The organism is Bradyrhizobium sp. HKCCYLRH3073 (assembly GCF_051167995.1).
Lineage (GTDB): Bacteria > Pseudomonadota > Alphaproteobacteria > Rhizobiales > Xanthobacteraceae > Bradyrhizobium.
Genome location: NZ_JBNPUD010000005.1, coordinates 341,808 through 398,838, shown reverse-complemented (window position 1 = coordinate 398,838; position 57,031 = coordinate 341,808). Strand labels below are relative to the sequence as shown.

Annotated in this window: 54 protein-coding genes and 3 pseudogenes (2 of these 57 only partly in view); 20 read left to right on the top strand and 37 right to left on the bottom strand. The window is 64.9% G+C overall.

What is annotated here, in order from left to right; translation table 11 throughout:
* The 5 genes from ACQR1X_RS15620 to ACQR1X_RS15600 form a co-directional block, all read right to left on the bottom strand.
* On the bottom strand, positions 1-896 hold the 5' portion of the coding sequence (locus ACQR1X_RS15620; RefSeq protein WP_434899167.1) for an ABC transporter permease. 10 nt of this gene lie to the left of the window's left edge; the window shows 896 of its 906 coding nt (coding positions 1-896); the start codon lies at positions 894-896; its stop codon lies off the left edge, out of view.
* Positions 893-1,873: an ABC transporter permease gene (locus ACQR1X_RS15615; protein WP_316182707.1), complete on the bottom strand. Its 981-nt coding sequence runs from the start codon at positions 1,871-1,873 to the stop codon at positions 893-895. Before ACQR1X_RS15615 ends, ACQR1X_RS15620 begins: the two co-directional genes overlap by 4 nt.
* A gap of 50 nt (positions 1,874-1,923) precedes the next feature.
* Positions 1,924-3,519 carry an ABC transporter substrate-binding protein gene (locus tag ACQR1X_RS15610; protein WP_434899166.1) on the bottom strand — a complete coding sequence of 532 codons (1,596 nt, stop codon included), beginning with the start codon at positions 3,517-3,519 and terminating at the stop codon, positions 1,924-1,926.
* An 81-nt stretch (positions 3,520-3,600) separates the two neighbouring features.
* The gene (locus ACQR1X_RS15605) at positions 3,601-4,545 is read right to left on the bottom strand and encodes a CobW family GTP-binding protein (protein WP_434899165.1); all 945 of its coding nucleotides are present in this window, start codon (positions 4,543-4,545) and stop codon (positions 3,601-3,603) included.
* Positions 4,542-6,188, bottom strand: coding sequence for an amidohydrolase (locus ACQR1X_RS15600; RefSeq protein WP_434899164.1), 1,647 nt, complete (start codon positions 6,186-6,188; stop codon positions 4,542-4,544). Before ACQR1X_RS15600 ends, ACQR1X_RS15605 begins: the two co-directional genes overlap by 4 nt.
* A 182-nt stretch (positions 6,189-6,370) precedes the next feature.
* On the opposite strand from ACQR1X_RS15600, the gene ACQR1X_RS15595 reads away from it, so the two are divergent.
* On the top strand, positions 6,371-7,912 hold the full coding sequence (locus ACQR1X_RS15595; RefSeq protein ID WP_316182703.1) for a PLP-dependent aminotransferase family protein: 1,542 nt from the start codon (positions 6,371-6,373) through the stop codon (positions 7,910-7,912).
* A 4-nt stretch (positions 7,913-7,916) separates the two neighbouring features.
* Here the strand turns inward: ACQR1X_RS15595 and ACQR1X_RS15590 are convergent, their stop codons facing one another.
* Positions 7,917-8,735 carry a sulfite exporter TauE/SafE family protein gene (locus ACQR1X_RS15590; protein WP_434899163.1) on the bottom strand — a complete coding sequence of 273 codons (819 nt, stop codon included), beginning with the start codon at positions 8,733-8,735 and terminating at the stop codon, positions 7,917-7,919.
* 181 nt (positions 8,736-8,916) lie between these two features.
* Between ACQR1X_RS15590 and ACQR1X_RS15585 the strand changes: the two genes are divergently transcribed.
* Positions 8,917-9,330: a nuclear transport factor 2 family protein gene (locus ACQR1X_RS15585; protein WP_315805015.1), complete on the top strand. Its 414-nt coding sequence runs from the start codon at positions 8,917-8,919 to the stop codon at positions 9,328-9,330.
* On the top strand, positions 9,327-10,715 hold the full coding sequence (locus tag ACQR1X_RS15580; RefSeq protein WP_315805016.1) for an NAD(P)/FAD-dependent oxidoreductase: 1,389 nt from the start codon (positions 9,327-9,329) through the stop codon (positions 10,713-10,715). Before ACQR1X_RS15585 ends, ACQR1X_RS15580 begins: the two co-directional genes overlap by 4 nt.
* Before the next feature lie 58 nt (positions 10,716-10,773).
* Here ACQR1X_RS15580 and ACQR1X_RS15575 read toward each other — a convergent pair whose 3' ends face one another.
* The 10 genes from ACQR1X_RS15575 to ACQR1X_RS15530 form a co-directional block, all read right to left on the bottom strand.
* Positions 10,774-11,406: an urea amidolyase associated protein UAAP2 gene (locus ACQR1X_RS15575; protein ID WP_434899162.1), complete on the bottom strand. Its 633-nt coding sequence runs from the start codon at positions 11,404-11,406 to the stop codon at positions 10,774-10,776.
* 9 nt (positions 11,407-11,415) lie between these two features.
* Positions 11,416-12,225 carry an urea amidolyase associated protein UAAP1 gene (locus ACQR1X_RS15570; protein WP_434899161.1) on the bottom strand — a complete coding sequence of 270 codons (810 nt, stop codon included), beginning with the start codon at positions 12,223-12,225 and terminating at the stop codon, positions 11,416-11,418.
* Complete coding sequence (locus ACQR1X_RS15565) at positions 12,222-12,824, bottom strand: DUF1989 domain-containing protein (RefSeq protein WP_434899160.1); 603 nt, start codon at positions 12,822-12,824, stop codon at positions 12,222-12,224. The genes ACQR1X_RS15570 and ACQR1X_RS15565 overlap by 4 nt, the downstream gene beginning before the upstream one ends.
* Before the next feature lie 11 nt (positions 12,825-12,835).
* Complete coding sequence (locus tag ACQR1X_RS15560; RefSeq protein ID WP_434899159.1) at positions 12,836-13,228, bottom strand: RidA family protein; 393 nt, start codon at positions 13,226-13,228, stop codon at positions 12,836-12,838.
* A gap of 24 nt (positions 13,229-13,252) precedes the next feature.
* Entirely contained in the window at positions 13,253-14,020 is a 768-nt protein-coding gene (locus ACQR1X_RS15555; RefSeq protein WP_316182687.1) for an amino acid ABC transporter ATP-binding protein, read from the bottom strand.
* Positions 14,021-14,032: 12 nt separating this feature from the next.
* Complete coding sequence (locus tag ACQR1X_RS15550; protein ID WP_434847873.1) at positions 14,033-14,689, bottom strand: amino acid ABC transporter permease; 657 nt, start codon at positions 14,687-14,689, stop codon at positions 14,033-14,035.
* A complete protein-coding gene (locus tag ACQR1X_RS15545) occupies positions 14,686-15,330 on the bottom strand; it encodes an amino acid ABC transporter permease (protein ID WP_434899158.1) in 645 nt (214 codons plus the stop codon). Before ACQR1X_RS15545 ends, ACQR1X_RS15550 begins: the two co-directional genes overlap by 4 nt.
* Before the next feature lie 136 nt (positions 15,331-15,466).
* Positions 15,467-16,321: a transporter substrate-binding domain-containing protein gene (locus tag ACQR1X_RS15540; protein WP_315805024.1), complete on the bottom strand. Its 855-nt coding sequence runs from the start codon at positions 16,319-16,321 to the stop codon at positions 15,467-15,469.
* Positions 16,322-16,346: 25 nt separating this feature from the next.
* A complete protein-coding gene (locus tag ACQR1X_RS15535; protein ID WP_316239090.1) occupies positions 16,347-17,180 on the bottom strand; it encodes a nitroreductase family protein in 834 nt (277 codons plus the stop codon).
* Positions 17,181-17,616: 436 nt separating this feature from the next.
* Positions 17,617-18,105, bottom strand: coding sequence for a MarR family winged helix-turn-helix transcriptional regulator (locus ACQR1X_RS15530; protein ID WP_434880790.1), 489 nt, complete (start codon positions 18,103-18,105; stop codon positions 17,617-17,619).
* Between the two features lie 174 nt (positions 18,106-18,279).
* Between ACQR1X_RS15530 and ACQR1X_RS15525 the strand changes: the two genes are divergently transcribed.
* The 4 genes from ACQR1X_RS15525 to ACQR1X_RS15510 are packed head-to-tail and all read left to right on the top strand — an operon-like array spanning position 18,280 to position 23,951.
* A complete protein-coding gene (locus tag ACQR1X_RS15525) occupies positions 18,280-19,557 on the top strand; it encodes an amidohydrolase/deacetylase family metallohydrolase (protein WP_434899157.1) in 1,278 nt (425 codons plus the stop codon).
* Position 19,558: 1 nt separating this feature from the next.
* Positions 19,559-21,931, top strand: a complete 2,373-nt coding sequence (locus tag ACQR1X_RS15520; RefSeq protein ID WP_434899156.1) for a xanthine dehydrogenase family protein molybdopterin-binding subunit — start codon at positions 19,559-19,561, stop codon at positions 21,929-21,931.
* A complete protein-coding gene (locus tag ACQR1X_RS15515; protein WP_434899155.1) occupies positions 21,928-22,758 on the top strand; it encodes an FAD binding domain-containing protein in 831 nt (276 codons plus the stop codon). The genes ACQR1X_RS15520 and ACQR1X_RS15515 overlap by 4 nt, the downstream gene beginning before the upstream one ends.
* A complete protein-coding gene (locus ACQR1X_RS15510; protein ID WP_434899154.1) occupies positions 22,755-23,951 on the top strand; it encodes a 2Fe-2S iron-sulfur cluster-binding protein in 1,197 nt (398 codons plus the stop codon). Before ACQR1X_RS15515 ends, ACQR1X_RS15510 begins: the two co-directional genes overlap by 4 nt.
* 344 nt (positions 23,952-24,295) lie before the next feature.
* Here ACQR1X_RS15510 and ACQR1X_RS15505 read toward each other — a convergent pair.
* The 6 genes and pseudogenes from ACQR1X_RS15505 to ACQR1X_RS15480 all read right to left on the bottom strand — a co-directional run.
* A pseudogene (locus ACQR1X_RS15505) lies at positions 24,296-24,619 on the bottom strand (sigma factor); the annotation flags it as partial.
* Positions 24,616-25,374, bottom strand: a pseudogene (locus tag ACQR1X_RS15500) (SDR family oxidoreductase). The pseudogenes ACQR1X_RS15500 and ACQR1X_RS15505, both read right to left, overlap by 4 nt.
* Before the next feature lie 100 nt (positions 25,375-25,474).
* Positions 25,475-26,773 (bottom strand): FAD-binding domain, encoded by a 1,299-nt coding sequence (locus ACQR1X_RS15495; RefSeq protein ID WP_434899153.1) that lies wholly within the window; start codon positions 26,771-26,773, stop codon positions 25,475-25,477.
* A gap of 12 nt (positions 26,774-26,785) precedes the next feature.
* Positions 26,786-26,959: a DUF1328 domain-containing protein gene (locus tag ACQR1X_RS15490; protein ID WP_434848060.1), complete on the bottom strand. Its 174-nt coding sequence runs from the start codon at positions 26,957-26,959 to the stop codon at positions 26,786-26,788.
* A 146-nt stretch (positions 26,960-27,105) separates the two neighbouring features.
* The gene (locus tag ACQR1X_RS15485) at positions 27,106-27,480 is read right to left on the bottom strand and encodes a hypothetical protein (RefSeq protein WP_316239104.1); all 375 of its coding nucleotides are present in this window, start codon (positions 27,478-27,480) and stop codon (positions 27,106-27,108) included.
* 151 nt (positions 27,481-27,631) lie between these two features.
* Positions 27,632-28,741 (bottom strand): AI-2E family transporter, encoded by a 1,110-nt coding sequence (locus ACQR1X_RS15480; protein WP_434899152.1) that lies wholly within the window; start codon positions 28,739-28,741, stop codon positions 27,632-27,634.
* Between the two features lie 140 nt (positions 28,742-28,881).
* On the opposite strand from ACQR1X_RS15480, the gene ACQR1X_RS15475 reads away from it, so the two are divergent.
* The 5 genes from ACQR1X_RS15475 to ACQR1X_RS15455 all read left to right on the top strand — a co-directional run bounded on the left by ACQR1X_RS15475 (position 28,882) and on the right by ACQR1X_RS15455 (position 32,838).
* A complete protein-coding gene (locus ACQR1X_RS15475; protein WP_434899151.1) occupies positions 28,882-29,367 on the top strand; it encodes a hypothetical protein in 486 nt (161 codons plus the stop codon).
* Between the two features lie 274 nt (positions 29,368-29,641).
* Complete coding sequence (locus ACQR1X_RS15470) at positions 29,642-30,001, top strand: hypothetical protein (RefSeq protein ID WP_316239107.1); 360 nt, start codon at positions 29,642-29,644, stop codon at positions 29,999-30,001.
* Position 30,002: 1 nt separating this feature from the next.
* On the top strand, positions 30,003-30,260 hold the full coding sequence (locus tag ACQR1X_RS15465) for a DUF5985 family protein (protein WP_316239108.1): 258 nt from the start codon (positions 30,003-30,005) through the stop codon (positions 30,258-30,260).
* Positions 30,261-30,551 carry a DUF5985 family protein gene (locus tag ACQR1X_RS15460; RefSeq protein WP_434848057.1) on the top strand — a complete coding sequence of 97 codons (291 nt, stop codon included), beginning with the start codon at positions 30,261-30,263 and terminating at the stop codon, positions 30,549-30,551.
* A 43-nt stretch (positions 30,552-30,594) separates the two neighbouring features.
* Positions 30,595-32,838, top strand: coding sequence for an alpha,alpha-trehalose-phosphate synthase (UDP-forming) (locus ACQR1X_RS15455; protein ID WP_434885197.1), 2,244 nt, complete (start codon positions 30,595-30,597; stop codon positions 32,836-32,838).
* A gap of 32 nt (positions 32,839-32,870) precedes the next feature.
* On the opposite strand, the gene ACQR1X_RS15450 is transcribed toward ACQR1X_RS15455, so the two are convergent.
* The 5 genes from ACQR1X_RS15450 to ACQR1X_RS15430 form a co-directional block, all read right to left on the bottom strand.
* Complete coding sequence (locus ACQR1X_RS15450; RefSeq protein ID WP_434872960.1) at positions 32,871-33,320, bottom strand: SPW repeat domain-containing protein; 450 nt, start codon at positions 33,318-33,320, stop codon at positions 32,871-32,873.
* An 87-nt stretch (positions 33,321-33,407) separates the two neighbouring features.
* Entirely contained in the window at positions 33,408-34,013 is a 606-nt protein-coding gene (locus ACQR1X_RS15445; RefSeq protein WP_434899150.1) for a PRC-barrel domain-containing protein, read from the bottom strand.
* A gap of 87 nt (positions 34,014-34,100) precedes the next feature.
* Entirely contained in the window at positions 34,101-34,505 is a 405-nt protein-coding gene (locus ACQR1X_RS15440) for a BA14K family protein (RefSeq protein ID WP_434899149.1), read from the bottom strand.
* Between the two features lie 182 nt (positions 34,506-34,687).
* The gene (locus ACQR1X_RS15435; RefSeq protein WP_316239114.1) at positions 34,688-35,347 is read right to left on the bottom strand and encodes a response regulator transcription factor; all 660 of its coding nucleotides are present in this window, start codon (positions 35,345-35,347) and stop codon (positions 34,688-34,690) included.
* Positions 35,344-37,317 carry an ATP-binding protein gene (locus ACQR1X_RS15430; RefSeq protein ID WP_434899148.1) on the bottom strand — a complete coding sequence of 658 codons (1,974 nt, stop codon included), beginning with the start codon at positions 37,315-37,317 and terminating at the stop codon, positions 35,344-35,346. Before ACQR1X_RS15430 ends, ACQR1X_RS15435 begins: the two co-directional genes overlap by 4 nt.
* A gap of 180 nt (positions 37,318-37,497) precedes the next feature.
* Here ACQR1X_RS15430 and ACQR1X_RS15425 point away from each other — a divergent pair, with 180 nt between their 5' ends.
* The gene (locus tag ACQR1X_RS15425) at positions 37,498-38,304 is read left to right on the top strand and encodes a Crp/Fnr family transcriptional regulator (RefSeq protein WP_434899147.1); all 807 of its coding nucleotides are present in this window, start codon (positions 37,498-37,500) and stop codon (positions 38,302-38,304) included.
* A gap of 188 nt (positions 38,305-38,492) precedes the next feature.
* A complete protein-coding gene (locus tag ACQR1X_RS15420) occupies positions 38,493-39,758 on the top strand; it encodes a cation:proton antiporter (RefSeq protein ID WP_434899146.1) in 1,266 nt (421 codons plus the stop codon).
* Positions 39,759-39,776: 18 nt separating this feature from the next.
* Here the strand turns inward: ACQR1X_RS15420 and ACQR1X_RS15415 are convergent, their stop codons facing one another.
* From ACQR1X_RS15415 to ACQR1X_RS15405, 3 genes are read right to left on the bottom strand one after another with little or no spacing between them, the layout of a single operon-like run.
* Positions 39,777-40,562 (bottom strand): SDR family NAD(P)-dependent oxidoreductase, encoded by a 786-nt coding sequence (locus ACQR1X_RS15415; RefSeq protein WP_434899145.1) that lies wholly within the window; start codon positions 40,560-40,562, stop codon positions 39,777-39,779.
* 48 nt (positions 40,563-40,610) lie between these two features.
* Positions 40,611-41,285, bottom strand: a complete 675-nt coding sequence (locus ACQR1X_RS15410) for a peroxiredoxin-like family protein (RefSeq protein WP_316239118.1) — start codon at positions 41,283-41,285, stop codon at positions 40,611-40,613.
* A 34-nt stretch (positions 41,286-41,319) separates the two neighbouring features.
* Entirely contained in the window at positions 41,320-41,940 is a 621-nt protein-coding gene (locus ACQR1X_RS15405; RefSeq protein WP_316239119.1) for a glutathione S-transferase family protein, read from the bottom strand.
* A gap of 197 nt (positions 41,941-42,137) precedes the next feature.
* On the opposite strand from ACQR1X_RS15405, the gene ACQR1X_RS15400 reads away from it, so the two are divergent.
* From ACQR1X_RS15400 to ACQR1X_RS15380, 5 genes and pseudogenes are all read left to right on the top strand, one after another.
* Entirely contained in the window at positions 42,138-43,022 is an 885-nt protein-coding gene (locus ACQR1X_RS15400; protein WP_316239120.1) for a LysR family transcriptional regulator, read from the top strand.
* A 140-nt stretch (positions 43,023-43,162) separates the two neighbouring features.
* Positions 43,163-44,470 carry a DUF2254 domain-containing protein gene (locus ACQR1X_RS15395; RefSeq protein ID WP_434899144.1) on the top strand — a complete coding sequence of 436 codons (1,308 nt, stop codon included), beginning with the start codon at positions 43,163-43,165 and terminating at the stop codon, positions 44,468-44,470.
* Between the two features lie 137 nt (positions 44,471-44,607).
* Positions 44,608-45,373, top strand: a pseudogene (locus ACQR1X_RS15390) (DUF4396 domain-containing protein).
* A 6-nt stretch (positions 45,374-45,379) separates the two neighbouring features.
* On the top strand, positions 45,380-45,937 hold the full coding sequence (locus ACQR1X_RS15385; RefSeq protein WP_434899143.1) for a hypothetical protein: 558 nt from the start codon (positions 45,380-45,382) through the stop codon (positions 45,935-45,937).
* On the top strand, positions 45,934-48,057 hold the full coding sequence (locus ACQR1X_RS15380) for a pyrroloquinoline quinone-dependent dehydrogenase (protein ID WP_434899142.1): 2,124 nt from the start codon (positions 45,934-45,936) through the stop codon (positions 48,055-48,057). The genes ACQR1X_RS15385 and ACQR1X_RS15380 overlap by 4 nt, the downstream gene beginning before the upstream one ends.
* A 614-nt stretch (positions 48,058-48,671) precedes the next feature.
* Here the strand turns inward: ACQR1X_RS15380 and ACQR1X_RS15375 are convergent.
* Entirely contained in the window at positions 48,672-48,983 is a 312-nt protein-coding gene (locus tag ACQR1X_RS15375; protein WP_434899141.1) for a type II toxin-antitoxin system RelE/ParE family toxin, read from the bottom strand.
* Positions 48,973-49,263, bottom strand: coding sequence for a ribbon-helix-helix domain-containing protein (locus tag ACQR1X_RS15370; protein WP_434899140.1), 291 nt, complete (start codon positions 49,261-49,263; stop codon positions 48,973-48,975). The genes ACQR1X_RS15375 and ACQR1X_RS15370 overlap by 11 nt, the downstream gene beginning before the upstream one ends.
* A gap of 1,812 nt (positions 49,264-51,075) precedes the next feature.
* Between ACQR1X_RS15370 and ACQR1X_RS15365 the strand changes: the two genes are divergently transcribed.
* Complete coding sequence (locus ACQR1X_RS15365) at positions 51,076-51,513, top strand: hypothetical protein (RefSeq protein WP_434899139.1); 438 nt, start codon at positions 51,076-51,078, stop codon at positions 51,511-51,513.
* Positions 51,514-51,991: 478 nt separating this feature from the next.
* Here ACQR1X_RS15365 and ACQR1X_RS15360 read toward each other — a convergent pair whose 3' ends face one another.
* From ACQR1X_RS15360 to ACQR1X_RS15340, 5 genes are all read right to left on the bottom strand, one after another.
* A complete protein-coding gene (locus ACQR1X_RS15360; protein WP_434899138.1) occupies positions 51,992-52,474 on the bottom strand; it encodes a hypothetical protein in 483 nt (160 codons plus the stop codon).
* Positions 52,475-52,512: 38 nt separating this feature from the next.
* Positions 52,513-54,120 (bottom strand): glutamine-hydrolyzing GMP synthase, encoded by a 1,608-nt coding sequence (gene guaA / locus ACQR1X_RS15355; RefSeq protein ID WP_434899137.1) that lies wholly within the window; start codon positions 54,118-54,120, stop codon positions 52,513-52,515.
* A 286-nt stretch (positions 54,121-54,406) separates the two neighbouring features.
* Positions 54,407-55,708, bottom strand: a complete 1,302-nt coding sequence (locus ACQR1X_RS15350; RefSeq protein ID WP_434899136.1) for an RsmB/NOP family class I SAM-dependent RNA methyltransferase — start codon at positions 55,706-55,708, stop codon at positions 54,407-54,409.
* Positions 55,709-55,721: 13 nt separating this feature from the next.
* The gene (locus ACQR1X_RS15345) at positions 55,722-56,054 is read right to left on the bottom strand and encodes an MAPEG family protein (protein ID WP_316216338.1); all 333 of its coding nucleotides are present in this window, start codon (positions 56,052-56,054) and stop codon (positions 55,722-55,724) included.
* Between the two features lie 141 nt (positions 56,055-56,195).
* Positions 56,196-57,031: the 3' portion of an NADP-dependent oxidoreductase gene (locus ACQR1X_RS15340; protein ID WP_434899135.1), read on the bottom strand. It continues 187 nt past the right edge of the window; the window shows 836 of its 1,023 coding nt (coding positions 188-1,023); its start codon lies off the right edge, out of view; its stop codon occupies positions 56,196-56,198.

Genomic DNA, 57,031 nt, shown 5'->3' with positions numbered 1-57,031 from the left:
CGCCGCAGACGCGGATTGATCGCGTCGTTGAGACCGTCGCCGACCAGGCTGATCGCGAGCACCGCAAGGAAGATCGCCGCTCCCGGGAACATCACCGCCCACCAGGCGTCGAGAATGTAGTTGCGGTTCTGGCCCAGCATCAGTCCCCAGCTCATGACGTTCGGGTCGCCGAGGCCGAGGAAGCTCAGCCCACCCTCGAACAGGATCGCGACGCCGATCGCCAGCGTCGCCGACACGATCACCGCGGGCAGCGCATTGGGCAGCAGCACGCGCAGGATCAAGTTCGCGTTGGAGGCGCCCGCCGCGCGCGACGCCTTGACAAAATCGAGATCGCGCAGCCGCATGAATTCCGCCCGCGTCAGCCGCGCCACAGAGGTCCAGCTCACGCCGCCGATCGCAAGCGTGATCGTGGTCAGCTTCGGCCCGAACAGTGTCACCAGCACCATCGCGAACAGCAATGGCGGCAGGATCTGGAAGAACTCGGTGATCTTGACCATGGTGGCATCGATCGCACCGCCGAAAAAGCCGCCGACCGCGCCGATGACGAGCCCGATCGCGATCGTGATGAGCGCCGCGACGGCGCCGACGGCGAGCGTCGCGCGCCCACCATGGATGAGGCCGGCCAGGACGTCGCGTCCGAGATAGTCGGTGCCGAACCAGGCATCGGCATCCGGCGGCATGAACGGGGCGCCGACGAGATCGAGCGGATCGACTGGATAGAGCGATGGCCCGACCACGGCCACCAGAGTGATCAGGATCAGCATGCAGGCGCCAGCGACGCCCGACGGGCTCTTCATGAATTGCCGCAGCGCCAGGCGGCCCGGCGACGCGGCGGCTCGCGCGGGCAGATCGGCCGGCGACGTCGACACCTGCGAGGTGCTCTCGATCACCGTCATCGCCGTCCTGTCCGGATTCGCGGGTCAACGAGGCGGTAGACCACGTCAGTTAGAATGTTGGCGGTCATCACCATCAGCGCAGAGAAGAACAGCACCGCCATTAGGGTCGGATAGTCGCGACGCAGGATGGAATCGAACACGAGCCGGCCCATGCCGGGCCAGCTGAACACGGTCTCGACCAGCACGGCGCCGGCAAACAGATTGCCGAACTGATGGCCGGCGACCGTGACAATCGGGATCAGCGTATTGCGCAACGCGTGTTTTCCGACGACCAGCCATTCCGGGAGCCCCTTGGCACGGGCGGTTCTGACATAGTCGGCCGACAGCGCCTCGATCATGTTCACCCGCGCCAGCCGGCTGTATTGCGCGATGAACACGAGCGCGAGCGTCAGCGAAGGCAACACCAGATGGCGGCCGACATCGAGCGCGTAGGCGAAGCCCTGCTTGGGATTCACCACGTCGGTCATTCCGACCACGGGGAGGATCGGCCATACCGAGCCGAACAGCAGCAGCAACATCAGCCCGGTCCAGAAGATCGGCGCGGCATAGCCCGCCAGCGAGACCACGGTGACGGCGTGGCTGAAGGGGCCGTTCGGCCGCCGCGCGCTGACCACCCCGAGCAATGTGCCGATCGCGAGCGCACCGGAAAGGGCGCACAGGGTCAGATAGAGCGTCGCCGGCAGCCGCTGCAGGATCAGGCCGAGCACGGGCTGGTTGAAGTAGTAGGAGTAGCCGAAATCGCCGACGGCGACGTTCGCGAGATAGATGGACAGCTGCTGCAACAGGCTCTGGTCGAGGCCGTATTTGGCCCGCAGTGCCGCGACGACCTCCGCCGATGCGCCGCCCATCTCGCCGGCGATCACCTGGACGGGATCGCCGGGAGCAAGATGGATCAGGCAGAAGTTGAGCACCAGCACGGCGATCAGCAGCGCGACAGCATTGATGATCTGCCGGGCCAGATGGGTGGCGAATGCCATGGTGCAGCAAGTCTCCTCGTGGCTCTCACGAAACCGGGGATAGCTCCGCCTCAGGTCTTCGGCGGCGTTTCCCAGTAGAGCTCGTCGAGCGGCGACATCATGCCCCAGATCGAGTTCGGGAGATTGCCGAGCCCCTTGGCGAAGGCATTGTAGTACGGGCTGACGTTGATGAAGTAAATCGGCACATCCGAGACGACGATCTTCTGGAACTCCGAGTACAGCGCCTTGCGCTTCTCGGGCGAGGTTTCGACCGCCGCCGCCTGCAACAGCTCGTCCACCTTGGGATTGGAGTATTGCTGCGTGTTCGACCAGATGACGCCCTTGCGGATGTTCGACGTCAGATAGGTGCGGTTGACGCCGATCACCGGGTCACCCCAGTTGTAGACGGTGTCCATGGTGAGGTCGAAATCGAAGTTCGAGACGCGCTGCGCCCAGGTCGGGAAATCCGGCGCGGCGCGCACCTCGAGATTGATGCCGACCCGCTTGAGCTGCGAGCGCAGGTACTCGGCGACGTTGCGCTGTTGCTCGTCGCCGCCCGGAATGTAGTCGATGGTCAGCGAGAAGCGCGAGCCGTCCGCCCCCTTGGCATAGCCCGCGGCATCCAGCAGCGCGGCCGATTTGGCGTAGTCGACCTTGTAGGGTTCGACGGCGGCTTCGGCGAGCGGCGAATCCGGTGCGATTGGCCCCAGCGACGGCGTGGCCTTGCCGCCCATCAGCTTGGACACGATGAAGTCGCGATTGGCCGCATAGGCGATGGCCTGGCGCACGCGGACATCATCGAGCGGCTTCTTTTTGGTATTGAAGGCAAGCCAGTTGAGCGGGCCGACGCCCGCCATGCCCTTGTCGGTCACGACAAGGTTCGGCGACTTTTGCAGACGATCGATGTCGCGCGCGCCTGCGATGAAGGGAAACGCGTTGAAATCGCCGCGTTCCAGCGAGACGACGGCCGCATTCTGATCCGACACCAGCCTGACCACGATCTTGTCGAGCTGGGGCCGGCCAGGGATGAAGAACTTGTCGAATTTCTCCAGCGTGTAGTATTCGCCCTGCTTGTACTCGGTCAGCTTGAACGGGCCGGACCCGATCGGCTTCAGATTGGCCGGATGCGTCTTGAGGTCCTGGCCGTCGCCATAGATGTGCTTGGGAAGGATCGGCATCAGCGCCGGCGACATCGCCAGGAGCAGCGACGGGCTCGGGTTTTTCAGACGGAGGATGGCGGTCGCGGGATCAGGCGTCTCGACCTTGTCGACCGCCGCCAGCATCGTCTGGAACGGATGGTTGGCCTTGATGGCCATGATCGAAAACGCGACGTCCTCGGACGTCACGGGGTGGCCGTCGTGGAAGACGGCGTCCTTCACCAAGTGAAGCGTGACTGAAAGCCCGTCAGCCGCGACCTCCCAGGACTGCGCCAGATAAGGTTGCGGATTCCACTTGTCGTCATAGCGCAGCGGGCTCGCGAAGATCTGGGCGGTCGGCATGGCCGTCGCCATGCCCGACTGCACGGCGCCGTTGAAATGCCGCGGCACCTGCGTGGTCGCGACCACCAAGGTGTTGCCGCCGGATGACTGCGCCTGCGCCGCGGGGGATGCGGCCGTGGCCGCGACGAGACCGAGAGCTCCGAGCACAAAATGTCGTCTGATCAACATGGCTATCCCGCTTCCTGATTCACGACCGGGTGGATGATGAGAAACTGGCGTGGTGGTCCAATGGGCTCTGATGTCATTGCGTCACGCTGCGGTAGACAGGGCATGGTCGAGGATCGCGTCGAGCTCCTGATCCGATGGCAGATCCGCGGTCCCCACGCCGGCGAGCGTGATCGTCTCCGACGCGGTCGCCGGACCATCCTCGGCCGGCGTCAGCGACCAGTTGCGCGACACCAGTTGGAACACCTGCGCGCGGCCGTCGCCGTCGACCCGGCAAATTCCCTTCAGCCGCAGCAATTCGCGCGGCAGGGTGCGCACCGCGGCGGCCAGCCTGTCGCGGTCGAAACGCCCGGCGCGCTGATAGGTCCAGCGACGGAAGTCGTTCTCGTGGTCGACCGTCTCCGCGACCAGATCGGCGCGGAAACGCGCCGCCCGCCCCCGCCCGAAGACCGCCTGATGCACAGGCGTCAGGGTCGACAATTGTTCGATCGGCACATTCGGCCGGATGGCGCCGATGGCGGCGCACGCCGCCTTGCGCTGGCTCTCGATGGCCAGATCGCATCTGCTCAGCAGCACCACGTCGCATTTGGCGAACTGATTGCGGATGGTCTCGCCGATGTGCCGGTCCTCGCACTGCACCGTGATGCGGGTTGCGTCGGCCAGCACGACGACGCCGTCGAGCTGCAGCGACGGCTCGACCAGCGCGATCTCCGCGATGCGCCAGGGATCGCCGACGCCGCTGGCCTCGATCACCACGCGATCGAAGCGCCCGATATCGTCGAGCAGCCGCGCCAGCGTATCGAGAAAGCCCGTCCCGATGCTGCAGCAGACGCAGCCATTGGTGAGCGACATCGTCGTGCCGTCGTGGCTGCGGATCAGCGCGGCATCAACATTGATCTCGCCGAAATCGTTCACCAGCACGGCGCAGCGCTCGGTGCTAGCCGACAGCAGACGGTTGAGCAGCGTCGTCTTTCCGGCGCCGAGAAAGCCGCCGATCACGGTGAACGGAATGGGCGCGGATGCCGTCATGCGCGCGGCGCTTCCTTGACGATGCCGCCGACGACAGTGCCCCAGACCGCAACGTCCTTCAATGTCTCCGGCGTAACCGTCAATGGATCCTGCTCCAGGACCGCGAAGTCCGCGTACTTGCCGGTCTCGATACTGCCGATGAGATGATCGAGCTTGAGCGTGTAGGCTGCGCCGATCGTGATGGCGTTCAGCGCCTGCGCCACGCTCAGCGCCTCGGTCTCGGCGCCGAGCTTGCGGCCCGACGAGGAGACGCGGTTCACGGCGCACCACGCGGTGAACAGCGGCGACAGCGGTGTGACCGGCGCATCTGAGTGGATCGAGTAGGGAACGCCGATCCGCTGTGCCGTGCCTGTCGCATCGAGGCGGTTCGCCCGCTCTGGTCCCATCGTCAGCTCGTAGTGGGAATCGCCCCAGTAGAAGACGTGATTGGCAAACAGGTTGACGCAAAGACCGAGCGCCTTCATGCGGCGGAACTGCGCGGCGTCGGCCATCTGGCAGTGCTGCAGCGTGTGGCGATGATCCAGCCGCGGGTGAGCGGTCTGCGCCTTTTCCACGGCGTCCAGCGCAAGCTCGGTCGCCTCGTCGCCATTGGTGTGGATGTGAAGCTGGATGCCGGCCTTGTGGTAGAGCTCGACCAGGCGCGGCAGCTCCTCCGGCGCGATGTACCAGAGGCCGTTCGGCGCGCCGTTGTGATATCCAGGCCACCGTAGGCGGGCCGTGAAGCCCTGGATCGACCCGTCGACGACCAGCTTGACAATGCCGTAATGCAGCTTGTCGTTGCCGGACTCGCGCAGCGCCGCGATCTTTTCGATGGCCTTGTCCGGAGGATGCGTGGCCGAGGCCAGCGCCGGTACCAGGCGCACACCGAACTCCGCCTGCTGCGTCGCGGAGCGATAAAGGTCCAACGTGTTGTCGGTGAGATCGTTGTGCAGATCGGTGATCGTGGTGACGCCCTGCACGCAGGCCGATGACGCGTAGCGCTGCACGTCGGACATGGTCAGCAGCTCCGACAGCGGATTGCCCACCAAGCGGAACGCCCGCAACCGGGCTGCGATACCCTGCAGTTCGCCGCTGGCCAGACCGCCGGCTCCGGCGACGACACCGGAGATGTCGGTGGCATGCAGAAGCTGCGTGCGCTCCAGCACCAGCGTGTTGACCACACTGATATGGAAGCTGGCGTGGATCACCATGATCGGCCGCGTCGTCGAGACCCGGTCCAGTGCTTCGCGCGTCAGCTTCTCACCACCGATATGCAGCGGATCGAAACCCCATGCGAACAGCGTTGCGTTCGGATCAGCCATGCCGGCTTCGGCCTCGCAGAGGCGTGCCACGATCGCATCGATGTTGGGAACGCCGGCGACCGCCCTGCCCTCCGGCGAGCGCCGTTCGAAGGCCCCGACATAGGGCAGCGACCACATCATGCCTTCCATGATGTGGCTGTGGCCCTCGACGAACCCAGGTAACAGCACCTTGTCGCGGAAGCGCGTGTCGATCCGACCATCAGGAGCGAATTGCGCGATCTCCGCTTCACTGCCAACGGCAACGATCCGCCCCTCCCGCACCGCAACGTGCGTCGCAAACGGGCGTGACGGATTCATCGTCACGATCCTGCGGGCCGCGTAGACGACGGTATCTGAGCTCACCGCGAACTCCCTCAACTTCCCAAGCCGTTGTCGAAACCTGCGGTGTCGGATGGGTCCAGGCCAGCGCCAGATGCCATGCACAAATGGAGCCAGCCCATGCGAGCCACGCCCGCAATCATTCCGCTATGGCGCGGTTTTTGCTTTAGTTGAGCGCCTCACGGCTTTCAGGACCAAATACCTCGATGGCAAAATTCGCGCCCCTGCGGCGATCCCAAGCGACCGGACCGGCTGTTCCGATCCATGACGTGCTGTTCTGGATCTCGCTGTTCGACGGCCTGGACCGCGGCGGCACCTTCCTGCAGCTTCAGATCCGGCAGATGATCGTGACCGCGATCGAGGACGGCCGTCTGCCGCTCGGCGTCCGCATGCCGTCGAGCCGCGATCTCGCAGCCCTGCTGAAGGTATCGCGCAACACCATCGTCATCGCCTATGAGCAGCTGGTCGACCAGAACTTCCTGGTGTCGCGCGAGCGCAGCGGCTACTTCGTGGCCGGCCTGCCCAAGCACATCGGCGAAGCCCGGCAGCCTGCGACGGAGGTCTACAGCCGGCGCTGGACCGAGCGGTTCGCGCTGCAGCCGTCGGCGCTTCGCAACATCGTCAAGCCGCTCGACTGGCAGACCTATCCCTATCCCTTCATCTTCGGGCAGTTCGACCCGAGCCTGTTTCCGACCAACGACTGGCGCGAGAGCGCGCGCGCGGCGCTCAGCGTCCCCGAGATCAACAACTGGGCGCGCGACATGATCGACGGCGACGATCCGGCGCTGATCGAACAATTGCAGCGGCAGGTGCTGCCGCGCCGCGGCATTCGCGCCCGTGCCGACGAGATCATGCTCACGATCGGAGCACAGCACGCCCTCTATTTGATTGCGAAGCTGTTCCTGCAGCCCGACACCCCGATCGGCATCGAAGATCCCGGCTATCCCGACGCACGCAACATCTTCGGCATGATGACGTCGCAGGTTGTGCCGCTTCGGCTGGACGATCAGGGCCTGGTCCCTGACGAGGCGTTCGCGCGCTGCGCGCTGGCCTATGTCACGGCGAGCCACCAATGCCCGACCACGACCGCGATGTCGCGGGCGCGGCGCGAGGAGATTCTCCAGGTCGCTCGCGAGCGCGACATCGTCCTGATCGAGGATGATTATGAAAGCGATCTGATGCCGGAGGGCAGCAGCCTGCCGCCGCTGATGAGCCTGGACCGCGACCAGAGCGTGCTCTACGTCGGCAGCCTGTCGAAGGCCTTGGCCCCCGGCCTGCGGCTCGGCTACGTCGTGGCGCCTGCGCCCGTCATCCGCGAGTTGCGCGCGTTGCGCCGGCTGATGCTGCGCCATCCGCCGCTGAACAACCAGCGCGTCGCGGCCTTGTTCATCGGTCTCGGGCACTACCGCTCCCATCTGCAGCAGGTCGGCCGCGTGCTGCTCGAACGCGCCACCCTGCTCGACGCGCTGTTGCCGCAGGCGCTGCCGGGCTGCACCTGGTCGCGCGGCCCGGGCAGCACCAGCTACTGGATCACCTGCCCTGCGGGAACGGATACGATCAAGCTGTCAGAGGTCGCACGCGCCGAAGGCGTGGTCATCGAGCCCGGCGACGTGTTCTCGATCAACCCGGAGGCGACGCGCAACTGCTTCCGTCTCGGCTTCTCCTCGATCCGCACGGACCGGATCGCGCCGGGAATTGCCAAGCTGGGCCAGATCTTCACGCGGTACATGTCGTCGCAAACGACCTGAGCGGCTACAGCAGGTCGCTCAGCCCCTTGAGCGCACTACCGAGTGCGACCATCGCGAGACTTGCGATCGACACCCGACGATGCAGCGTGTCGCTGCCGCGATGAAAGCCGAGATCGCCGAGCCAGGTGCCGACCAGCATCACGGGAACGCCGAGCGCGGTCAGGACCGCAATGTGCAGGTCCAGGAGATCGAACCAGGCGAGGCTGGCGGTCGCAACGATAGAGGAGACCAGGAAGAACACCATCATCGACGCGCGGGCGGCAACCCGGTCGAATGCGCCCGCGTTGTAATAGACGATCACAGGTGGCCCGGGCATGCCTGCAAGGCCGTTGAACAGACCGGCGGCGAGGCCGACCAGCGCCGTGATCCAGCGCGCTGGCGCCGCCGCCAGCCGAAACCCCGCATTGAGCAGCACGACCGCGCCGACGGTGATCAGCGCGATGACAACGCGTGCCACTGAGGCGGATACCAGACTCAGGACCAGCACACCGGTCGGTGAGCCGATCAGGCCTCCGAGAGTCAGCCAGCGCAGAGACGACCAGTCGCAGACCCGCGAGGCGCGCGGCAGATCGCCGAGCCCGATCAGAAGCTGCAGACAGACTGCAACCGGCACCGATTGCGTCGGCGGCATGAACAGACCGAGCAGCGGCACGGCCGTCAGCGCAAAACCGAATCCCGTGAAGCCGCGCACGAGCGCCGCGGCAAAGATCGACAGCGCCGCAGCGAGTACCAGGGCCGGGCTCGGCAGCGATGTGGCGGCGATGTCATGGACCGCGACGGCCAGTTCCTGCAGGGCCATCGTCAGCGTGGGGCGTGAGAGCACAAAGGCGGCATCATCCGGCCAGTCAGCAACTCCGCCATGGTGATGAAAGGGCCAGCCGGCGCCCCACTATCGGGCCAGTTCTGGCCGCAGAGGTCGCGCGCTCTGGTTCTAGGGCCTCCAGCCGATCGCGTGGCACATGCGAGCCAAGCTCCAGCCGCGGCGCGATGCGCAAGGACATGACATGGCCGATCTCGAAACCGTCCGCAGCGAACTGCTCGATAATCTGTTCGCCGCCTTCAACCGGCACGATGGCGCAGGCGTGATGGCCTGCATGACCGACGACATCGTGTTCGACGCGGCCGCAGGGCCCGACAGCTGCGGCCGTCGCATCAGCGGCGCAGCCGATGTGCGCGCCGCGTTCGAAGCGACCTGGGGCGGCATGCCCGACGTCAGCTGGGAGTGCACGCGCCATACGGTGTTCGGCGATCGGGCCCTGTCCGAATGGATCTTCCGTGGAACTGCACCGGACGGCCGGCGCATCGAGGTGCAGGGCTGCGACCTGTTCGGCTTCCGCGGCGACAAAATCTGTACGAAGAGCGCCTTCCGCAAGGACCGCCCGCCGCAGCCGGCCACGAGCGCGAGTGCCGCGCGATGAACATGCATGCTTTGCCCACGGCTGCGTATGATCCCCATTACGACCCGCTGGTCGCCGACGGCCCGGGTCGCAACCGCGACTACGCTCCGACCTACTGGATCGCAACGGCTGGCACCCCTCCGGAGAGCGACGGTCCGATCACGACCGACACGACGGCCGATGTCGCCATCATCGGCTCGGGCTATACCGGTCTTGCCTGCGCGATCTTCCTGGCGCGCGAGCACGGCATCAAGGCGATCGTGCTCGAGGCCAACCGCGTGGCCTGGGGCTGCAGCACGCGCAATGGCGGCCAGGCACAGAATGCCTCGGGCCGCCTGACGCGCTCGCAATGGATCGAGCGCTGGGGGCTCGACGTCGCCAAGCGCATGCATGCCGAGGTGTCCGAAGGGTTCGAGGCCTTCGAGGAGCTGGTGCGATCGAGCCCTGTCGATGTCGAGCCGCAGCGCGGTGGGCACCTCTACGTCGCTCACCGCCAGCGCAATCTCGACAAGATCGCGGCGGAGTCGAAGGTGCTGAATGACGTGTTCGGCTACGCCTCGCGCGTCATCTCGCGCGAGGAATTGGCAAGCGACTTCGTCAACGAGGCCGAGGCCGTCGGCGCGGTGCACGAGCCGCTCGGAACCGGCGTGCATCCGGCCAAGCTCGCCTTCGGCTATTTGCAGATGGCGCGCGCGCTCGGCGTGCGGGTTCATACCGCAAGCCCCGTGACACGCATCGAGCAGTCCAACGGCAGATTCGTTCTGCATACGCCCGGCGGCGCCGTCAGCGTGAACGGCGTCGGCATCGCCACGGGGGCCTATACGTCGCTCGGGCTGACGCCGGAATTGTCGGGCCGCTGCATGCCGATCCTGTCGAATTCATTGGTGACGCGGCCACTCTCCGCGGCCGAGCTTGCTGCGACCGGCTTCAAGACGCGGCAGGTGATCACGGACACGCGCACCTTGCGCTTCTACTACCGGCTGCTGCCGGACGACCGGGTTCAGATCGGCAGCCGAAGCGCCATCACCGGCGCCGATGCCACGCATGACCGGCACCTCCAGCTCCTGATCGACGGCCTGCACCGCAAGTTTCCCGCACTCACGGGCATCGAGATCGATTACTCCTGGTGGGGATGGGTCGATGTCAGCCACGACATGATGCCGCGCATCGTGCGTCCCGATCCCAAGGCGAAGCTGGTCTATGCGCTCGGCTATGGCGGCAACGGCGTATCCTATTCGGCGCAGGCTGGCCGCCGCATGGCGCAGATGCTCGCGGGCCAATCGTTCAAGGGACAGGACCTGCCGATCTTCACCTCGCCGCTGCCGACGCATCCCTTCGCGCCGTTCCGACGCATCGGCCAGCGCCTGCTCTATCGCTGGTATCACCTGCGCGACGAAGCAAGTTGAGCCTCTCAAGCTTGATGCAACATCGATCAAGCGAGCTTGCGAGCAGAATTGACAGCTTTCATGGCACAGAGGCCTGCCTAATCTCCACGCGGATTGGTGTCGGATCGAAACCGTTGCAGGGATTGTTGACCTGCGGACAATTCGAGATCACGAACAACACGTCCATCTCCGCAGTGACGTCGACGTAGTTGCCGGCCGCCGAGGGGCCGTCCAGCACGGTGAAATTGCCGTTTGGGTCGATCGGCACGTTCATGAAGAAGTTCAGGTTGGAGACGATGTCGCGCTTGGTCAGGCCGTAGCGCGACAGCTCCAGGATGAAGTTCTCCCGACAGGCGTGCAGATAGCGGGTCGCCTCGCCGAAGCGCACGGCATTGCTCTCGCACGAACAGCAGCCCGCCGAGGTGTCATGGCGGCCGCAGGTGTCGGCAGTGATCCGCGCCATCACCCGGCCGCGGTTGGAGATCAGCCGCGTCCCGAGCTCGAGATAGGCCGAACCCTGGACGCGCAACGTGTCCTGTGCGCTGTAGCGCTCCGCGGTGTCGTCGGCGACATGCATCAGCGCGTCCACCGCCTGCTCGCCCTCGCTGTCGATGATACGCAGCGTCTGGCCCTTGTTCAGCACCCGTGACCAGGGCTGCTCAGCGGGAATGTCGAAGACATAGACGATGCGGTCCGGATCGGTCGGCGACATGAGCGCTCCTCAGGCGAACAGCTGATCGGTGAAGGCGTAGGCGCGCGACGCTTCCGCTGACGCCGTGCGGCAGACGTCGTCGGCCGCGGGCGGCGGCAGACGGTGGCGGATCAGCGTGACCGGGGCGGTCGTGGCCGGCCGCGCCGGATCGAGCGGATGGGCGCAGTTGGAGACCGCGACGATCAGGTTCATCTCGGCGCGCAGATCGACGAAATCGCCGGCGCGCTTGCGCGCGGCGTGCCAGACGAAGCGCCCCGTCGCATCCGTCGTCACCGGCGCAAAGAAGGTCACGGAGGGCGGGATGTCGCGCAGGCCGAGCCCAATCTTGGCGGCCGCGGAGATGAAGTTCGCCTGCGTGTTGCGCGTCACCTCGCCATAGGCCGAGAGCGTCGAGTCCGCGGTCGAGCCGCCGACCAGAAGATCGTGCGCACCTGAGGTATCCTCGATCACCGACAGCAGCACACGTCCCATGTCCGACAGGATCATCCGGCCCTTCGACAGTGCTGCGCTCCACTGCACCTTCACGGTGTCGGCGCAGTTGAGGCGCTCGGTCGGATCCTCGGTCCGCCACGCCAGCAGCGACACGCTCGAGCGCCCCTGATCATCGATGATGCGCAGGCCCTCGCCGCGCGCCAGCCGCAATGTCGTGTGCCAGCCGGGCGGCACCTGCTCGGTCTGGATGATCGCGTCCGGCGCGATCGGCGCACCGTCGAGCGCCGTCGGTGCTGGCAATTGCTTGAGCTCCTGCCCCGCCGCGCGCAGCTCCTCGTAGCGGCGGCGGTTGGCCGCGGCCCGCTCGGACTTGTCTCCTCCGCTCATGCTGATGTCACCGTGAAATGCGCCTCGACCGGCTTCCCGGCCTTGCCGTTGATCGGCAGGATGTCCTGCGGACAGGCCGAGAACGCAATCACGAGGTCCATCTCGGCGCGCAGGCGCACATGGCCGCCGGGCACGGGGCGCGGCGGCGCGGCAAAGCCGAGCGTGCCCTCCGCGTCCCACGGAATGTTCATGAAGAGGTTGAGCGGGCTCGGCACCTCCGGCGGCGTCAGGCCAAGCTCGGCCATGCCGGCGAACAGATTGTCGGTGCAATTGTCGTGATGGCCCTCGTGCCCGAGAAACGCGTAGCGATGGCGGTCGCAGGCCGCGATCAGCGTGTCGTGGATGCCGCCCGAGGTGTCCTCGACCAAGGTCAGGATCGGCCGGCGCATATTGGTCCGGAGCACGTCGCCCGGCCGCGGCACCAGATGCAGCGAATGCGCGCGCGTGTGCTCATTCGACATGAACTCGGAGAGGTCGGCGCGATTGAACGCCCAGGTGTCGACCACCTGCTCGCCATGGGTGTTGATCACGGTGATGACCTGCCCCGCCCCGACAAAGGCCGCCTTGCCGCGCCGCGCGGGAATTTCGATCAGCTCCATTGCACTCTCCATCACGGCTTGTAGGCGACCAGGTCGATCTCGACGATGCCGCCGCGCGCGAGGTCGCAGACCCCGATCGTGGTGCGGCCCGGCCGGTGCGCATCGTCGAAATGACTCGAGAAGATCGCGTTCATCGGCGCGTAGTCGCGCTTGAAATCGGTCAGGTAGATGCGGGCGAACACGACGTTCGCGAAGTTCATGCCGCAGCCCTTCAGCACCCGCGCGAGATTGTCCATCACCTTGCGGGTCTGCGCCTCGATACCGTCGGGAAGCGGCAGCGAATCGTCATCGGGATCGGTCGCCAGCTGGCCGGTGACGAACAGGAACGGGCCTGCCTGCACCGCATGGCTGTAGGGCGTGACCGGCTTCGGCGCGTCGGGAAGCAGATGATAGATCGAATCCATGGCGTGTCCTCGCTGTTCTCTTGGCTATCCGGCGGCGTAGCGCTGAATGAACTGGCGCGCGCGCTCGGTGTCCGGGTTGACGAAGAAGCGCTCCGGCGGCCCGGTCTCGACGACGCGGCCGCGATCGAGAAACAGGATGCGGGTGGCGGCGTCGCGGGCAAAACCCATCTCGTGGGTCACGATCACCATCGTGCGCCCTTCGCGCGCGAGCTCGCGCATCACCACCAGCACCTCGCCGACCAGCTCCGGATCGAGCGCACTGGTCGGCTCGTCGAACAAGAGAACATCCGGCTTCATCGCCAGCGCCCGCGCAATTCCGACGCGCTGCTTCTGGCCGCCGGACAGCCGCGCCGGGAACACATCGCATTTGTCGGAGAGCCCGACCTTGGCGAGCAGCGCCATCGCCTCCTCGCGCACCTCGGCCACGGGGCGCTTCTGCACCTGCACCGGCGCCTCCATGAGATTCTGAAGGACGGTCAAATGCGGCCACAGCGCGAAATGCTGGAACACCATGCCGATCCGCGTGCGAACTCGCGACAGCTCGCGATCGGACATCACGACACCGCCATTGTTGATGCCGATGCGGTCGCCATTGAGATAGATCTGGCCGGCATCGGGCCGCTCCAGCCAGTTGATGCAGCGTAGCAAGGTCGACTTGCCGGAGCCGGACGGGCCGAGCACGCAGACCGTCTCGCCACGCGTCACCGTGAAGCTGATGTCGGAGAGCACCTCCAATTCGCCAAAGCGCTTGGAGATGCCGGCGACGTCGAGCACGGCCATGTCGTCGGTCATTCCAGGCTCCTTTCAGCGCCGCGCCGCCGCCAGCCGGTCGATGCCGCTGACGGCGGCTTCGATCACCAGGCAGAGGCCCCAATAGAGGACCACGGCGGTGATGAAGGCGGCAAACGGCACGTAGTGGCGCGACTGGATCGAACTTGCAGCATGCGTCAGCTCGGGCAGCGCAATGATGGTGAGAAAGGCGCTGTCCTTGACGATCTGGATCATCTGGTTGCCGATGACGGGCCCTGCCGCGAGCAGCAGCGGCGGCAGGATGATGCGGCGGAACAATCGCGCCCCGGAGAAGCCGAAGGCGACACCGGCCTCGAGCGGCTCGCGCGGCTGCGCTGCCCAGGCGCCGCGCAGGATCTCGGCCAGATAGGCGGCGTGATAGACGGTCAGCGCCACCAGTCCCGAGCTCCAGTTGTCGAGCCGGATGCCGAACGAAGGCAAGCCATAGTAGACGATGTAGGCGAACAGCAGGAACGGCACGCAGCGCATGCCGTCGACGAACACCCGCACCGTGAGCGCGAGCCAGCGCCGCTTCGACATCAGAGCCGGCGTCAGCACGAACGCGATCACGAGTCCGGCGATGGCCGACAGCACCGACAGGATCGTGGTATTGCCGAGTCCGCTGAGCAGCAGATCCCGTTCGCTCCAGACGACGGCGAAATCCCGGATCATGCCGCCTCGCTCGCGTGCTGGCGCTTCTCGATGAAGCGCTGCAGGGAGACGAGCGCGAACACGATCGGCGCATACATCGCGATCGCCACCAGGAACGGCGGCAGCGGCTCATAGGTCTCGGCACCGATGCGCACCGCCGCGCGGGTAATGTCGACGACGCCGACGACCGCAAGCACCGGCGTCACCTTGATCAGCAGCGACATCTCGTTGACCAGGCCAGGGAGACTGACCCGCACGATCTGCGGCAGCACGATGCGGCGGAAGCGCAGGCTCGCATGCATGCCCACGGACTGCGCCGCCTCGTACTGCTCCTTGGGAAAATTCATCAGGGCGGCGCGCCAGACCTCGCAGTTGAACGCCGAGGTATTCATCACCAGCGCCAGGATCGCCGCCGACACCGGCCCGATTGCGATCCCGATATTGGGCAGCGCGAAGAACAACAGCAGCAGCAGGGTGACGAGCGGCGTCGCGCGCAGGACCGAGACGTAGACGGCCACGATCCGTGCGATCACCGGCACGTCGGCCCAGCGCAACAGCGCGAGACCCAATCCGATGGGAAGCCCGATCAGGATGCCGACGAAGGACAGCGTCACCGTGACCACGGCGCCCTGCAGGATGGCCAGGACGGCGGCCGCGCTCATGACCACCCATCCGCAGCGCCGCGCGGGGGCCGGCGCCCTGCACCGGCCGACCGCGCCCGCTGGAGGACCACGCGACCGTCAAGCGGACGGGCGCGCAGCGATCGCCACCCGCACATGAATTGCCCTCGCCGCGCCGTCAGAATTCCGGCTCGAACGTGACTGGCAGATCAGGGAAGGCTTCGCCGAACCACTTCTTCTGCAACTCGGCGAAGCGCCCGTTTTCCTTCTCCTTGGCGATGAAGCCGTTCAGGAACTCCACCAGCTCGGTATTGCCTTTCGCGACCGCCCAGGCCGGATACGACTTGCCGGAGACGGGCTGGCCGACCGCGAACACGTTCGGCTTCTCAGCGACCAGCGCCTTGATGTTGATGATCGTGTTGACGACGTAGTCGACGCGGCCGAGCGCGAGATCCTGATAGGCTTCCGGATAGGAGGTGTATTCGACCACCTTGCCGAGCTTGCCGCCCTCCTTCTCCAGCATCGCCTGGAGCTCGGGCAGCCGCCCCAGCAGCGCGCTGCCGGCCTGAACGCCGACCGTCTTGCCGCTGAGATCCTTGATCGCGTTGATGCTCTTGTCGTCCTTGCGCTTGACGTAATAATGCGTCGCGTCGGCAATCGGACTGGTGAAGTCGAGCGACTTCTTGCGCTCCTTGGTGATGATCGCCGCGGTGATGGCGACGTCGTATTTGCCGGTGGAGACGCCGGCCAGGATGCCGGTCCAGGGCAGGATCTGCTGCTTGATCTCGAACGGCGCATATTTGCGCAGATCCTCGATCAATTCGTTGTCGAAGCCGGTCGGCTTGCCGTCCTTGACGAACTCGAAGGGCCGGAAGTCGTCCTCGGTGGCAACGATGAGGCCCCGCTTCTTGATCTCGTCCATGCTGCCGGCCTTGGCGGTGAACGCGGCCGGCAGCGTCAGCGCGGCCGCCAGCAGGGCCAGCGCGACGCGCCGCGACGGCGCCGACAGGCGGAGAAACGAAGGCTTGGTCATCTCACATCTCCTCATATGAAACTGATCAGTCGAAGCTGAAGCCGTGCGCGCGCAGATAGGGTGGGAAGGCCGCGCCCTCCGCCTTGGCGGCCTGACGCGCCTTGTCCTCCGACCAGCCGTAGAAGTCGGCCTCGCCGAACTCGGCATTGCCGCGCTGCTGCTCCTTCGGAATCGCATGCCGCGCATGACGCCGCCGGTCGTAGTCGTCGAGCGCTGCGGGCAGCGCATTGTCGCCGTAGCGGTCGACATGCGTGGTGATGCTGCGCGGCAGCCGCAGGCTGACATGGCCCTCCCCAGCGGGATAGCCGAGGCACAGCCCGGCGACGGGGAACACCATGTCGGGCAGTTCCAGCACCTTGGCGACCGTGTCGATCTCGTTGCGGATGACGCTGATCGGACAGGTCCCGAGACCGGCCGACTCAGCGCACAGGATCATCGTCTGCAGCGCCAGCGCGGCGTCGACCGAGGCGTTGAAAAAGCCCTCCAGGGTCCCGTTCTTGACGGGCTTGGCACGCAGTTCGCCGATCCGCTGCAGCCGCCGCGCATCGCCCAGAAACACGAAGAACGCCGGCGACACTCCGATCCAGGGCATGCTCGGAAACAGTCTGCCGATCGCCGCCCGCTTCTCCGCGTCACGCACGCGCATGATCGAGGCCTGCTGGAAATCCGACTTGGCCGAGGCGCTCAGCGCGCAGGCGACGAGCAGATCGAGCAGCCCCTCTTCCGGCATCCGGTCGCTATAGCGGCGCACCGTCTTGCGGGACAGCACGCCGTGCAGAAATGCGCTGGACTCGGCGTCGCCGCCGTCGGGCCCGCCATCTCCGAAGCGTGTCGCAATGACATCAGCATGCTCCGGCATCAGGGTGCTCCCGTCGCGTCATGCGCAACGCACCACGGCGCACGAACGCTCTTGGCCCGAGCAATGATCGGCGGGTTGCGCCGCGGCAGACATCGCATCGCTTACTCCACGCCGCGACATCGATGTCGCCGCCCCGGATTCATTTCGCCGCGGCTTCCGCGCAGCTGTCGTCGGTCATGTCAGCAAGGGACATGCCAGACGCCGCCCTGCCACGCGCAGCGCAACGTCTGCGCATCGGCGTCCACGATGGCGTCAGCAGAAATTGGGCTGGCAGATGCGCCGTTTGCGGACAAAACGCCGCAGCGCGAAAATGCGGAGCATGCTTCGTAGTTGGCGCAACGAACGCCATGGCCGGATACCGCGCTCCGATGACGCGCTGCTTTTCGGGCAGCAACATGCCCATTATCTAATCGGAGCTCATCGCCATCGGTTGCCGTCAGTCGGGCGACCTCGTCGCATCGAGCCTTTGCTCCTGTGCCTTGACGATCGTCTGCATCATGGCAATGAACCGCTTCTGATCGACCTTGGTCAGATCCGCGACCGTCGCGAGATGCGCCGCCCGCGCCGGCCGCTCGATCTTGCGCAGCAATGCGAGGCCGGAACTGGTCAGGCGGCAGGTGCGCGACCGCCGGTCGTGCGGCCCGACGCTGCGATCGATCAAGCCGCGCGCCTGCAGCCGCTTCAGCGCGCCGGTCGTGGTGGTCCGGTCGAGGGCGATGTCATGTGCCAGCGCCGTCTGGTCCGCCGTCCCGCGTTTCGCCAGCGCCGTCAACAGGCTGTACTGTAACGGCGTGATCTCATAGGCGGCGCATTTCTCCTGGAATAGCGCGACGTGGATCTGGTGCAGCCGCCTAATCAGATAGCCTGGACGTCCCTCGAGCGGCCAAGATGATCCATCGACTTTCGGCTTGTTCCTTCCGGCCATCGAACGACTCCCCGCATAAGCACTCATCACACTGCATCAATTTCAAGCTGTCTATGGCACGGATCTTGATGTAATGCGAAGCATGCTTCGTAATTGGCCGGCGGATCGTCCGCGCCGGCTCGTCGAGGAAGGTTTTGACCGGGACAGACATCCCGCCCGGAAAGGAGACCTTGCATGTCCGTGAGCGCCTCGTTCGACCTGCTGCTGCGCGGCGGCCGCGTCATTGACCCCGCTTCCGGCATCGATGGCTTGAGAGACGTCGCCATCCGCAACGGCCGCATCGCGGCCGTCCAATCCGACATTCTGCCGACCAGCGCCAAGGACGTCATCGATGTCAGCGGCCAGCTCGTGCTTCCGGGACTGATCGACACCCACGCCCATGTCTATCAGTACGTCACCGGCCGCTTCGGCATGAACGCGGACATGGTCGGCGTGCAGTCGGGCGTCACCAGCCTGATCGACCAGGGCGGCCCGTCCTGCATGACCCTGCCCGGCTTCCGTCACTTCGTCGCAGATCAGGCGCAATCGCGCGTCTATGCCTTCCTGTCGGCCTATCTGGTCGGCGGCCTCGAGGGCCACTACTATCCCGATCTCTACCGGCCGGATTGCGTCGACATCGATGCGACGGTGAAATCGGCGGTCGCCAACCGTGACCTCGTTCGCGGCATCAAGGCGCATGCCGAGATCGGCGGCTTCGCGCGCTGGGGCATCCGTGTCATCGAGATGGCGGCCGAGATCGGCCGCCGCGCCGAGCTTCCCGTTTACGTCCATTTCGGCCAACTGTGGGGACTGCCCGCAAGCGGCACCAATGGCGAGGATGTCGACACCATCCTGGAGCGCGTGATCCCGCTGCTGCGTCCGGGCGACGTGCTGGCGCATCCGTTCACGCGGCATCCCGGCGGCTTCGTCAACACCAAGGGCGAGGTGCATCCGGTGATCCAGGCCGCGCTCGATCGCGGGCTCAAGGTCGACGTCGGCCATGGCAGCCATTTCTCCTACCGCCTGGCACGCAAGGCGATCGACGCCGGCATCGTGCCGCATACGCTCGGCGCCGACATCCACGGCTACAACACCCATGTGCCGGCGCCCGCGGGCACCCCGGACGAGCATGCCGACGACGAGAACCATCCGTTCGCGGGCCAAGCCAAGTTCAGCCTCGTGCAGGCGATGAGCTCGATGGTCGCGCTTGGCCTGACCTTGGAGCAGGTCGTGCCGATGGTGACGTCGAACCCCGCCGCCATGCTCGGACTATCCGATCAGATCGGCGCGCTGCGTCCAGGCATGGAGGCTGATGTGAGCGTGCTCCGCGAGCAGCAGGGCCGTTTCGTGCTTTGCGACAACGAGAAGACCGAGGTGATCGCCGAGAAGCTGCTGCAGCCGGTGTTCTGCCTGCGCGCCGGCGTCCGGCACGACGCCACGGCGCCGATCCTGCCCGCAGCGGTCGCGGCCTGACGTGACGGACGCGGCCTCGACCGCCTCGGATGCCCGCGCGCCGCGCGGTGTCGGCGCGCGCTTGCCGCGCAAGGAGGACGACCGTTTTCTGCGCGGCCGCGGTCAGTACGTCGCCGACATCAGGCTGCCGGGACTGAAGGACGTCGCCTTCGTGCGCAGCCCGCTCGCGCACGCCAGGATCAAGGCGATCCACGTTCCCGCTGAGTGTCGCGACGTCGTCTTCACGGCCGACGACCTCGCAGGCATCAAGCCGATCCGCGCGGTCTCCGGCCTGCCGGGCTTCAAGATCTCCGAGCAGCCGGTGCTGGCGACCGGCAAGGTGCGCCATGTCGGCGAGCTCGTGGCGATGTGCGTCGCGCGCAGCCGCGCTGAGGCCGAGGACATCGCCGCTTCTGTCGAGCTCGAGCTGGAGCCCTTGCCGGCGGTGCACGACATGCGGCTGGCGCGCACGGCCGGCACTGCGCTGGTGCACGAGCACTGGGGCGACAACGTCTTTCTGGAGACCAATTTCGAGGTCGACATATCAGCCGCGCTGGACGCTCCGATCAAGGTGACGCGCGAGATCACGACCGCACGCCAATGCATGGCGCCGCTGGAGGGCCGCGGCGTCGTCGCGACCTTCGATCACCGGCTGGATCAGCTCACGCTGCACACGGGATCGCAGATGCCGCACATCGTGCGCAACGGACTGTCCGACTGCCTCGGCGTCGACCAGGGCCGCATCCGCATCATCGCGCCGGATATCGGCGGCGGCTTCGGTCACAAGGGCATCCTGCTGCCCGAGGAGGTCTGCCTGAGCTGGCTCGCCATGCACAAGGGCATGACGGTGCGATGGCTCGAGGACCGGCGCGAGCATCTGAGCGCCAGCGCGAATTGCCGCGAGCACGCCTATCACATCACGGTCTATGCCGACCGCGACGGCCGGCTGCGCGGCATCGATTGCGAGGCGATCGTCGATTCCGGCGCCTATTCGTCCTATCCGTTCTCCGCCTGCCTCGAAGCGGCGCAGATCGCGAGCATCCTGCCGGGGCCATACCGGATGCCGGCCTATCGCTGCCGCACCTATTCGGTCGCGACCAACAAATGCCCAATCCTGCCCTATCGCGGCGTGGCCCGCACCGGCGTCTGCTTCGCGCTCGAGCTGCTGCTCGATGCCGTCGCGGTCGAAGCCGGGCTCGAACCCGGCGAGGTCAGGCTGCGCAACCTGGTGCAGCCGCAGGACATGCCGTTCGACAACATCACCAACAAGCATTTCGACAGCGGCGACTATCCCGGCGCGCTGCAGCGGGCGTTGACGGCGATCGATGTCCCCGCGGTGCGCGCGCGGCAGCAGCGCGGTGAGCCGGACGGCCGGCTGATCGGCACCGGCGTCTCGATCTATTGCGAGCAGGCTGCGCATGGCACCTCGGTCTATGCCGGCTGGGGCATTCCGATGGTGCCCGGCCACGAGCAGGCGACCGCACGCTTGACGCCCGACGGCGGGCTGGAGCTGCGCGTCGGCGTGCATTCGCACGGCCAGGGGCTCGAAACGACGCTCGCCCAGGTCGCGCACGAGATCCTCGGCGTCGATCCAGACAAGATCCGCGTCATCCTCGGCGACACCGCGATGACACCCTACTCCACCGGCACCTGGGGCTCGCGCTCGATGGTGATGGCCGGCGGCGCCGTGGGGACCGCCTGCGAACAGCTCGTCGCGCGCGCCACGCGCATCGGCGCCAAGCTGCTTCAGCTCGCGCCGGAGGCCATCACCTGGCGCGACGGGCGCGCCTGCGGGCCGAACGGCAGCGTCAGCCTCGCCGAGATCGCCCATACCTGGTACCGCCGGCCGCAGGATCTTCCCAACGACGTCGATCCCTCCGGCCTCGAAGTCACCGGCGGCTACAAGCCGGTGCGCGACAGCGGTACCTTCTCCTATGCGGCGCATGCCGTGACGGTCGCGGTCGATCCGGATCTCGGCGAGGTCGAGCTCCTGGACTACGTCATCGTCGAGGACGGCGGCGTCCTCGTCAATCCGATGATCGTCGACGGCCAGATTCTCGGCGGCCTCGCGCAGGGCATCGGCACCGCGCTGTACGAGGAGATGCCGTTCGACAACGCCGCGCAGCCGCTGGCGACGACGCTGGCCGACTATCTGCTGCCGGGTCCGACCGAAGTCCCCGCGCCGCGCCTGTTTCACATGGAGACGCCGTCGCCCTACACGATGTTCGGCGTCAAGGGCATCGGCGAAGGCGGCGCGATCGCGCCGCCGGCGGCGATCGCCAACGCCGTCAACGACGCGCTGCGGCCGCTCGGCGCAGAGCTGATGCAGTCGCCGCTGTCGCCGCGCCGGATCGTCGCGGCGGTGCTCGCCGCAAAACAGGCGAGCGCGCCGTGAAGGCCGCATCCTTCGTCTATGAGCGCCCCCGCAGCATGAGCGACGCGCTGGCTCTGCTCGGAGACGCTGATGGCGACGCACGGATCATGGCCGGTGGCCAGTCGCTCGGACCGATGCTCAATCTGCGCCTGGTGCAGCCGCAACTCATCGTCGACGTCGCCGGCCTCGCCGAGCTTCGCACGATCGAGCGCGACGGCGATGCTCTCGTGATCGGCGGCTGCGTCACCCATGCCGATATTGAGGATGGCCGCATTCCCGACGTCACCCATGGCGTGCTGCCACGGATCGCCCGCGGCATCGCCTATCGCGCCGTCCGCAACCGCGGCACCATCGGGGGCTCTCTCAGCCACGCCGATCCGGCTGCCGATTGGGTCACCACGCTCGCGGCGCTCGGCGCCAGCGTGAAGCTGACGAGCGCCAACGGCCAACGCGAACTCGCGGTCGCGGAGTTCATCCAGGGCGCGCTGCAGACGGCGCTGCGTCCCGGCGAGCTCGTCACAGCGATCCGCGTCCCCTCGCTGCCGCCCACGGCACGCTTCGGCTACGCCAAGGCCTGTCGCAAGCCCGGGGAATTCGCTCATGCGATGGCCGCGGTCCTGATCGAGCCGGATCTGGCCCGCAGTCGTGTCGTCATCGGCGCCATCGACACGAGGCCGATCGTCGTTGACGATTCGTCCCTGCTTGGCGGCACGATCATCAATCCCACCAAGCAGTTCGATCGCGGCCTCACTGACAGCCTGCTGACGCAGGCCGGCGTGACCGATCCGGCCGCCCGACACATCCACCTGAGCGTGCTCGCGCGGGCGATTGCGGAGGCCGCCGCATGACGACGATCCGACTCACCGTCAACGGGCGCGCGACCGAGACCACCGTCGAACCCCGCACCCATCTCGCCGACGTGCTGCGTGATCAGCTCGACCTGACCGGGACCCATCTCGGCTGTGAGCACGGCGTCTGCGGCGCCTGCACCTTGCTGCTCGACGGCGCTCCGGCCCGCTCCTGCATCACGCTCGCCGTGGCCTGCGAGGGCGCCGCCGTCACGACGATCGAAGGCCTGGACGAGGACGAGATCGCAGCCGAGCTGCGCGACGCGTTCACGCGCGAGCATGCCCTGCAATGCGGCTACTGCACGCCCGGCATGATCATGTCGGCGCGCGACCTCGTGCTGCGCCTCGATCACGCGGACGAACACGCCATCCGTGTCGGCCTGAGCGGCAATCTGTGCCGCTGCACCGGTTACGCCGGGATCGTACGGGCGGTCGGCGCCGTGATCGAGGCACGGCGTCAGCGAGGCATTGCAGCGGTGATCGGCGCAGGTCGAAGTTCGCTCGGTCCTGTGGGATCGCACCCGGTCGCGATCCCGACCACCGTCTCGTCGCCGCATGCCAAGCATGAGATGGCGGCAAAGCAGAGCGCTGGGGCTGGCATGCTCGACATTCTCGACGCTCCGCCCACGAGAAGCTTCGATGCATCGCTTACGGTGAACGCCGCACCTGCCGAGGTCCTTGCGCTGTTCGCAGATGTCAGAACCTTGGCTGCATGCTTTCCCGGCGCCTCCATCACGGGCATGCCAGCCGCCGATCTCATCGAGGGCGAGGTCAGGATTGCCCTTGGCCCGCTTGCTGCCGTCTTCCGCGGCGCTGCACGGATCGAGCGCAACGACGTGAGCCTGTCCGGGCGGCTCATCGGCACAGGACGTGACCGGCTGAGCCGCAGCTCGACTTCAGGACAGATGAGCTGGCGCATGGCCCCGATCGACGAGGGACGAAGAACCCGGCTCGCGCTCACGATCGGCTACAGCCTCACCGGTCCGCTGGCGCAGATCGCGCGTGACGGACTCGTGCGGGATCTGGCATCGCGCCTCACGACGACGTTCGGACAAAACTGCGAGCGGTATCTCAACGGAACGTTGAGCGTGGCTGAGAATGCTGCGCCGCAACGCCTCAACGCCGTTAGATTGCTCCTCGACGTCGCACTTTCACATCTTAGCGCCTTCGCTCGCGGCATGCGAAGACAATGAGACTACCAATCGCAGCATGCGGTGCGCACGCACCGCTTGCGGTGCCAAGAGTTCGCAAGGTCTGCAATTTTAGCAGTGCCAAGTCAGCCAGTATCAAGTCACCCGAATTTAGCCGGAGCGTAGCAGGCAAATATCGCGGAGACGCGGCCAACGGTACCGACATTGCGCCCTCCCGATCTGCTGACGTCCGCCACCTGCTCGATCAAGCAGATGACCTCGCGGCGGCGCCCCCTTCGTGCAGTCAGATCCCAGCATGGGCATAAGGAGCTCTTGTGCGAGAGGTCATCCTTGGGGAGCCGGACCGCTCGTCAGCACGGCCACCGCGTCGGCGGCGCGGACGCCCGCTCCAAAGAGTCGGTTGCGGTGTCATCGGCGATGTCGTCGGCCGCCTCGATCGGTTCGGCAGCCCGGATCGCGCGGCTTCGCAGCAGGTCCAGCGCACGATTATGCGCGATCCGGAACAGCCAGCCGCGCAGCATCGTGACCTCCTTGATATCGTCCATGGCCACAAGCGCCTTCGCCAGGGTGTCCTGCACGACGTCCTCACCGTCGACCACCGAGCCCATCAGGCGCGCGCAATAGCGATGCAGCTCGGGCCGGAGTCCCTCTGCCAGAGCCATCAGCTCGGTCCTGCGCCCGCGGCGCAACGACTGCGTGCCATCGCTCAAGCGGTCGCTCCTTCCATCACCGTCACGCCGGCATCGCCATTCAGGCCGAACACGATGCCGTCGGCAAGCCGCGGATCCTCCAGCACCGAGACGACGTGGTCGCCGAACGCCCGCGGCGGCATCGGCGCGCCAAAACGAGCGACGAAGGCTTACGGCGTGATCCCCATGGATCCGGCATAGGCGCCCGCGGCCGTATCCCCCACCCCGGTGCCCAGGATCATCATGCGCGGCACGATCGCCTGGAAACGGATGCCGAGCTTGGCCTCCTGCGACACGCCATTGGCATATTTTGCCATGAACCAGAGCATGCGCTTGGCGCCCCCGTAGCCGCCCGACATCTGCGATCCCGTCACCGCGGCGCCGCTCGAACCGACCAGGACGCCGCTCCCCGGCCGAAGCGGCAGCCTGAGCGCCGCCTGGATCCAATACAAGCCTGCCTTGACGTCCGTCTCCCAGGCGGCCGAAAAGTCCGTCCAGCTCAGCTGATCGAGCCGGCCCATCGGCGGCGTCGTGCCGGCTTTCAGCACCAGAATGTCGGGACTGATATCGCCGACGATGCGCCGCGCGGCGGCCTCGTCGGTGATATCGGCCACGATCGTGGCAACGCCCAAACGCGCGGCGACCCCGTCCAGCGCCTTGGTTCCGCGCGCCACCACGGTCACCCTGGCGCCGCGTTCGACCAGGGCTTCCACCAGTCCGAGGCCGAGACCGCGGCTTCCGCTGGTGACGATGACGCCCTTGTCTTTCAGGCTCATGATCATGCTCCACTTTCCAGACGAAGAGAAGACGATCCAGCCACGGGAAAAGAGTCATAGAAGTCCGATCGACGACGGCGATGCCGGGGTGCGCTTGGACTCAAAACCGGTCGGTTTGGGGGGCAGACGATCGATCGCGTGAACGCCAGTCGTAGTTCGGACGCGGCAGGGCATCGGCGATGTCCCTGCCGAAGGCCAGCCTCGCCACCCCCGGAAAGGCGAAGGTCTTGATCACCAGATTGCGGAACAGCAGGCCGGCGCGCGTCTTTGGCGCGAACGCGCCGGCAAAGCGCTCGGCGGCGCCCTGCTTTGCCTCGATATAGGTCCGCAAGACCTCGTCATATCGCGCGAACGCCTCCTGATATCGTCCCGAGCTGGCAGCAAGTTCGCCCGCCAGCACGTAGGCGGCGATCATTGCCAGGGCCGACCCCTGCCCCGCCAGCAGCGATACGCAGAACGCGGCATCGCCCACGAGGGCGACGGGACCGCGCGACCAGCTTGGCATTCTGATCTGACTGACCCGGTCGAAATAGAGATCGTCCGTGCGGTCCAGTTCGGCGAGGATCTCATGGCATTCCCATCCACCGCCCCGATAGACATCGCGCACCACCGTCTTCTGCTGGTCGGGCGAAGCCGGTAGATGGGGATCGGTCGACGCGAACACAAACAGAAACATGGTCCGATCGTCGCGTAACGTAAAGCGTCCGACCATGCGCCCTGGCTGGCTATACATCAAATACACGTCCTGATCGCGCGGCCGATAGCCTCGCACCTCGAACGCCGCGACGACATAGCCGAGGTGCCTCTCGAATGCAGTCTGCGGTCCAAACACCAGACTGCGAACCCTTGAATGCAGGCCATCGGCGCCGATCAATAGATCGAAGTGGCGTTCACCGGCGCGCTCGAGTTCGACCCTGATGCATTCCGGCTCTTCACGAAATGCGATGATTTCATCGCCGAACAATACCTCGGTGCCGTTCTTGATGCTTCCGAACAGCAACCGCGACAGCTCGCTCCGTTGCACCGTCACATAGCTTCCGCCGGTCAACTCAGCGAAAACCCGGGTGCCGATGCCTGCCAAGGTCCTGCCGCAAGCGTCAACGACGCGCATCTCTTGAACGTGGTACCCGCTGCGATGAATGTCCGGAAGCAACCCCATCTGTTCAGCGATGTCGTAGCCAAGCCCCCAGAAATCAATCACGTAGCCGCCGCTGCGCAGAGCAGGTGCGCGCTCGACCAGCGTCGGCTCGAAGCCCGCGGCCTTCAGCCAATAAGCGAGCGTCGGTCCCGCGATCCCTGCCCCCGAGATCAATACGGTTCTCATCGGCAACACCCAGGTGAAGCCCTTGAACTTGGTTGCACAGCCGCTTGGAATCACGGGCAACCACGCTTGCGGCATAGCTTCTCGAACTCAGAAGATCACTTCTCCGGCCACGAACGCCAACACGATGAAGACCACGAAGATCACGAGAGCGGCGAAGAACAGCCATTTGGCGATCCGGGCGGAGCCGGCGGCAATGCCGCTGAATCCGAGAAAGCCTGCGACGACCGAGATGACGAAGAAGATGAGCGCCCATTTCAGCATGGAGCCTCCGGAGCAAACGCGCGCTTGCACGCGAAAAAATAGACGACCGCTCCCCGTGCGCAGCTCTCAAGCGCTGCGGCGCCCACCAACGGCGCCGCCGCAACGCGTTCTTGCGCCGTGGTGACGGGTGCATGCGATCTGCAGCGTTACTTGCTGCTGTTGTTGGCCTTCGAGCTGCTGCCTGAGCCATCGTGACTGGCGCCGGCCGCGCTGCCCGTGGTCTGGGCCTGGTTGTCGATCTCGGTGAACATGGTCAGGGAGTGCGGCCCGATCACCATCGTGACCGGATCATTGTTGCTGTCCTTCGCGCTGACCAGGAACGAGCCGGGCACCACGTTGATGTCGGTGAAGCCCTGCTTCTGCAGCTTCTGCTTGATCTGCTGCGGCAGCGGCTGGGCCTGGTTCGACGCCTGTGCGCCTTGGGTGCCCGGTTGCGAGCTGGCGCTGGTTCCTTCCGCGAAAGCCGGAGCCTGAAGCGCCGCGAGCACCAGCAACGATGATCCGATGAGTTTGATGGACATGGAGGTCTCCTCTATGAGGTTGCACTGAGCTCATGTTGAACGGAGGCAAAGCCGGATGGTTCTCTTCCGTTCGAGGGGCTCGGTGTGCCGCCGTACCACTCGACGGTGCCACCATGAGCAAAGCCCGTCACGACCGGACATTGGGCGTCGCTCAGCCACCGCGCACTCGCGGCTCGCGATCAAGAAAGTCGGCGACATAGAAGCGCTTTCCCAGGGCGAGCAGCACAGCCGCGACGGGCGTCGCCAACGCCAGCCCCAAGGTGCCGAACATCACCCCGAACAGCAATTGCATCGAGATTGTGAATGCAGGAGGAAGAGCGACCGTCCTCTCCTGAACGCGCGGCGCGATCACATAGCTCTCGATGAACTGGATAGCGACGTAGAGAGCGGCGATCCAAAGCGCCCGCATGGGTCCGTCCGTCAGGCCGATCAGGACGGCGGGTGTCGCGGCCAGAACCGGACCGATGTTCGGAATGAAGGTCAACAGCGCAGCCAACACCGCAAGCACCAGCGGCAGCGATCCGCCGAGCGCCCATAACCCGATGCCGGTGAGAATGCCGACCACCGCCATCGACACGAATTGCGCGAGCAGCCAGGCGCGCAAGGTCTGTCCGGCCTCCGCCAGCATATCGGCCGCTCGCGGCCGCATGCTGGGAGCCACCAGCGCCACGATGCCCCTCACATAGAGTTCAGGGTTGGCGGCACTGTAGAGGCCGATGAAGACGACCACCACCGTGCTGCCGAGGAACCCCAGCGTCGTCGAGAACACGGAGGTTGCCTCTCGACCCGACGGCAGGAACCTGTCGACGTCCAGCAGACCGACGCCCCGCTGCGTCCAATCGTGCGAGTCGATCATGTGCTTCGCGGCTTCGATCGCGCGCGGAAGTCCATCGAGAAGATTCTGGAACTGGTCGGCGAGCCTGGAGCCGGCGAAGGCAAGAAAGCCCGCCAAAAACGCAACGAGCGCCACGCCGAAGATGCCAAGTCCGACAGCCGGTCCGACGCCAAGCCCTTTCGCGATCCACGAGCCGCCGCTCCTCAGGAAGACGCCGAACAGGATGCCGGCAAAGACGATCAGCAGAACATCCGGAGCGAGCCACAGAAGCACCGCGGCGATCGCGCCGACCGCAAGCATGCACACGACCCTCTGCGGCATGTTTATCCTCTCTCGAACCAGCTCGATGCGCGTTTGCATTGACAACGCACACCGGAAGACCCGGCGGCGACGCACGCCGCCTTTTTCTTCCGGATCGGCGGGCAAGTACGGACGCGTACCAACAACCGCTCTGCCATGGCCTCGAAAGCCGTGCTGGAATGTTGAAGAGCGATCGGCGTCAACGACCTTCTCTGAGCGGATGAGGACGCCGGTGTCGACCCAATGCACGACGACAGGAGCGAAAGATGCGCAATTTCGGCTTGGCACTGTCCCTCTCTGCAATGATGGCGATCACGCCGGTCGCCGGCACCTGTGCCGCCCCGCTGACTCCGCTGTCCGCAACCGCCAGGCCCGCGGCCCATCCGTTCGGCAGTCAAGGCGAGCTGACGGAAGTCCGCTGGCGCGGCGGTTGGGGAATCGGCGCCGGCCTGCTCGCAGGAGCGCTGATCGGCTCGGCTCTGGCCTCGCCCTATTACTACGATGCTTATCCGGCCTATGATCGCTACGGATACGCGTACGGCCCGGCTGGCTATGATCCTCGCTACGCGTATACGCCCTACTGGGGCGAGTATGGGTGGGGCGCAGGCCCCGGTTTCTATACGGCCTACAGCTACGCGCCTGCCCCGTGGGGCTACACGATGCGCCATCAATGGCGGAACAGCTATGGCTGGCAGCCGAGGCGGTGGCGGCATCACCATCACGGCGTGATTCGCACACACCATCGTTGGTGAGCACAAGTACGGGGCCAATACCGCCCGGCCCGCATCAAGCAGCGCGCACCGTCCGACACCTCCCATGCTCGTCGGCGCGATCGGTGCCCGAAATCCATCCGCCTGGAGTTGGTACGGCAGCGTACCAACTTGAGCGCGCAACAGCGCATTGGACTTTGGCAGAAAGCGGAACCACACTGCCGCCTCGAGCATATGTGAGGCTGCTTGATCCGCTCGCCGAATTCCACCAAGCTGCGGGCAAATCAGATCTCGTTGCTTCATGCCCAAACAGCCCTTGGCCAAGACCATTCAGGACTTCATCCTGAATCACATTCACACTGTCGCCCAGATGGAAGCCCTGCTCTTCCTCCATTCTCACCCGCGGGAACGTTGGGTGGCCGCAGAGATGGCCAAACGGCTCTACGCCACGGAACGCGAGATCGTCGCCGCGCTGGCCGAACTTCACCGTGATGGTTTTCTCAGCGAAGCTGACGGGCACTATCAATTCGACGCATCTCCGGAGCGCGCCGAACGCGTCGCGGAACTCGCCGAGGCCTACCGTCATCAGCTCATTCCGATCACGAACCTGATCCACGGCAAGCGGCGGAGCATCAATGCGTTCTCGGACGCGTTCAAGCTGCGCAAGGACCGCTAGCATGGCCGCGGTGATCTACACTCTGTGTGCGCTGACCTGCGCCTTGTGCACCGGCCTGCTTGCGCGCGCCTATGTCCGCTTCCGATCGCGGCTTCTGCTCTGGAGCGCGATCTCGTTTCTTGGACTGACGTTCAACAACATCGCTCTGTGGGTCGACAAGATCATTCTGCCTGAAGCCGACCTCTCGCCCGTCCGCAACGCGATCGCGCTGATCGCGATGCTGGTTCTGATCTACGGCCTCGTTTGGGAGTCAGAGTAGATGGCACATCTTGGCCCGGTGCTCGGCGGCAGCGTCGCCGCCTGCTCTCTCATCGCCGCCCTGTTCTTCCTCAAGTTCTGGCGCAGAACCGGTGACCGCTTCTTCCTGTTGTTCTCGGCCGCATTCATGGTCGACGCCGGATCCCGGTTCCTGCTTGCGGCAGTTGCGGTCTCCGATACGACCGAGCCGATGTACTACGTCCCTCGGCTGGTCACTTTCGGCCTCATCCTGACGGCGATCATTCAGAAAAACGCCGGCCGCAACGCGCAAGATCCTCGCAACTCAGATTAGGAGACGCCACATATCACCCCGCACAGTGCTTCCGGGACGAAGAATGATCTGGTCCGCAGGTCAGTTCATGCGCCGCCCGGCGGCGAGATATCTCGCTTTGACCGCCGTGGCCGTCGCGATCGTCGTGGCCGGCCTTGTCATTCTCGCCTCGGTCCTCATCGAGAGCTGGTCGCGGCAGGACGTGGACCTGCGCTCGCGGCTGGTGTTTCGATCGGTCCGGGATCGGATCGTCGCCGCCGCGAACTCTCCCCAGCAGGCCGACATTGGCGCTCTGTTCGAACGCATCACCGAGGACGAACGCATTCTGGCGCTGGGGTTCTGCACACCGGACGGCGAGCTGCGCTACGCCACAAAGGACTTTCCGCGCTCCATCACCTGCCGCGCCATCGACCGGGACAAGCGCCGCACCTTCGACACGACCAGCTCAGGCCGCCGCGTCAATGTTGGAATCTTTCCGGTCAACGCTCCCCAGGCCGCCGGAGATCTGCTGGTCATTCATGATCTTGCCTATGTCGACGAGCGGGCCGCCGAGGCGCGCGTCTACGCCGGGCTTGCGCTGGGCGGAATCGCACTCGGACTGGGCCTGTTTGCCTTCGCCGTCGTATCCGCGCTGACCCGATCCTGGGCGCGGTCCATCCGAAGCATTCTGCAAGGCGCATCCGCCGGCGCCGAGGCGCCGTCTCCGTTCAGCGGCTCGCCGATCGGCCGTGCCGTCCACGCCACGCTTGCCGAGCTGCGGGCCGAGCGCCGCTTCGGCAGCGACATCAACATCGACTGGTCGCCGCATACACTGCATCGGCTGCTGGTGGAGCGATTGCCGGACGCGCAGGTGGTCGTCGTCTCCAACCGCGAGCCCTACATCCACAACCGTTCGAGCGAGGGCATCGTTCTGCAAAATCCTGCCAGCGGCCTGGTGGCCGCACTCGAGCCGATCATGCGGGCGTGCGGCGGGGTCTGGATTGCGCATGGCTCCGGTTCCGCCGACCGCGACACAGTCGACCGGCATGACCGCCTGCAGGTTCCTCCCGGTGATCCCGCCTACACCCTTCGCCGGGTCTGGCTGACCGAGGAGGAGCAGACAGGCTACTACTATGGTCTCGCCAACGAAGGCCTCTGGCCGCTCTGCCACATCGCGTTCGTTCGCCCGACATTCCGGGAGACGGATTGGCTGCAATATTGCAAGGTGAACGAGCGCTTCGCCGAGGCGGTCGTCCAGGAGGCCACACGCGACGATCCGATCGTCCTCGTGCAGGACTATCACTTCGCGCTGCTGCCCCGTATGATCCGTGACCGGCTGCCGAAGGCGACGATCATTACGTTCTGGCACATCCCGTGGCCGAATGCAGAAACATTCAGCATATGCCCTTGGCGCAACGCCATCATCGAGGGCCTGCTGGGCAGCACGATCCTGGGCTTTCATACGCAGCTTCATTGCAACAATTTCCTCGAGGCCGCCGACCGTTTCATGGAAAGCCGCGTCGACCGCGAGCACATGTCCGTCACCTATCGTGGTCAGGAGGTGCTGGTGAGGCCATATCCGATTTCGATCGAATGGCCGCCAGCGGCGCTTGCGAACCAGGCTCCGACGGAGTCCTGCCGCGCGTCGGTGCAACGGCGGTTCGGCCTGTCAGCAGATGTGCGGATCGCAGTGGGGATTGAGCGTTTCGACTATACGAAAGGCATTCTCGACCGGCTCAAGGCGGTGGACGATCTCTTGACCCGCCACCCCGAATGGATCGGCCGGTTCGTGTTCATCCAGGCCGCGGCACCGACACGGAGCAAGCTCGGCGCGTACAGCGCTTTGCAGGAAGAGGCCGAGACACTCGTCAACTGGATCAATGCGAAACATGAAACACGCGATTTCGCACCGATCCGTCTCGTCATCCGCCATCATGAGCCCGATGAAGTCTTCGAGCTGTTCAGGGCCGCCGATATATGCGTCGTATCGAGCCTGCATGACGGCATGAATCTGGTTGCGAAGGAATTCGTCGCCGCACGTGACGACGAACAGGGCGTGCTGATCCTGTCGACCTTCGCCGGAGCTTCCCGCGAATTGTCGGAGGCCTTGCTCGTCAACCCCTACGACACGCACGGCATGGCGGACGCGCTGCAGAATGCGTTGCAGATGCCCTCGTCCGAACAGCGCAACCGCATGCGGCTGATGCGGGAGCTCATCCGGGAGCGCAATGTCTATCGCTGGGCGGCGCAAATGCTGCTCGACGCATCCCACATTCGGCAGCGTCAACGCATCGGATCAGTCGAATTGCAGGCACAGCGATCGGCGTGATGAGGTCCTGCGCTCGGCATCCCCCCGCGACGTCAGCGCGGGGCCGCTGCAGCGCGGCGAAGCAGCAGGAGCCGCGAGGTCGCAAGGGCGAATGCCATGACGCCGCTCAGCCCGACGGTGACGGCTGGCAGGCCGGCCAGACCGATCACGAGCGGGGACAGAATGGCTGCTGCCGACGCGAGGAGGAGAATGTATTCTTCCCAGACTTCGAACGCCGCCAGCGCAGCGAAGCTGGTGACGCCGATGACAGCCCCGAGCACGCCGGCCGTCTGCGTCGCGGTGTTCGGTGCCGGGCCGCCGAAGCCGAGAATCCAGGGTGACGAGAACAGGAACGCCCCGACGACAAGGCTCGCGAGGTCGCACCAGATCCCGGCCAGGAACGCTCTCCTCACCGTATGCTTGACCGGGACTCTTTCGATACGCTTCAGACCAGGCGCGTGAGCGCCTGCCCGGTGGGGCCACGCATTGCCTTCGATCGTCATTGAGCTTTCCTCCGGAGCGGAGCCACAGATCCTTGAGAGCTGCAGCACGACCGGAGCGGCGCGCGCGCCGCTCCGGTTCGTCCTTGCCTACATGCTGCTCGGATATTTGAACGATGGAGCCGCCTTCAACTGCTCCGCGGTCGTATCCATCGATGCATGCCAACGCTTGTCGTTCTGATCATATTTGATCTTGATCGCCGATGGACGCACCGCCACGTACTGGTCGCCGATCCCGAGGAAGCCGCCGACCGAGAGAATGTAGCCGTCGACACCGTTCTCGTTGAAAGCGATATCCTTGATGGTGCCGATGTTCTGCTTGGCCATGTTGAAGACGTCCAGCCCGATCACACGCGATCCGAGGCCGTCCTTGGCCGGAACGGATGTGAAGGCGCCGCCGGGAGCTGTGTCGGAGGCCGATCCAGCCGCGGAAGCTGTATTCGCGCCGACCGTCGCCACTTCAGCAGTGGCGTTCGCTCCCACGAGCACCGTGATCGGGTTGCCTGACCTGTCGTTCGCCTGGATGACGGTTGAGGCGGGCATCACCTTCACATTCGTGAAGCCGGACTGCTGGAGGTTGGCGACGATGTCCTGCCGACTGCTCTGATTTGCCGGCGGTGACTGCGATGCGGTCTCGCCGAACGCCGCGGTCGACGCGAGAGCTGTCAGCGCCAGTGCTGCCGTTATGTTTCGCATTCGATCGATCCTTTTAGGTCTGTGCTTTCTTTCGGGACCTTGGGTGCGTCCATGAGGAGCCACTTCTCCTCATGGACGAGCCGCTGCTCATGGACAGGGATGGCGCTGTCCGTCGTAGCCGAGATAGGTGCCGGAGCCCGGGTCGTAGGATTTGAAGCGCTGCGAGCAGTAGGCGTCCGTCTCGGCCGCCTGTGCGCGGCTGTTGGCGATTGCTCCGCCGATGACCGCACCTGCGGCGAGACCGCCGATCGCGGGGCCCCAGCCGTAACCGCGGTGATGCCAGCCGTATCCCCGATAGCCATATCCCCGATACCCGTGATGCCAGCCGCCGCCGCGCCAACGCGCTTCAATGACATTGGACCGGTTGTCGACGCTTGCGGTTGCGACCGGGGCCTTTGGTGAGATGACGGTGGCGGCACTTGCCATCTCGCCGCTCGAGAGGATGGCGACGAGCGCGACGGTCGCGATCGGAACTGCGTTTTGGGTCCGCATGTAGTTCTCCTTCGTTTCGACTTGCGAAGGACCAATCCCGTCCATCCGTTCGGGTTCTCGCGGAGTGTACCGCTGCGTACCAGTGATGGAGTGAGGAGAGTCATGCGCGCTGGTGACGACAGCGTCGGCCCAGCGGAAGAACGCGTTCTCAGCGTCAGCGGCAATCTGTCGCGACCCCACGCCTATCTGGCGAGATCCCCGAGCCACCCTTGCGAAACGCCGTATCGGACGATGTCGGCCCTGGTGGAGAGGCCAAGCTTCTCGATCGCCCGCGCCTTGTGCGTTTCGATCGTCTTCACGCTCACGTCGAGGCGCCCGGCAATCTCCTTGTTGCTGAAGCCCTGCGCGATGAAGCGCAGCACTTCGGCTTCGCGCGGCGTCAGCTCGTGTTGGGACGCCTTGTCGGGATGCGACTCGTCGAGGCGCGCCGTCGGCAGCACCTTCTCCGCGATGGCGGGATCGAGATAGACGCCGCCCTCGGCAATGGCCCTGATCGCACGCACGAGATCTTCGGCAGCAGAGCGCTTGAGCAGATATCCACGCGCGCCAGCCTGCATCATCGGTTCGATATAGGCGCGATCTTCGTGGACCGTGAGCGCCAGCATCCGTACCGAGGGCGCCCGATCGGCAATCCTGTGGGCCAGCTCGATGCCGCCGATCACAGGCAGCGATATGTCCAGAACCGCAATATCCGGCGTCTCGCGTGCAATGACTTCGAGCGCGGTCTCAGCATCGGTCGCCTCGCCGACGACCTCCATGTCCGCGACGTGCGCGAGGAGCGCCTTCATCCCGGCCAGCACCAGAGGGTGATCATCCGCAAGCGTAATCCGGATCGTGGTCAAGAGCTCACACTCACGTTGGTCACGGGAACGGTCATGAAGAGCGTCGTTCCGTGCTTCGGCTCGGTTTCAATCGCGAGCGTCCCGCCAAGCAGAGACATTCTTTCTTCGATGAAGGAAAGACCCAACCTCTGGCTCGCAACCTCCTCGCCCTCGCGCCGGTCGGGATCAAATCCCTCACCATCGTCTTCGACGATGACGCGCAGCTCTTCGCCCCGGCGGTCGAGCACGACGCTGACCCGCCGCGCGCGCGCATGCTTTGCCACATTGGTCAACGCTTCCTGGATCGCACGATAGACGGCGCTCTCGACTTCCGGTGGAAGCCGGCCGGTGCGCCCCAACGTCTGGACGTCAGTGCTCAGTCCGTATCGTCGGCTCCATTCGGAACAGAATGCCTCCACGGCCTTGTACAATCCGAGATCGTCCAGGGCGGTGGGACGAAGGTCTGCCGCAATCTGATGAATATCACGCCCGATGTCACTTGCGAGCGACTGCAAGGAATGCAGGCGATCGAGCTGCGCCGCCTGTCCCGGCATTTGCGCAAGCGCCTGCTCGACATTCTTGAGACCGAGCAGCAGGCCGGTCACGGTCTGGCCGATCTGATCATGCAATTCCCGCGATAGACGCTTGCGCTCGTCCTCTTCCGCCTTGCCAAGACGCCGCAACAGGCGCTGGCGGTCGAGCTCCGCACGCTTGCTGTCGTCGATGTCGATCAGGACAGCGACGACGACCTCGGCGCCTGTATCCGACCGATGCGAGCTGCGGCCGTTGACGCGCAACCAGCGCCCCTGAGGGGTTGCGGTCCTGAAATCCACCGTCACCGCCTGATCGCCTTGACAGTGCAGCAGGGCAGTCTTGACCACGTTGCGGTCAGCCGGCTCGATGGCATCGACGAGTTGATCCAATGCGAGGGTGAGGTCGTCAGGGCCAGCCATGTCACGCAGCTGCAGCATCTGGAGCGCTCGCCCGGATGCGATCACCTCGCCAGTCGACACGTTCAGGCTGAAGACACCGAGATCCGCAGCATCGACCATGATGCGTCGGCGCTCTTCACTGGCCTTCAAAGCCAGCGCGGCCTGGGCTTCCTGCTCCAGACGCCGCTGCGAAATGTCGCGCGCCGTGAACCAGACGAGCGCCATGCCCAGCGCGAAGCTGACCGCACCTCCGCTGGCGAGCACGATCGCCGAACGACGCACGGGAGCATCAAGCTGGTCTGTCGGAATTCCGAGATGAACTGACCAGCCGCTGGTGCCCGGCAATTCCTTGAAGATCGAATCGACGGGAGTGCCTTCGACCGTCGTTCCCGTGTAGTTTCCCTCCGAGCCCTCCGAAATCGCCTGCCGAACGGCGGCGGCCGCGGGACGGCCGAGCTCAAATTGGTCGCCAATCGTCCGCGCGACGATGTTGCCTTTCGCGTCGACGACGACACCCACCCATCCCGGCGGAGCGCCTGCGCCTTTGAGGATCTGACTCACGGCGTCCGGCACGAGGGCGACCGTCAGGACGAATTTCAGTTCACCATGCCGTTCGACCGGCGCCCGGAGCGCGACCAACCGTTTTCCCGAGATGGGTCCGATCGGCCCGATGCCGCCGATCGCGGCCTTGCGCGTCGTCAAGATGCGTTCGAAGTTTTCACGATCCGCCGTTGCCCCCAGATCTGCCCCGATGGGCCGAAGCAGATTGAGCACCTGGTTGCCCTTGGGATCGACGAGCTCGATCGTCTCCCAGAGCGGCCTTGCCTGTTTGATCCGCAACGCCTCGATGTAGAACGAGTCGAGATCGGGAGCGTCCAGGCTCGCAGAGGTGGCGAGTGTCTCCGCGATTTCGACTTGAAGACCGAGCTCAGAGGACAGGCGGCTGACGACACGGTTGAGCGTTTCGAGCGCAGCCACACGCGAATCGGTTCGCGCCTGCCGGGCATTGAGGAAGACGACCCAACCCGCGAACAGGATCAGTGGAATGGCAGCGGCCATGACCAGGAGCACCAGGGACCGCCGAGTGGCACTCGCTTTCGTGCTGGTCACAACATCCTCTAGAACCGGGTTGTCCGAAGGGTCAGGTTTTTCCTGACGGCGTCTGACCGTCAGCCCGACTGGGATCAGCGTCGTGCACTCACCATCAATAGTCAAATGGTGATGGTCAGGACGGTCGACATGCTGAAACCCGAGACGATGCAGGAGCGCACGTGGAACGTGGGACCGCCGCGGACCATGTGGGCCGACGGAGCGCCCTGCCACAATGTGCATGAGACATGCAATGCCCTGTTGAGCAGGCTCCCGCAACGGTCCCGTCAGCTTCTGCTGGAACGTTGCGAGACGGTCGAACTCACACCGAAAATGCGTCTCCAGGATCGCGGGGTTCCCATCCAGTACGCCTACTTCATCGAATCTGGCGCTGCGTCCGTGAGCACGCGGGCCGGCGACTGCCTCCAGGTCGAAATCCAGACGCTCGGCAAGAAGGATTTTGTCGGCATTCCCCTGGTGCTCGGGATGCGGATTTCACCGCATATCTGCACGGTCCAGATGCCGGGAACCGCGCTACGCATTCCCGCCGAAGCGCTCATCCATTTAATCACCACGGATCGCGACATCGAGAAGATGTTGCTGCGCTACGTCCAGGCGACGCTCATCCAGAGTTCCCAGCTCGTGGCGTGCAACTCACGGCACAGCTTGAACCAGCGGGTCGCGCGCTGGCTGCTGGTCGCCAGGGACCGGACCGACAGCCCGGAGATCGGCATCACCCATCGCAGCATCGCCCAGGCCCTTGGCGTGCGGCGCGCCAGCATCACGGACACGTTCGCGGAGATGGAGGCGGCAGGCCTGATCCGCCGGAGCCGGAAATATATTGCGATCAGCGACGAAGTCTGCATGGCCGAGCTGAGCTGCAACTGTCACCGCGTCATACAAGCTGCCCACGAAAATTCCCTGTTCGGAAGTCCCAGTCTGCACGGCGCGCCATGATGAACGAGCGTCCTCCGACGGCGTGACGTCTGATCCCCTGAGTGGAACCAACCCTCTCGCGAAGGCTTTCCGTGAGAACCACCGGCCTGTTCGCCGGCGGGCGGCTGTCCGGGCCAGGACACGGTCTGCCGCCGATCGTCAGAGCAGCCGCGCGCATCACGGCGCCACCCCAGAGGAGCGAGAATAATTTGGTATTTTCCCTTCTGGACCTGAGCGCAATTCTGCTGGCGCTCTCGGCACTGTTCGGCTGGCTGAATCAGAAATACAGCCCCTTGCCGCATTCGATCGGCCTGCTTCTGATGAGCGTCGTGGTCTCCGGCATTCTGGTTGCGATCGATGTGGCCGCACCGTCCCATCATCTGTTCGCGCCGCTGACGAACGCGCTGTTGCAGATCGACTTCACCTCGGTCGTGATGAACGGGATGCTCGGCTTTCTCCTGTTCGCCGGCTCACTGCACGTCGAACTGCAAAGGCTCAAGCGCCGTGCAATTCCGGTTCTCACGCTGGCGCTGTTTGGCACGGGCATATCGACCTTGGTGGTTGGTTTCGGCTTCTACGCGGCATGCACGGCCATCGGCCTGCCGATGTCGCTCGCCTGGTGCCTGGTGTTCGGCGCCCTGATCAGTCCCACCGATCCGGTGGCTGTCATGAGCACGCTCAAGAACATCAACGTCCCGCCAGACCTCGAGATCGAGATGCAGGGAGAATCGCTGTTCAACGACGGCGTCGGCATCGTTCTGTTCACCATCCTGCTCCGCTACGCCACGGGGAGCGGAGATGTCGGTGCCGTCGATATCGGCGAGATGCTGCTGCTGGAGGCGGGTGGCGGCATTCTCCTGGGGCTCGCGGGCGGCTACATCGCCTACCGGGCCATGCATGCGATCGACGATTACGCCATCGAGGTGCTGGTGTCTCTGGCGCTCGTCACCTCGGTGTATGCGGCTGCCCTGCGGCTTCATTGCAGCGCGCCGCTTGCCGTCGTCGCAGCCGGATTGCTGATCGGGGATCGTGGCCCGCGATATGCCATGAGCGAGCAGACCCAGCGCTATTTGTTTGGACTTTGGACGCTGATCGACGAGATCCTGAACTCCGTGCTCTTCCTGTTGATCGGTCTCGAGGTCCTCCTGCTCCGCTTCGGCGCACTGGCGTTGCTGGGCGCCGCGACGGCCATTCCGCTCGTGCTGGTGGGCCGCCTGACCGCAGTCAGCCTTCCACTGCTTTTCCTTGCCCGGACCAAGCTCGTCTCAGCCCACAACATCCCGTTCCTGACCTGGGCCGGCGTGCGCGGCGGCATCTCGGTGGCCCTGGCGCTGTCGCTTCCGGAAGACCCGGCCAAGGCGCCGATCCTCGCCGCGACCTATGCGGTCGTCGTCTTCAGCGTGATCGTGCAGGGATCGACACTCGGTCTCGTCGCCAGGCGGACCCTGTCTCTGCCGGCCAAGGCCGGGCGCTGAGGTTCGACCCTGCCCTGCTCACTCCCCGCCCCCAGCGCCTCGCAGGACCAGATTGGACCCTTTCGGCGCCGTACCGATCTCTGTCCAGGTGCTAGAACGCAGCCTTGCCGATCGAAGCGCCCCCGTCAACTTGGATCGTCTGGCCGGTGATGAAGGCGGCTCCGTCAACAGGAACGCGATCGCCGCGGCAATCTCGCCGGGCTGCCCGAAGCGACGCATCGGAACGCCCGAGAGATAGCGGCGCTCGCCTTCGCTGCCCGGCGGGTTGTTGGCGCGGAACAGCTCCGTTTCGGTCGGTCCGGGGGAGACCGCGTTGACCGTGATGCCCGTGGTCGCCAGCTCGAGCGCCCAGCTGCGGCTAAAGCTGACCAGAGCGGCCTTTGCCGCAGCGTAGGAAGTGCGTTCGACCGAGCCGAGCACGGTGAGACTGGAGACGTTGACCACCCTCCCCCAGCCACGCTCCATCATTCCCGGTAGGAGAGCCTGCACCGTCTGCAGCGCGGGATGCAGGTTGACCCGTATCACCTCGTCCAGGACCGGCAACTCGACGGTGCCGAGCCGTTGCGGCCGAACGAGGCCGACATTGTTGACGACGCCGTCGAAGCGGAAACGGGCCATGAGCTCACCGAGCGCTGCGTCGGTCGCGCTCGTGTCAGCGAGGTCGACCGACACGAGCGTGCCTGGAAAGTCTTCTGCCGCTCCGCGCGCAAGACCCACGACGCGATGCCCGTCCCGTGCCAGACAATCCGCGAGCGCACGGCCGATGCCCTTGCTGGCACCGGTGATGAGGAAGGTACGAGACATTGAGATCCTCGCAAATTGGCTTCGTCCGCAGAGCGGCGGAGACGCAGGTCAAACGGCGACCGCGGCTGCGCGGCGAAGCGCGGGCAGCATGTCCTCAGGCTCGGGACGACGGGTGTAGTCCGGGTTCACCTCGGCGTAGAGGATCAGGCCGTCAGGTGCGATGACGTAACGAGCCGGCATCGGCAGCGTCCAGCTCGGGTCGCCGTTGAAGGCCGGCAGATCATTCTTGAGGCTCTTGTAGAGGTCGACGAGATAATCGGGCAGCGCGAAGCGAAGCCCGAAAGCGGCGGCCACATCGTTGTGCGTGTCCGACAGGATCGGAAAGCCGAGCTCGTTCTGACGCACTGACTTTCGGCTGTTCGCCGCCGTCTGCGGCGAGATCGCGACCAGACTGGCGCCGAGCTTCTCGAACTCCGGCAGCGCTGCCTGGAGCGCCTGCAGCTCCATGTTGCAATAGGGGCACCAGACGCCACGATAGAAGCTCACGACCAGCGGGCCCTTGGCGAGCAGGTCCGAGGACGATACGAGCTGGCCATCTGGATCTTTCAATGAGAAGACCGGCGCCCTGTCGCCCGCCTTCAGCGCACGCGTCGCGGCACCGCTCGCGATCAGTTCGGCCGTGGCCCGGTGCATCGTCTCGATCACCGATCGTGGCACTTGATAGGGGGGTTTGCCCGCTTCGAAATCGGCCTTGAAGGCATCGAGCTTGGACTGAAGCGTCATGATCTATCTCCGTGGATCAGGGTGAAAGGAAGCGTCAGGCGGCAGGAATGAGCGCGTTCACGCGCGTGACCGCGCGCTGCACAGCTGGCCGGCTTTCGACTTCGCCGTACCAGCGCGCGACATTGGGCGCCTGCCCAAGATCAACGCCGGCGAACTCGCGCCGCCACAGCCAGCCAAAATGAGCGATATCGGCAATCGTGAACTCGTGGCCGGCGGTGAAGGGCTGCTTGGCAAGAACGCCGTCGAGGATCGAAACTGTGCGCTTCGCTTCGTTGGAGAAGCGCTCGATCGCGATCGGCTGCGGCTCGCTCGCCAGACGCTGAAAGAAGCCCGATTGGCCGAACGCCGGGCTCAAGCCCGACGCGTGGAAGAACAATTGCTCGAAAACGCGCGCCCTACCCTCACCCGAGGCCGGCAACAGACGACCCGTCTTCTCGGCGAGATACACCAATATGGCGGCGGACTCGGTCAGGACGATATCCCCGTCGACCAGCACCGGCACCTTTGCATTGGCGTTCAGTGCAGTGAAATTCGGCGCCTTCTGTTCGCCTTTGCGGATGTTCACGCCGTGCAGCGCGTAATCGAGCCCCAACTCTTCCAGCGCGACCGGCACCTTGATGCTGTTCGGCGTGGCGAAGGCATAGACGTCAAGCATGATCTCGTCACCTCAAGTGCAGCTGGGGCCGATGCCCAAGACCGAGGAGCCCAGTCGCGGTCGGCGTCAGCCAATCCGCTCCGGTCTCGACCAGATTGCCTTCGGTCGGCCCGAAAGCGTGGAGAACTGATGCCCCTGTTCCGCTCGACAGGGCAGCAGGCCGTGGGCGATAACGGTTATTCCCAGGAGGAATGACGGTGGACAGATATCAAGCCATGTCGACATTCGTGCGCGTTGTCGAAACCGGCTCCTTCTCGGCTGCCGCGCGGCAACTCAATGTCGGCCAGCCCGCCGTGTCGAAAACGATTGCGCAGCTCGAGGACCGGCTCCAGGTGAGCCTGCTGATCCGCTCGACGCACGGACTAAGCCCGACCGAGGCCGGGCAGCGCTTCTATGAGCGGGCCAAGGCAGCCATCCAGGAAGCCGACGAGGCCGAGCTTGCCGCGCGCGGGGCCGGCGCGGGACTATCCGGCTGCCTGCGCGTGTCCGCGGCGACGACATTCGCCCGCCTGCATATCGTGCCGCTACTGCCACGCTTTCTTGACGAGCAACCGGACCTCGAGATCGACGTGATCCTCGACGATCGCGTCATCGACTTGGTATCCGAAGGAATCGACGTCTCGCTGCGAATGGGCGCGCTCGCCGACTCCTCGGCCATCGCACGCAAGCTGGCGACCGGCGGGCGTTCAGTGCTGGCCACGCCGGCCTACCTCGCGCGTGCTGGCGAGCCGCACAGTCCCGCGGATCTCACAGAGCATGAGGCGGTGATCTACAGCCAACTCCCCAACGTCTGGTCCTTCGCCCGTGACGGTGCCGAAGCGTCCGTTGCGGTTCATGGGCGCATCAGGGTCAGTGCGGCCGAAGGTCTGCGGGCGGCCGTGCTCGCCGACATGGGCCTGACCATCGCGTCCGACTGGATGTTCAGCCCGGAGTTGGCCAGCGGCGCCGTGCGCCGCATTTTGGCTGACTGGATGCTGCCGCCGCTCGATCTCTGGGCCGTCTTTCCAGGCCGTCTGGCTAGCGCCAAGGCGCGGGCGTTCGCAAGCTTTGTGGAAGGCGCCCTGGCCGGCAGTGCGCGATGAGGAGGATCCGTTGGAGGTTGAGCGGAACCTTCGCGGAATGGAACCATTGACAGGCGACGGACCATTGCCGTCCGTCCAGCCGGCCGCCGCGTGTCATCGCCCAGCGCAGGCTGGTCCGACCGCCCCGCCAATGAGGAGCAATGACCGCGCGATTCCGCAAGCTGCTCGACGATCTCGCAGAGACGTTCTGGCTGGTGCCGGCCTTGCTGATCCTGCTCGGTATCGGCATCGCGTTTCAGGCGATCGCGATCGATCGCGGCACGATCGTGCCCGGCTGGCTGCGCGACGAATGGCTCTACACCGGCGGCGCCACCGGCGCCCGCACCCTCCTGGGCGCCATCGCATCCTCGACGATCGGCGTCGCCGGCACGGTGTTCTCGATCATGATCGCGGCGCTGTCGCTCGCGGCCGGACAGATGGGGCCGAGGCTGCTGCGGAATTTCACGCGTGACCGCGGCAACCAGGTCACGCTCGGCGTCTTCCTCGCCACCTTCTGCTACGCGCTGATCGTGCTGCGCAGCGTGCGCACCCCGGCGGAAGGGGAGTTCGTGCCGCATCTTGCGACCACGATCGGCATCGTGCTCGCGTTTCTCTCGGTCGCCAATCTGGTCTACTTCGTCGGTCACATGTCCGGACGGATCAACGTCGACACCGTCATCAGCCTCGTCAGCGAGGATGTGCAGGCGATGATAGGATCGCTGACGCGCGAAGGCAGTCAACCTGCACCGCCACCCCAGAGCTTTTGGCGACATGCCGTTCCGATCACAGATCCGCGGCAAGGCTATCTGGTCCAGCTCGACGAGAACGGACTTGCGACCTGGGCCTGCGAGCACGGCACCGCCGTCCATCTCCTGGTCCGGCCGGGCGACTACGTCTTTCCCGGAGCACCGATCGCGATCGCGACGCACCCCTGTGATGGCATTGAAGAGGCAATCCGCAATGCGACCGCGCTCAGCCCGCAGCAGGTGACATCGGCGGATCTCCGGTTCGCGATCCGGCAGCTCGTCGAAGTTGCGGTCCGCGCGCTCTCGCCGGGGATCAACGATCCCCATACCGCGATCACCGTCCTCGACCGCCTCGGCGCAGCGCTGTGCGAGATACAGCCGGTGAAGCTGCAGACCGGCGTCTGGATCAAGGATGGAAAGCCGTCGCTGGTCGTTCCACATCTTCGTTACGGCGAGCTGGTCGGCGCCATGTTCGACATGATCCGGCAGAACGCGAGCAATGCGCCGCCAGTGCTGATCCGCATGATCGAGGTGCTGACGCAGGTGGTGAGCCGCGAGCGCGACCCGGATCGGAGCGACTGTATCCGCAAACAGGCCGACCTCGTGCTGGAGGATGCCGAACGAAGCATCCGCACGCCGAGCGACCTGGACGCCATCCGCGGCCATCATCAGATCTTCAACGCCGTCCTGGAGGATGGTCCGCTCGGACGCTTTCGCACCTGACGGGTTCAGCCACGGACTGTCCTCCGTCTGATTGGAACGTGAGATCGACCGCGTCGTTTGTGAGCAGCGAGCGCGAGCAGGCACGATCGCGGTTCTCGTCGTTCGATTTTGTCGACCAGACCTCACGGATGCGTTCCTTGATTCCGGATTGGCTGCACATCCTCTCGCTCGTCTTCCTGGTCCTGGGCGTCATATGCGCCCTGATCATCGCGATCGATGTGGTTCGCCATCCGCAGCAGATGTGGATCATGGATGTCGTCTGGCCGGTGACCGCGTTGTTTGGAAGTGTCTGGGTCGTCTGGCAATATTTCGCCTATGGGCGGCTTGCGACCCAGGAGAAGATGCATCGCGCCAAGGCGCATGGTGAGAAGGCTCATGGTGAGAAGGCGCATGGCGAGGAGCCGCCGAACAAGCGGCACCCCCCCCTTCCCGATCATGGTCGCCAACGGCTCGCTTCACTGCGGCAGCGGATGCACGCTGGGGGACATCGTTGCGGAATGGCTGGCGTTTGCCGTTCCCGCCGTCGCGGTCGCCTTCGGCTGGAAGACGCTGTTCGCGGAGAAGATGTTCGCCGTCTGGATTCCTGACTTCCTGCTCGCCTATGCGTTCGGCATCCTGTTCCAGTACTTCACGATTGCGCCGATGCGGGGCCTGTCGTTCGGCAAGGGGCTCATTGCGGCTGCCAAGGCCGATACGATCTCGATCACCTCCTGGCAGGTCGGCATGTACGGCTTCATGGCCTTCGCCAATCTCTACATCTTCCAGCACGTGCTCGGGACGCGGCTGGAGGTCAACAGCCCCGAATTCTGGTTCATGATGCAGATCGCGATGCTGTTCGGGTTCGCCACGTCTTATCCGGCCAATTGGTGGCGTCTGAAGCGGGGCTTGAAGGAGAAGATGTAGCGACGTTTGCTGCTGTCGGCGGTGCATCGCCTCCCACACCGATCGTTTGCACGGAATGTGTACGGCTGCGGACACGATCTGATCCGACGCCCGCCGCACGGGCGCGGGCGGAAGGAACCGCCGCTTCGAAAGAACATTCTCTTCCTGCTCATTCGATCCATCCTGCCGCGGCGGCAGGCCATGAAGTTTGGACGCGTTCACTTGACCTCACCTCGCAGAAATCCGCTCGGCCCCATCATCGTCCTCGTCGCAGCCGCCGCAGGCACGCTGCTCGGCCTCTACTACTATCTGACTCCCCTGACCGGGATCACTGGAGCGCCCGGTGTGTTGCTCGTCATCGCGTCCAGCCTCGCCCTGGTCGTCGACGCCTTCATCCTGTGGTTCGGCGGGCGCGGATGGCTGTTCGGCGTGTTCTGGACGCTCGGGCTGCTCGGCGCGCTCGGCACCATCATTGCCGCCTGGTTTCTGCATGCGTGGTGGCTGGCGGCGGCAACCGTCTTCGTATTTGTCGGCTTGATCATCACGCTTGCGGCCCCCTCCCAGCCGAGGAGGATCGCGGCATGACGATCCGCTCGCTTCTCTGTCGGACGCCAGCCGTGGCGCTCGGGCTGGCGTTGGCGGCCGCGCTGCCGTCGGCCGTCGCACAGAACGACACGAGCAATCCGGCGACCACCTTCGGCGGCATTCCCGGCCGGGACCAGCATGATCAGTCGCAGCCGAGCGGCAACGCCGAGAGCCCCTCGTCGGCACCGGCCAGCAGCCCATCGGCAACCACCGAGGCAGCCACGCAGCAGCCGTCCGGCAATTTGCCCGCACCGAAGCCGATCCCGCTCGTCCCGGCGCAGGCCACCTGGAACACGTTCCACGGCCAGCTCAACGCGCAGAAGTACTCGCCGCTCACCCAGATCACCGCCGACAACGTCAAATCGCTGGTGAAGGTCTGGGAGTATCACACCGGTGACATGTCCGACGGCTCGGGCGACCGGCCGACCAGCGTCTGGTCCGCCACGCCCATCTTTGCCAACGACACGCTCTACATCGGCACGCCGTTCTATCGCGTCATTGCGCTCGACCCCGGCACCGGCAAGGTCAAATGGACCTTCGATTCCAAATCGACGCTCAAAGCGCTGACCCAGCCGGCGCTGAAGAACCGCGGCGTCGCCTATTGGCAGTCGCCCAATCCCGTCGCCGGCCAGCCGTGCCAGAAGATCGTCTATCTCGGCACCATGGACGCGCAGCTCTTCGCCATGGACGCCGATACCGGAAAGCTCTGCCAAGGCTTCGCGAACAAGGGCGTCCTCAACGTCGACCAGTGGAACGACGTCAACAACAAATATCCGCTGTCGCTGCTGCAGCCGCCGACGGTCGCTGGCAATCACGTGATCCTCGGCTGGGCCGGCAAGGACTGGGCCTATGCCGAAGCGCCTCCCGGCACCGTCTTCTCGGTCGATCCGCAGACCGGCCAGCGGCAATGGTCGTTCGCCGCGCTGCCGCCTGACATCGCGCCGCGCACCGGCACCGCCAATGTCTGGACGGGCATGTCGGTCGACGAGGGGCTCGAACTGGTCTATCTCCCGGTCTCCAGCCCCTCGCCGAACTACTGGGGCGGCAACCGCACCGAGAAGATCCCGCTCGCCACTTCGACGACGGCGCTCAACCTCGAAACCGGCGAGGTCGTCTGGTCGCGCCAATGGGTGCATCACGACATCTGGGACTACGACATCAACTCCGCGCCGACCTTGATGGACATCACCGTCAATGGGCAGCAGATCCCGGCGCTGATGCAGGCGACCAAGATGGGCTTCCTGTTCGTTGTCGATCGCCGCACCGGCAAGGATGTCTGGCCGATCGAGGAGCGCAAGGTGCCGGGTGGTGACGGCTCGATCCAGGGCGAAGTCTACGCGCCGACGCAGCCATTCCCGACCAAGCCGGCGCCGCTGCTCGACCAGTCCAAGAAGCCACCGATCTGGTGGGTCGCCGACGCGCTCGGGCTCGGCCAATGCTCCAGGCTGTGGAAGTCCCTGAACTACGCCGGCATGTACTCGCCGCCGACCCACAAGGACAATGGCGTGCTCGCCTACCCCGACTCCGCCGGCGGCGTTCAGTGGGGCGGCGTGGCGTTCGATCCGCGCGGCAAGACGGCCATCGTCAACTTCTCGCACGTGGTGCAGTCGATCAAGCTCTACCCAAGGAAGGAATATGAGCAGCGCGCCGCCGGCTCGGGCAACGAGCAGGGCTTCTATCCGCAGGAAGGCGCGCCCTATGGCATGTCGCTCGACAACGCGCTGAACTGGCTCGGCATGCCCTGCTGGGCCCCGCCGTTCGGCGAGATCGCCGCCATCAACATGTCCACCGGCGATATCAAATGGCGCCGTCCGATCGGCGCGTCGCAGAAATGGGGCTTCTACATGCCGGAGTCCATGGGCTCGGTGACGATCGGAGGCCCCGCGGTGACCGCGGGAGGCGTGATCTTCATCGGGGCATCGATGGACGCCAAGGTGCGGGCCTACGCACTCACCGACGGCAAGGAGCTGTGGTCCGACATCGTCCAGGCGCCTGCGGTAGCCAATCCCGCCGTCTACGAGTACAAGGGCCGCGAATACGTCGCCTTCGTTGCCGGCGGCAACACGATCCTCAAGGATCAGGTCGGCGATCAGGTCGCCGTCTATGCCCTGCCGCAGTGACACGGTCGCTCGTTCTCTCCACGATTCAAATAGCAGGTAAGGCTTCGCGATCTCGCGGCGGCTTCCGCCCGAGTGATGTCCTTAGATGAACCTCTTCTTCGACGAAGAGGCGCAGGGAAGACCGGGTATCGGCTGATACCCGCGGTCCGCGTGCAGCAAACAAGCACGCGGCAGAACCACAGGTTCAGCCCAATATCCGGCCTTCCCTGCGCGACGGTTTTCCGACTTATAGGCGCTCTCCCCGGGGACCGGCTGTCTTGCCCCCGTCACCTGCGGCTCATCATCACCGCCGGCTTGGCATCAGCGTCGGGATGCCAGGACCACACCATTTCGCCGTCGCCTCGCTCCGTTCGTCGGCACAGGTCGTGAGACCAGGCTGCAGAGCAACGCGCCCATCGCATCCCCGACTCGACGCTTCATGACGATCGCGAAACGTCCCTCTTCAGCGAGCCGGGATGCGCGGAAATGTGAAGCTGATTTGCCCGACGTGGCAAGGGAGGAGTGCGCGACAAACTGGCACGACGGGCAGTTGGCGCATGTGGGGCATGCCAGGATTGCCCGTCGGGCAGCTCGATGAACCAGCGGCCGATCGAGATTTCATCCCTGCGGCGGTCTCAAACAATCCCGTGGAGATTACGGCGACCGTCAATGACACGGATCAGTTCTACGGTATCGACAGGACCTTCGTCCGTATCTGGCATCGTCCGATAAAGCAGCAGGTACGGCGTCTCGATCAGCATCCGCATGGAGGGCCGGATATCCGAGCGGCGAACACCCATTCGGGGCTGCGATCTCAAAAGCTCGACTTTCGCCTCGATGCGATTGAGGTATCGTTCTGCGGCGGCCGGCTGCTCGACACCGATCAAAAGATAGATATCGATCAGATCGGCTTTCGCCTGATTGGACCAGATCAGCTCAATCGGCACGGCCGGATGCTTTCTTCGCACCCTTCAGCCGGTCACGCGCCTGCTTGCGCAGCCGCTTCATGTCGACCTTGCCGGCAGAGCCGCTGGAAATGCCCTCGTCCCAGGCCTGCCGCAAACGCCGGATGTCCTCCTGCCGCAACTCGCGCTTCATCTGCCAGTCGCGCACCGCCTCCCGGACGATCTCGCTGGTGGTCGCGTATTCGCCGGACTCGACGGCCGTCTTGAGGGCCGAGACCTGCTCGCTCGTCAGCGCAACGCTCAGCTTTTCGACAGATGCCATCGGGAACGCTCCACCGCCGGGGCGTATAAATTACCACTTTTTGCTACCGCAGCCAACGGTGCTCGTTCGTGGTCGGCCGACGGATTTTGACCCTTTGCCGGCCTAAGATTGCCTCTCCCAGCACCGGAAGATCTCCGGAGTTCCCGCCCAGCGCGGCTAGTTTTATGCACTGTCACCGTAACCATTCGAGCGAGCCCGTCGGCACTAGACCGAAGACCCCAAGAAAGCTCTGCACGAATTGGGCCTCTGCTCTTGCAATCAAAAGATTGCCGTCTGGATGACGATTTGAAGCGCCGAAAAGGGCATCAATTGGCTAACTAAACAGCATTTCCGGAGTGGAGTATTCAGTTCGCGTACCGAAATGCCGGTAAAAATGGGTCAAGCGTGTTGCCCTTGCGACACACACGAACGCCGTTCTGTTACAAGAAGGCTTGATTTCTCCGACAGTCAAAGGTTGTATCTAGAGGCAGGCGTAGGGGCTCGTTAACGCATTTTTGATTCGATTTCGTCTGCGAGGGGCGGAACGCTGCGGACTCTCCGTAGTTTCCTGGGGTGCTCTATTTGACCATGTGGCCGGCATGAGATCGAACGCTCGGATTGATCGAGTTTGCAGATTGGCCTCATATTCGCCAAACGATGGCTCTGACCTCACGCTCGCCGTCAGTTCACACTGCCGATCACCTATCGCTCCTTCCGCGATACTCGCAAAAGGTGGTCGCTAATGGAAATCCGGACACTCGATCAAACGCCAGAGGGAATCCGGCTTGTAGCGGTCGCGGATGGACTAGAGGCGCTCGGCGCGGAAGCCGACCGCATCTACCGACCAAGCTGGGTTAGTTTCTCTTGGCGTGGCCGAGTTGATACCGAACACCTATTCCGCTTCTTCAACGAGTTTGCATAGCTCTATCCCGAGTTCGCCGGACAAAAACTCACTGCTCCACAATTTACGATTCTCATCTTCGGTCCCGACGACAAGTTAGCCTTTGATGACGAAGGCAAAGGGCTTAGCGCATTGAGGGGGAAAGTACCGAAGGGAGCTAATTTTATTCGTCTCGACTACTCGGAAGTACGCAGCCAACTTCCTCCTGAAGATATTTCACCGGACTTCAGCGTTTGGTCTCGCGTCGATCTGGCGGACGCGCCACCGACGGTCGATGAAGCTGATCGAATTGGCGTATGGGCTTCACCTAAGCTTCTAACGTCAATGTCGGAGCAATTGGGTAGCTTCATAGAGAAGACGCATATCGATCCGGTTTCCAATCAGATCGCGGGGCAAGGCATACGCAAACTCTTGCAACATCTATCTCTCGCCTGACGTAAATAACAAAATTGTTAGTGACTTGGGGGGCTCGCTGCAATGCCGCGTCAAAGGAATGGCATGACCGTAGGCAACTGCTGGGTGTCAATGTCGTTTGAGGACAGCAACGGAAATTCGGTCACTCAGATACCGCGCGGATCGAGCGACCATAACAACGTCATCACTGTTACGAACGGAAAGCGCGGACTTTCAACTGCCGTCAAAGTCGAAGTCGCGCTGCCTAACTCTGCCCCGCAAAGCAACCCTGGCCGACTTGAGTTTGAGTTCAGCCACGCCACAGTTAAGCAGCAGCACAAAACGGCATGGTATCCAGAGTTCAGAGCCGTGACCGCAAGCCAACCGGATTCAGACCGCGCTTTATTGACGTGCTTGGCGACTGGACCGTGCAATGTGACGTTTCAATGCAGTAACGGTCAGATGTTCGATCCGTTTCAAGGCTGCTACGTTTCCAGCGGGGCTCCGCCCTTCACTGAGCAGGTGAAGGTCGGTTAGCAATGGAGCGCGCCGATCTCATTTTTTCCTGTGGTCCGCCGCTGCTGGCTATGATTCTCCAGAGGTGGGGGACGCCAAGTGAAGCCACGCTTGAATCCGAGGCGGAGGACGCAAAAGCTGCGATGGGACTGCCCAACGAGGGCAAAGAACGTATCCAACACAGTCTGTCGGGAGCCGTAGCTGTTGCAAATCTGACGACTACGTTCGTCAGTTCAGCCAGCGGCGTTTTTGCGCTCCTCCACACGGCCCACGCATCGGCGGTTTTCAACTATGTCGCGCTCGCGGTTGCCGTTGTAGTCTTCATCATGCTGTCGAACATTTTGAACAACGCCGCATTTTACGAGATCGTGCAAAAGCCGATTCCTGCTCCGGCTGGCTTTCCAACAAACCGTTTCTTGCTTTTTACAAGAACGATATCATCAACACATCGATCTACCTGATTAACAGCGCAATCATCTTGGTAGCGCTTCTTTTCTATAATGGTGTCCTAGAGCCCGGTTAGTCCGCAACTCAGATCGGTTCTCTACGCTAGTCAGAATATTTGCGCCACCGCACGCTTGTGTTTGATCTGGCTACCTGTATCTTAAGCCCAGATGATAATTTCGCCTGAAGAGATGACACGATCGAGCGGCCCCGCGCACTGGCGAGCGACCGACGGAGGGCCGCATTACGCGGCTCTCCTCGGCTCTTCACTCTGCGGCTTGGTCTGGCTCGGCTGCGGGTCTGAGCAGGGGGCGGTAGCCGTCCCCTCCCGGCCAGCAGCTGCTCAGCGCGTTCGGCCATCGCGGCCTTCTTGAGGTCGGCGATCTTGCGAGCGGCTTCCTCGCCCACGCGGACGGCCTCAAGGATCAGCTCCTTGCTCACACGGCGGAGCATTACGGTGACAGTGCAAAAAACTACAAAAGCCTCGCAACACTGTCAGATCAGCACCTTGAACGACGCCATGAACTTCCGGTCAGGCGCGTCCCAGCCCCACAGCGGTTTGCGCTTCATGACCTGTACGAGGAACGTGTGCGGCCCGGAGACCGTCGTCAGGCCTCCTCCCCACACCTTGTCACTGCTGAAGGTGAAGCGCTTGGCGGGGAGCATGGTGCCGCTCGCGGACTTGAACTCGGTTTTGTCGATTGAGAGGAATTCGCCCGAGATGCGTTCCACCAGTCCGTCGAGCATGGACTGCATCATCAGGGCCGGCTTGCCTTGCATCGGCCAAGCCGCATGGAAAACCGCGAAGGCCTTGTTTCCGTCCTTGGCGAGAAACGTCGTCGACGAAAGGCCCAGCAGGCCGCTCGACTTTTCCTCTGGCGGCGTCGGAAACTCGACCGAGAAAAAATGCCCACTCGGGGCGAAGACGCTCCCCGCGAGCGCCGGAGCCGGGATGACGGCGCCGCTGAGTATGGCCAACAGATGGCGTCGCGATATCCCGCTCATGACGGCCTACCCTACTCCCACTCAATCGTCCCCGGCGGCTTGCTGGTCACATCGTACACCACCCGGTTCACGCCCTTCACCTCGTTGATGATGCGCGTCGCCGTGTTCCCTAAGAACTTCATATCGAACGGATAGAAATCCGCCGTCATGCCGTCCGTCGAGGTGACGGCGCGCAGGCCGACGACGTAGTCGTAGGTGCGGCCGTCGCCCATGACGCCGACGGTCTTGACGGGGAGCAGCACGGCGAAGGCCTGCCAGATGGTGTCGTAGAGGCCGGCTTTGCGGATCTCGTCGATGTAGATGGCGTCGGCCTTGCGCAGGATGTCGAGCTTGTCGACCGTGATCTCGCCGGGGCAGCGGATGGCCAGCCCAGGGCCCGGGAACGGGTGGCGGCCGACGAAGACGTCGGGCAGGCCGAGCTCGCGGCCGAGCACGCGGACCTCGTCCTTGAACAGTTCGCGCAGCGGCTCGACCAGCTTCATGTTCATGCGCGCCGGAAGGCCGCCGACATTGTGGTGCGACTTGATCGTCACCGAGGGGCCGCCGGTGAAGGAGACGCTCTCGATCACGTCGGGATAGAGCGTGCCCTGCGCGAGGAAATCGGCGCCGCCGATCTTCTTGGCCTCGGCCTCGAACACGTCGATGAAGAGCTTTCCGATGGTCTTGCGCTTCTGCTCCGGGTCGGTGATGCCTGCGAGCTCACCGAGGAAGAGTTGTGAGGCGTCCACATGCACCAGCGGGATGTTGTAGTGGTGCCGGAAGAGATCGACGACGGTCTCGGCCTCGTTGAGGCGCAGCAGGCCGTGATCGACGAACACGCAGGTGAGCTGGTCGCCGATCGCCTCGTGGATCAGCACTGCGGCGACCGCGGAATCGACGCCGCCGGAGAGGCCGCAGATCACCTTGCCCTTGCCCACCTGGGCGCGGATCTTCTTGATCTCCTCCTCGCGGAAGGCGTGCATGGTCCAGTCGCCGCCGAGGCCGGCGATGTTGCGGACGAAGTTGCGGATCAGTCTGGCGCCGTCGGGCGTGTGCACCACTTCCGGGTGGAACATCAGGCCGTAATACTTGCGCGTCTCGTCCTGGATCACGGCGAACGGCGCGTTCGGCGACACGCCGGCGACCGAGAAGCCCGGCGGCATCTGCGTGATGCGGTCGCCATGGCTCATCCACACCTGGTGCTGCTCGCCCGGCTGCCAGACGCCGTCGAACAGCAGGCTCGAGGTCTTCACCTCGACGTCGGCGCGGCCGAACTCGCGGTGGTGGCCGCCCTCGACGGTGCCGCCGAGCTGGGCGGCCATCGTCATCTGGCCGTAGCAGATGCCCATCACGGGGACGCCGGAATCGAAGATCAGCTGCGGGGCGCGCGGGGAGCCTTCCTCGTGGACGGATTCGGGGCCGCCGGAGAGGATCACGGCCTTCGGGTTCATCTGCCGGAAGGCGGCCTCCGCCTTCTGGAACGGCACGATCTCGCAATACACGCCGTCCTCGCGCACCCGGCGCGCGATCAGCTGCGTGACCTGGCTGCCGAAATCGACGATCAGGATCTTGTCGTGGAGCGCGGCCACCGAGGTGTCGGCGGCGGCGGCGGTCGGGGTGTTGTTGGCTGGGGCTGTCATGGCAAGGAATTACGCCGCTGCGGGGGGACTCGCAACCCTTGGCAGCGGGGGATTCACCGCGCCGTGCAACCGTTTCACCGACACGCTTTGCAGGGCTGCCCGATGCAGCGCCCTCTCCCCTTGTGGGAGAGGGCATCACCGGCCCATCCACGCACGCGGTTGGGTGAGGGGTATCTCTCGGCGAACAATGCTCGCGGAGGCATACCCCTCACCCGACCGAATCTGCCGAGCTGTCCTGCATGCCCTCTCCCACAAGGGGAGAGGGCTCAGTCATGGGCAGCCCGCGTCAGGCGGAGCGGCGCAGCACCGACACGAAGAACCCGTCCGTGCCGGTGCGGCGGGGGGTCATCAGCCAGCCTTCGGGGGTCTGCAGGGCGGCTTCGGCGAAGGCTTCGGCCTTGTCCCAGAGAACGGTAGCGGTTTGCTCCGGCGGCTGGACCGCAAATTCCGGATGCCGCGCCACGAACGCCCGCACCTGGTCGCCGTTCTCCGGCTGGAGCACCGAGCAGGTGATGTAGGCGATGCGGCCGCCGGGCTTGACCAGGCCCGCGGCGCGCTCCAGCACCTCGGCCTGGTCCTTCAGGCGGATCTCCAGGGCGCCGGGGCGCATGCGCCATTTGGCGTCGGGGTTGCGGCGCCAGGTGCCGGTGCCCGTGCAGGGGGCGTCGATCACCACCAGATCAGCGGAGGCGCTGATGTCGGCGAGCGGGTCGGCGTCGCCCTTCGGGCTGCGGATCTCGGCGTTGTGGACGCCGGCACGCGACAGCCGCTCGTGGATCGGCGCGAGCTGGCGCTTGTCGGCGTCGGTGGCGATCAGGCGGCCCTTGCCCTGCATCATCGCGGCCAGCGCCAAGGTCTTGCCGCCGGCGCCGGCGCAGAGGTCGATGACCTGCTCGCCGGGCTTGGCCGCGGTGAACAGCGCCGCGAGCTGCGAGCCCTCGTCCTGGACCTCGATCGCGCCCTTGATGAAATCCTCCTCGGCATGGACGCCGGGATTGCGCGCATCGGCCCCGAGGATGATGCGCAGGCCGAGCGGCGACCACGGCGTCGGCTGAGCGCCGAGATGCTTCAGCGAGGCCTGCACCTTCTCGCGCTTCGCTCTCAGCGTGTTGACGCGCAAATCGAGCGGCGCGCGGCTGGCCATCGCCATGGCCTCGGCGACGCGGTCGTCGCCGAACACGGCGGCGAGATACGGGTCGAGCCAGTCGGGATAGTCGCCGGCGACCGGCGGCGGCGCGCCCTCGGTGGTGCGCGAGGCCAGCGCCTTCTCCTCGGCGGCGGTGAGCGGCGGCGGCGCGAAGCGGCTGCCGTCGCACATCGCGGCGATGGTCGGCACATCCAGGCCGCGCTCGAGCTTGAGCATGCCGAGCACCCGCGCCCGCGCGGTGTCGTCCTCCATGACATAGGCGCTGGAGGCGCGGCGGCGCAGCACGTCCCAGACCAGGCCGGCAATGGCGGCTCGGTCGCCGGAGCCGGCGAAGCGGTGGCTGGTGCCCCAATCCTTCAAGGCCTTCGCCGCCGGCGCCCGCTGGGACTCGATGGACTCGATGATGTCTATGGCGGCGGACAGCCGGGCGGCGGGGGTCATTCAGTATCCAGTCTCAGATCAGGAGAAGCATCTTCAGGGCGAAATACAGCCACATCGCCAGCAGCACCAGCGCCGAGGCGGTCCAGGCCAGCCCGCGCTTGTCTGCCCCACTGATAAAGCCGGCATTGACGAAGCGGGTGACGACGAACACCCAGGACAGCAGCACGATCACCAGATCGGCATGGCGCAGCGGCAGCGCAAGCGCGATCAGGGCATAGAACAAAGTCGGCAGGCCGAATTCATCGGCGGCATCCGTGGCTTGCGCCTTCCTCTTATTCCAGAACAGCAGCGCGAAGGTCAGTGCAACCTCGACGAAAACGGGCAGCAGCACCATGGGCAGCGACATCGACAATCCCCCCTTGGGAAAAGTGAAGGCCCGGCATGATGCCGGGCCCTCGTGGATGAACCGGTTCCCTCAGGACTCCGAATAAGGCGCTGTGGTTCCCGCTTTTTTGCGGACAGGCTGAAGAATCACATCAGGTGTGGCTCAGGCCTTGTCCGGCCCGACCCGCACCAGCTGCTTGCCGAAATTGGCGCCCTTGAGCAGGCCCATGAACGCCGTGGGCGCGTTCTCCAGGCCCTCGGTGACGTGCTCCTTGTACTTGACCTTGCCGTCGCGGACCCAGGCCGACATGTCCTTGAGGAAGTCGCCGTGGCGGGCGGCGAAGTCGGAGACGATGAAGCCGCGGATCAGGAGCCGCTTGGTCAGGACGTTGCGCATCAGCGCGCCGGCCCATTTCGGCGCCACCGACTGGGTATCGTTGTAATGGGCGATCAGGCCGCAGACCGGCATGCGCGCGAAGGCGTTGAACAGCGGGAACACTGCCTCGAACACCGCCCCGCCGACATTCTCGAAATAGACGTCGATACCCTTCGGACAGGCTTCCTTCAGCTTGGCGGCGAGATCGGGGTCGCGATGGTCGAGACAGTCGTCGAAGCCGAACTCGGATTTCACATAGTCGCACTTGTCCTTGCCGCCGGCGATGCCGATGGCGCGGGCGCCCTTGATCCTGGCGATCTGTCCGACCGCCGAGCCGACCGCGCCGGAGGCGGCGGCGACCACCACGGTCTCGCCCGGCTTGGGCTGGCCGATGTCGAGCAGGCCCGTGTAGGCGGTCATGCCGGGCATGCCGAGCACGCCGACGGCGGTCGAGATCGGCGCGAGGCTCGGGTCGATCTTCGCAAGACCCTTGCCGTCGGAGACCGCATGCGTCTGCCAGCCGGCGCGCGCCAGCACGATGTCGCCGGCCTTGAAGCCGGGATTGTTGGAGGCCGCCACCTCGCACACGGTCCCCGCCTCCATCACGCCGCCGACCGGCACCG

Coding starts and splice junctions, on each gene's coding strand:
- ACQR1X_RS15495 (WP_434899153.1), bottom strand. CDS start 26,773: ATGCCGCAAGCGTGGTTGCCCGTGATTCCAAGCGGCTGTGCAACCAAG.
- ACQR1X_RS15565 (WP_434899160.1), bottom strand. CDS start 12,824: ATGGAGCTGATCGAAATTCCCGCGCGGCGCGGCAAGGCGGCCTTTGTC.
- ACQR1X_RS15460 (WP_434848057.1), top strand. CDS start 30,261: ATGGCACATCTTGGCCCGGTGCTCGGCGGCAGCGTCGCCGCCTGCTCT.
- ACQR1X_RS15350 (WP_434899136.1), bottom strand. CDS start 55,708: ATGACCCCCGCCGCCCGGCTGTCCGCCGCCATAGACATCATCGAGTCC.
- ACQR1X_RS15345 (WP_316216338.1), bottom strand. CDS start 56,054: ATGTCGCTGCCCATGGTGCTGCTGCCCGTTTTCGTCGAGGTTGCACTG.
- ACQR1X_RS15410 (WP_316239118.1), bottom strand. CDS start 41,285: ATGACGCTTCAGTCCAAGCTCGATGCCTTCAAGGCCGATTTCGAAGCG.
- ACQR1X_RS15465 (WP_316239108.1), top strand. CDS start 30,003: ATGGCCGCGGTGATCTACACTCTGTGTGCGCTGACCTGCGCCTTGTGC.
- ACQR1X_RS15370 (WP_434899140.1), bottom strand. CDS start 49,263: ATGGCATCTGTCGAAAAGCTGAGCGTTGCGCTGACGAGCGAGCAGGTC.
- ACQR1X_RS15580 (WP_315805016.1), top strand. CDS start 9,327: ATGAACATGCATGCTTTGCCCACGGCTGCGTATGATCCCCATTACGAC.
- ACQR1X_RS15380 (WP_434899142.1), top strand. CDS start 45,934: ATGACGATCCGCTCGCTTCTCTGTCGGACGCCAGCCGTGGCGCTCGGG.
- ACQR1X_RS15545 (WP_434899158.1), bottom strand. CDS start 15,330: ATGAGCGCGGCCGCCGTCCTGGCCATCCTGCAGGGCGCCGTGGTCACG.
- ACQR1X_RS15535 (WP_316239090.1), bottom strand. CDS start 17,180: ATGCCGGAGCATGCTGATGTCATTGCGACACGCTTCGGAGATGGCGGG.
- ACQR1X_RS15595 (WP_316182703.1), top strand. CDS start 6,371: ATGGCAAAATTCGCGCCCCTGCGGCGATCCCAAGCGACCGGACCGGCT.
- guaA (WP_434899137.1), bottom strand. CDS start 54,120: ATGACAGCCCCAGCCAACAACACCCCGACCGCCGCCGCCGCCGACACC.
- ACQR1X_RS15425 (WP_434899147.1), top strand. CDS start 37,498: ATGCTGAAACCCGAGACGATGCAGGAGCGCACGTGGAACGTGGGACCG.
- ACQR1X_RS15490 (WP_434848060.1), bottom strand. CDS start 26,959: ATGCTGAAATGGGCGCTCATCTTCTTCGTCATCTCGGTCGTCGCAGGC.
- ACQR1X_RS15430 (WP_434899148.1), bottom strand. CDS start 37,317: ATGGCCGCTGCCATTCCACTGATCCTGTTCGCGGGTTGGGTCGTCTTC.
- ACQR1X_RS15540 (WP_315805024.1), bottom strand. CDS start 16,321: ATGACCAAGCCTTCGTTTCTCCGCCTGTCGGCGCCGTCGCGGCGCGTC.
- ACQR1X_RS15615 (WP_316182707.1), bottom strand. CDS start 1,873: ATGGCATTCGCCACCCATCTGGCCCGGCAGATCATCAATGCTGTCGCG.
- ACQR1X_RS15475 (WP_434899151.1), top strand. CDS start 28,882: ATGCGCAATTTCGGCTTGGCACTGTCCCTCTCTGCAATGATGGCGATC.
- ACQR1X_RS15570 (WP_434899161.1), bottom strand. CDS start 12,225: ATGAGCGGAGGAGACAAGTCCGAGCGGGCCGCGGCCAACCGCCGCCGC.
- ACQR1X_RS15395 (WP_434899144.1), top strand. CDS start 43,163: ATGACCGCGCGATTCCGCAAGCTGCTCGACGATCTCGCAGAGACGTTC.
- ACQR1X_RS15485 (WP_316239104.1), bottom strand. CDS start 27,480: ATGTCCATCAAACTCATCGGATCATCGTTGCTGGTGCTCGCGGCGCTT.
- ACQR1X_RS15405 (WP_316239119.1), bottom strand. CDS start 41,940: ATGCTTGACGTCTATGCCTTCGCCACGCCGAACAGCATCAAGGTGCCG.
- ACQR1X_RS15445 (WP_434899150.1), bottom strand. CDS start 34,013: ATGCGAAACATAACGGCAGCACTGGCGCTGACAGCTCTCGCGTCGACC.
- ACQR1X_RS15530 (WP_434880790.1), bottom strand. CDS start 18,105: ATGGCCGGAAGGAACAAGCCGAAAGTCGATGGATCATCTTGGCCGCTC.
- ACQR1X_RS15605 (WP_434899165.1), bottom strand. CDS start 4,545: ATGACGGCATCCGCGCCCATTCCGTTCACCGTGATCGGCGGCTTTCTC.
- ACQR1X_RS15550 (WP_434847873.1), bottom strand. CDS start 14,689: ATGATCCGGGATTTCGCCGTCGTCTGGAGCGAACGGGATCTGCTGCTC.
- ACQR1X_RS15365 (WP_434899139.1), top strand. CDS start 51,076: ATGGAGCGCGCCGATCTCATTTTTTCCTGTGGTCCGCCGCTGCTGGCT.
- ACQR1X_RS15560 (WP_434899159.1), bottom strand. CDS start 13,228: ATGGATTCGATCTATCATCTGCTTCCCGACGCGCCGAAGCCGGTCACG.
- ACQR1X_RS15525 (WP_434899157.1), top strand. CDS start 18,280: ATGTCCGTGAGCGCCTCGTTCGACCTGCTGCTGCGCGGCGGCCGCGTC.
- ACQR1X_RS15510 (WP_434899154.1), top strand. CDS start 22,755: ATGACGACGATCCGACTCACCGTCAACGGGCGCGCGACCGAGACCACC.
- ACQR1X_RS15450 (WP_434872960.1), bottom strand. CDS start 33,320: ATGACGATCGAAGGCAATGCGTGGCCCCACCGGGCAGGCGCTCACGCG.
- ACQR1X_RS15455 (WP_434885197.1), top strand. CDS start 30,595: ATGATCTGGTCCGCAGGTCAGTTCATGCGCCGCCCGGCGGCGAGATAT.
- ACQR1X_RS15555 (WP_316182687.1), bottom strand. CDS start 14,020: ATGACCGACGACATGGCCGTGCTCGACGTCGCCGGCATCTCCAAGCGC.
- ACQR1X_RS15415 (WP_434899145.1), bottom strand. CDS start 40,562: ATGTCTCGTACCTTCCTCATCACCGGTGCCAGCAAGGGCATCGGCCGT.
- ACQR1X_RS15440 (WP_434899149.1), bottom strand. CDS start 34,505: ATGCGGACCCAAAACGCAGTTCCGATCGCGACCGTCGCGCTCGTCGCC.
- ACQR1X_RS15575 (WP_434899162.1), bottom strand. CDS start 11,406: ATGTCGCCGACCGATCCGGACCGCATCGTCTATGTCTTCGACATTCCC.
- ACQR1X_RS15585 (WP_315805015.1), top strand. CDS start 8,917: ATGGCCGATCTCGAAACCGTCCGCAGCGAACTGCTCGATAATCTGTTC.
- ACQR1X_RS15610 (WP_434899166.1), bottom strand. CDS start 3,519: ATGTTGATCAGACGACATTTTGTGCTCGGAGCTCTCGGTCTCGTCGCG.